The 57017-nt window shown below is 72.6% G+C and carries 51 protein-coding genes and 1 pseudogene (2 of these 52 cut by a window edge); 17 read left to right on the top strand and 35 right to left on the bottom strand.

The features are described from left to right. Both BLA60_RS12270 and BLA60_RS12265 read right to left on the bottom strand, forming a co-directional pair. A protein-coding gene (locus tag BLA60_RS12270; protein ID WP_075132931.1) for an ABC transporter ATP-binding protein crosses the window boundary here: on the bottom strand, positions 1-1228 show its 5' portion. The gene continues 518 nt to the left of window position 1, outside the view; only the first 1228 of its 1746 coding nucleotides appear in the window; its start codon is at positions 1226-1228; its stop codon lies beyond the left edge, outside the window. Continuing rightward, a complete protein-coding gene (locus BLA60_RS12265) occupies positions 1225-2976 on the bottom strand; it encodes an ABC transporter ATP-binding protein (RefSeq protein WP_075132930.1) in 1752 nt (583 codons plus the stop codon). Before BLA60_RS12265 ends, BLA60_RS12270 begins: the two co-directional genes overlap by 4 nt. 108 nt (positions 2977-3084) lie before the next feature. Between BLA60_RS12265 and BLA60_RS12260 the strand changes: the two genes are divergently transcribed. Continuing rightward, positions 3085-3633, top strand: coding sequence for a TetR/AcrR family transcriptional regulator (locus BLA60_RS12260; protein ID WP_075132929.1), 549 nt, complete (start codon positions 3085-3087; stop codon positions 3631-3633). Between the two features lie 54 nt (positions 3634-3687). Here the strand turns inward: BLA60_RS12260 and BLA60_RS12255 are convergent, their stop codons facing one another. Continuing rightward, positions 3688-4083 (bottom strand): TetR/AcrR family transcriptional regulator, encoded by a 396-nt coding sequence (locus BLA60_RS12255; RefSeq protein ID WP_211288696.1) that lies wholly within the window; start codon positions 4081-4083, stop codon positions 3688-3690. Between BLA60_RS12255 and BLA60_RS12250 the strand changes: the two genes are divergently transcribed. After that, positions 4082-4432: a VOC family protein gene (locus tag BLA60_RS12250; RefSeq protein WP_075132928.1), complete on the top strand. Its 351-nt coding sequence runs from the start codon at positions 4082-4084 to the stop codon at positions 4430-4432. The two genes, BLA60_RS12255 and BLA60_RS12250, sit on opposite strands and share 2 nt — an antisense overlap. A gap of 10 nt (positions 4433-4442) precedes the next feature. Here the strand turns inward: BLA60_RS12250 and BLA60_RS12245 are convergent, their stop codons facing one another. From BLA60_RS12245 to BLA60_RS12215, 7 genes are all read right to left on the bottom strand, one after another. Beyond that, positions 4443-5231 (bottom strand): FHA domain-containing protein, encoded by a 789-nt coding sequence (locus tag BLA60_RS12245; RefSeq protein ID WP_075132927.1) that lies wholly within the window; start codon positions 5229-5231, stop codon positions 4443-4445. 10 nt (positions 5232-5241) lie between these two features. Next, positions 5242-6456 (bottom strand): protein kinase domain-containing protein, encoded by a 1215-nt coding sequence (locus BLA60_RS12240; protein WP_075132926.1) that lies wholly within the window; start codon positions 6454-6456, stop codon positions 5242-5244. Continuing rightward, the gene (locus BLA60_RS12235) at positions 6453-8486 is read right to left on the bottom strand and encodes a transglutaminase TgpA family protein (RefSeq protein ID WP_245811946.1); all 2034 of its coding nucleotides are present in this window, start codon (positions 8484-8486) and stop codon (positions 6453-6455) included. The genes BLA60_RS12240 and BLA60_RS12235 overlap by 4 nt, the downstream gene beginning before the upstream one ends. Then, complete coding sequence (locus tag BLA60_RS12230) at positions 8483-9613, bottom strand: DUF58 domain-containing protein (protein WP_075132924.1); 1131 nt, start codon at positions 9611-9613, stop codon at positions 8483-8485. The genes BLA60_RS12235 and BLA60_RS12230 overlap by 4 nt, the downstream gene beginning before the upstream one ends. Before the next feature lies 1 nt (position 9614). After that, positions 9615-10577, bottom strand: a complete 963-nt coding sequence (locus BLA60_RS12225; protein ID WP_075132923.1) for an AAA family ATPase — start codon at positions 10575-10577, stop codon at positions 9615-9617. A 28-nt stretch (positions 10578-10605) separates the two neighbouring features. Then, the gene (locus BLA60_RS12220; protein ID WP_154814292.1) at positions 10606-13002 is read right to left on the bottom strand and encodes a fibronectin type III domain-containing protein; all 2397 of its coding nucleotides are present in this window, start codon (positions 13000-13002) and stop codon (positions 10606-10608) included. 82 nt (positions 13003-13084) lie between these two features. Then, entirely contained in the window at positions 13085-14770 is a 1686-nt protein-coding gene (locus BLA60_RS12215) for a serine/threonine-protein kinase (RefSeq protein ID WP_162292947.1), read from the bottom strand. 188 nt (positions 14771-14958) lie between these two features. Here BLA60_RS12215 and BLA60_RS12210 point away from each other — a divergent pair, with 188 nt between their 5' ends. Further along, positions 14959-16011: a hypothetical protein gene (locus tag BLA60_RS12210; RefSeq protein WP_075132920.1), complete on the top strand. Its 1053-nt coding sequence runs from the start codon at positions 14959-14961 to the stop codon at positions 16009-16011. Further along, complete coding sequence (locus BLA60_RS12205) at positions 15942-16490, top strand: hypothetical protein (RefSeq protein WP_075132919.1); 549 nt, start codon at positions 15942-15944, stop codon at positions 16488-16490. Before BLA60_RS12210 ends, BLA60_RS12205 begins: the two co-directional genes overlap by 70 nt. On the opposite strand, the gene BLA60_RS12200 is transcribed toward BLA60_RS12205, so the two are convergent. From BLA60_RS12200 to BLA60_RS12170, 7 genes and pseudogenes are all read right to left on the bottom strand, one after another. Next, the gene (locus BLA60_RS12200; RefSeq protein WP_075132918.1) at positions 16487-18250 is read right to left on the bottom strand and encodes a hypothetical protein; all 1764 of its coding nucleotides are present in this window, start codon (positions 18248-18250) and stop codon (positions 16487-16489) included. The genes BLA60_RS12205 and BLA60_RS12200 overlap by 4 nt on opposite strands. 263 nt (positions 18251-18513) lie before the next feature. After that, a complete protein-coding gene (locus BLA60_RS12195) occupies positions 18514-20739 on the bottom strand; it encodes a heavy metal translocating P-type ATPase (RefSeq protein ID WP_075133015.1) in 2226 nt (741 codons plus the stop codon). Beyond that, positions 20726-21649, bottom strand: coding sequence for a hypothetical protein (locus BLA60_RS12190; protein ID WP_075132917.1), 924 nt, complete (start codon positions 21647-21649; stop codon positions 20726-20728). The genes BLA60_RS12195 and BLA60_RS12190 overlap by 14 nt, the downstream gene beginning before the upstream one ends. Positions 21650-21675: 26 nt before the next feature. Continuing rightward, on the bottom strand, positions 21676-21903 hold the full coding sequence (locus BLA60_RS12185; RefSeq protein ID WP_075132916.1) for a heavy-metal-associated domain-containing protein: 228 nt from the start codon (positions 21901-21903) through the stop codon (positions 21676-21678). A 103-nt stretch (positions 21904-22006) separates the two neighbouring features. Continuing rightward, positions 22007-22870 carry a carboxymuconolactone decarboxylase family protein gene (locus tag BLA60_RS12180; RefSeq protein WP_075132915.1) on the bottom strand — a complete coding sequence of 288 codons (864 nt, stop codon included), beginning with the start codon at positions 22868-22870 and terminating at the stop codon, positions 22007-22009. After that, a pseudogene (locus BLA60_RS12175) lies at positions 22867-23310 on the bottom strand (RNA polymerase sigma factor); the annotation flags it as partial. The pseudogene BLA60_RS12175 and the gene BLA60_RS12180, both read right to left, overlap by 4 nt. 47 nt (positions 23311-23357) lie before the next feature. Beyond that, the gene (locus tag BLA60_RS12170) at positions 23358-23768 is read right to left on the bottom strand and encodes a YciI family protein (protein ID WP_075132914.1); all 411 of its coding nucleotides are present in this window, start codon (positions 23766-23768) and stop codon (positions 23358-23360) included. A 141-nt stretch (positions 23769-23909) separates the two neighbouring features. On the opposite strand from BLA60_RS12170, the gene BLA60_RS12165 reads away from it, so the two are divergent. Further along, positions 23910-25553, top strand: coding sequence for a glutamate--tRNA ligase (locus BLA60_RS12165; RefSeq protein ID WP_075133014.1), 1644 nt, complete (start codon positions 23910-23912; stop codon positions 25551-25553). Here the strand turns inward: BLA60_RS12165 and BLA60_RS12160 are convergent. Beyond that, entirely contained in the window at positions 25539-26420 is an 882-nt protein-coding gene (locus tag BLA60_RS12160; RefSeq protein WP_075132913.1) for a PhzF family phenazine biosynthesis protein, read from the bottom strand. The genes BLA60_RS12165 and BLA60_RS12160 overlap by 15 nt on opposite strands. Positions 26421-26562: 142 nt before the next feature. Here BLA60_RS12160 and BLA60_RS12155 point away from each other — a divergent pair, with 142 nt between their 5' ends. From BLA60_RS12155 to BLA60_RS12145, 3 genes are read left to right on the top strand one after another with little or no spacing between them, the layout of a single operon-like run. Then, positions 26563-26994: an NfeD family protein gene (locus BLA60_RS12155; RefSeq protein WP_075132912.1), complete on the top strand. Its 432-nt coding sequence runs from the start codon at positions 26563-26565 to the stop codon at positions 26992-26994. A gap of 3 nt (positions 26995-26997) precedes the next feature. Continuing rightward, complete coding sequence (locus tag BLA60_RS12150; protein WP_075132911.1) at positions 26998-28017, top strand: SPFH domain-containing protein; 1020 nt, start codon at positions 26998-27000, stop codon at positions 28015-28017. Positions 28018-28073: 56 nt separating this feature from the next. Continuing rightward, positions 28074-28757, top strand: coding sequence for an NPCBM/NEW2 domain-containing protein (locus BLA60_RS12145; protein ID WP_075132910.1), 684 nt, complete (start codon positions 28074-28076; stop codon positions 28755-28757). Positions 28758-29267: 510 nt separating this feature from the next. Here BLA60_RS12145 and BLA60_RS12140 read toward each other — a convergent pair. Next, the gene (locus tag BLA60_RS12140; RefSeq protein WP_075133013.1) at positions 29268-30395 is read right to left on the bottom strand and encodes an NAD(P) transhydrogenase subunit alpha; all 1128 of its coding nucleotides are present in this window, start codon (positions 30393-30395) and stop codon (positions 29268-29270) included. Positions 30396-30453: 58 nt separating this feature from the next. Beyond that, positions 30454-30852, bottom strand: a complete 399-nt coding sequence (locus BLA60_RS12135; protein ID WP_075132909.1) for an ATP-binding protein — start codon at positions 30850-30852, stop codon at positions 30454-30456. Between the two features lie 65 nt (positions 30853-30917). Between BLA60_RS12135 and BLA60_RS12130 the strand changes: the two genes are divergently transcribed. From BLA60_RS12130 to BLA60_RS45455, 3 genes are all read left to right on the top strand, one after another. Continuing rightward, complete coding sequence (locus tag BLA60_RS12130) at positions 30918-31388, top strand: hypothetical protein (RefSeq protein ID WP_154814290.1); 471 nt, start codon at positions 30918-30920, stop codon at positions 31386-31388. 286 nt (positions 31389-31674) lie between these two features. Continuing rightward, on the top strand, positions 31675-34794 hold the full coding sequence (locus tag BLA60_RS12125; RefSeq protein WP_084734858.1) for a protein kinase: 3120 nt from the start codon (positions 31675-31677) through the stop codon (positions 34792-34794). Between the two features lie 674 nt (positions 34795-35468). After that, entirely contained in the window at positions 35469-36065 is a 597-nt protein-coding gene (locus BLA60_RS45455; protein ID WP_245811952.1) for an RNA polymerase sigma factor, read from the top strand. On the opposite strand, the gene BLA60_RS12115 is transcribed toward BLA60_RS45455, so the two are convergent. The 3 genes from BLA60_RS12115 to BLA60_RS12105 are packed head-to-tail and all read right to left on the bottom strand — an operon-like array spanning position 36041 to position 38200. Further along, complete coding sequence (locus tag BLA60_RS12115; RefSeq protein WP_075132906.1) at positions 36041-36376, bottom strand: thioredoxin family protein; 336 nt, start codon at positions 36374-36376, stop codon at positions 36041-36043. The genes BLA60_RS45455 and BLA60_RS12115 overlap by 25 nt on opposite strands. Next, the gene (locus tag BLA60_RS12110) at positions 36369-36764 is read right to left on the bottom strand and encodes a MerR family transcriptional regulator (RefSeq protein ID WP_075132905.1); all 396 of its coding nucleotides are present in this window, start codon (positions 36762-36764) and stop codon (positions 36369-36371) included. The genes BLA60_RS12115 and BLA60_RS12110 overlap by 8 nt, the downstream gene beginning before the upstream one ends. 29 nt (positions 36765-36793) lie before the next feature. Next, positions 36794-38200 (bottom strand): serine hydrolase domain-containing protein, encoded by a 1407-nt coding sequence (locus BLA60_RS12105; RefSeq protein WP_075132904.1) that lies wholly within the window; start codon positions 38198-38200, stop codon positions 36794-36796. 58 nt (positions 38201-38258) lie between these two features. Here BLA60_RS12105 and BLA60_RS12100 point away from each other — a divergent pair, with 58 nt between their 5' ends. Further along, positions 38259-38879 (top strand): TetR/AcrR family transcriptional regulator, encoded by a 621-nt coding sequence (locus BLA60_RS12100; protein WP_075132903.1) that lies wholly within the window; start codon positions 38259-38261, stop codon positions 38877-38879. 51 nt (positions 38880-38930) lie between these two features. Here the strand turns inward: BLA60_RS12100 and BLA60_RS12095 are convergent, their stop codons facing one another. Both BLA60_RS12095 and BLA60_RS12090 read right to left on the bottom strand, forming a co-directional pair. Then, positions 38931-39575, bottom strand: a complete 645-nt coding sequence (locus BLA60_RS12095; protein WP_075132902.1) for a hypothetical protein — start codon at positions 39573-39575, stop codon at positions 38931-38933. A gap of 242 nt (positions 39576-39817) precedes the next feature. Next, positions 39818-40243 carry a hypothetical protein gene (locus BLA60_RS12090; RefSeq protein WP_075132901.1) on the bottom strand — a complete coding sequence of 142 codons (426 nt, stop codon included), beginning with the start codon at positions 40241-40243 and terminating at the stop codon, positions 39818-39820. A 287-nt stretch (positions 40244-40530) separates the two neighbouring features. Here BLA60_RS12090 and BLA60_RS12085 point away from each other — a divergent pair, with 287 nt between their 5' ends. Beyond that, a complete protein-coding gene (locus BLA60_RS12085; RefSeq protein ID WP_075132900.1) occupies positions 40531-43140 on the top strand; it encodes an NPCBM/NEW2 domain-containing protein in 2610 nt (869 codons plus the stop codon). A 971-nt stretch (positions 43141-44111) separates the two neighbouring features. Here the strand turns inward: BLA60_RS12085 and BLA60_RS12080 are convergent. After that, a complete protein-coding gene (locus tag BLA60_RS12080) occupies positions 44112-44375 on the bottom strand; it encodes a hypothetical protein (RefSeq protein WP_075132899.1) in 264 nt (87 codons plus the stop codon). Between the two features lie 581 nt (positions 44376-44956). On the opposite strand from BLA60_RS12080, the gene BLA60_RS12075 reads away from it, so the two are divergent. After that, positions 44957-45829 (top strand): cobalamin-binding protein, encoded by an 873-nt coding sequence (locus BLA60_RS12075; protein ID WP_075132898.1) that lies wholly within the window; start codon positions 44957-44959, stop codon positions 45827-45829. A 7-nt stretch (positions 45830-45836) separates the two neighbouring features. On the opposite strand, the gene BLA60_RS12070 is transcribed toward BLA60_RS12075, so the two are convergent. After that, positions 45837-46604, bottom strand: coding sequence for an IclR family transcriptional regulator (locus BLA60_RS12070; RefSeq protein ID WP_075132897.1), 768 nt, complete (start codon positions 46602-46604; stop codon positions 45837-45839). Between the two features lie 111 nt (positions 46605-46715). Between BLA60_RS12070 and BLA60_RS12065 the strand changes: the two genes are divergently transcribed. Beyond that, on the top strand, positions 46716-47678 hold the full coding sequence (locus BLA60_RS12065) for a hypothetical protein (protein WP_075132896.1): 963 nt from the start codon (positions 46716-46718) through the stop codon (positions 47676-47678). On the opposite strand, the gene BLA60_RS12060 is transcribed toward BLA60_RS12065, so the two are convergent. The 3 genes from BLA60_RS12060 to fxlM are packed head-to-tail and all read right to left on the bottom strand — an operon-like array spanning position 47650 to position 51641. Then, positions 47650-49077 (bottom strand): pyridoxal phosphate-dependent decarboxylase family protein, encoded by a 1428-nt coding sequence (locus tag BLA60_RS12060; RefSeq protein ID WP_075132895.1) that lies wholly within the window; start codon positions 49075-49077, stop codon positions 47650-47652. The genes BLA60_RS12065 and BLA60_RS12060 overlap by 29 nt on opposite strands. After that, positions 49077-50405 carry an MFS transporter gene (locus tag BLA60_RS12055; RefSeq protein WP_075132894.1) on the bottom strand — a complete coding sequence of 443 codons (1329 nt, stop codon included), beginning with the start codon at positions 50403-50405 and terminating at the stop codon, positions 49077-49079. Before BLA60_RS12055 ends, BLA60_RS12060 begins: the two co-directional genes overlap by 1 nt. A gap of 51 nt (positions 50406-50456) precedes the next feature. Continuing rightward, positions 50457-51641, bottom strand: coding sequence for a methyltransferase, FxLD system (gene fxlM, locus BLA60_RS12050; RefSeq protein WP_162292946.1), 1185 nt, complete (start codon positions 51639-51641; stop codon positions 50457-50459). Positions 51642-51712: 71 nt separating this feature from the next. Between fxlM and BLA60_RS12045 the strand changes: the two genes are divergently transcribed. Further along, entirely contained in the window at positions 51713-52606 is an 894-nt protein-coding gene (locus BLA60_RS12045) for a LysR family transcriptional regulator (protein WP_075132893.1), read from the top strand. 20 nt (positions 52607-52626) lie between these two features. Here the strand turns inward: BLA60_RS12045 and BLA60_RS12040 are convergent, their stop codons facing one another. The 4 genes from BLA60_RS12040 to BLA60_RS12025 form a co-directional block, all read right to left on the bottom strand. Continuing rightward, positions 52627-53574, bottom strand: coding sequence for a YeiH family protein (locus BLA60_RS12040; protein WP_075132892.1), 948 nt, complete (start codon positions 53572-53574; stop codon positions 52627-52629). Positions 53575-53649: 75 nt separating this feature from the next. Further along, the gene (locus BLA60_RS12035) at positions 53650-54426 is read right to left on the bottom strand and encodes an ABC transporter permease (RefSeq protein WP_075132891.1); all 777 of its coding nucleotides are present in this window, start codon (positions 54424-54426) and stop codon (positions 53650-53652) included. After that, positions 54426-55430 (bottom strand): ATP-binding cassette domain-containing protein, encoded by a 1005-nt coding sequence (locus BLA60_RS12030; protein WP_075132890.1) that lies wholly within the window; start codon positions 55428-55430, stop codon positions 54426-54428. Before BLA60_RS12030 ends, BLA60_RS12035 begins: the two co-directional genes overlap by 1 nt. A gap of 144 nt (positions 55431-55574) precedes the next feature. Next, positions 55575-56222 carry a PadR family transcriptional regulator gene (locus BLA60_RS12025; protein ID WP_075133010.1) on the bottom strand — a complete coding sequence of 216 codons (648 nt, stop codon included), beginning with the start codon at positions 56220-56222 and terminating at the stop codon, positions 55575-55577. Between the two features lie 57 nt (positions 56223-56279). On the opposite strand from BLA60_RS12025, the gene BLA60_RS12020 reads away from it, so the two are divergent. After that, positions 56280-56984 (top strand): histidine phosphatase family protein, encoded by a 705-nt coding sequence (locus BLA60_RS12020; RefSeq protein ID WP_075132889.1) that lies wholly within the window; start codon positions 56280-56282, stop codon positions 56982-56984. Here BLA60_RS12020 and BLA60_RS12015 read toward each other — a convergent pair. Next, positions 56981-57017, bottom strand: the 3' portion of a protein-coding gene (locus BLA60_RS12015) for a LamG-like jellyroll fold domain-containing protein (RefSeq protein ID WP_075132888.1). Its footprint extends 911 nt past the window's final position; 37 of the gene's 948 nt are visible here — the last part of the coding sequence; its start codon lies beyond the right edge, outside the window; it ends in the stop codon at positions 56981-56983. The two genes, BLA60_RS12020 and BLA60_RS12015, sit on opposite strands and share 4 nt — an antisense overlap.

Raw genomic sequence — 57017 nt, 5'->3', positions numbered from 1 at the left:
CGAACAGGTAGACGTCCTGGAACACGATGGCCAGCCGGGACATCAGGTCGTCGGGGTCCTGCGCGCGCACGTCCACGCCGCCGACCCGCACGGCGCCGGCGTCGACGTCGTGGAACCGGGCGATCAGCCGCAGCAGGGTGGACTTGCCGGCGCCGGACGGTCCGACGACGGCCAGCCGGCCGCCGTGCGGCACCGACAGCGACACCCCGTCGAGCACCTGGCCGAACGTGACCGACGAGAACTCCAGGTCGTGGCCGTCGGGGCTGGCCCGCTCGTCCGGGACGGGCAGGGGTGGGGTGCCCAGCACCTGGTCGAGCCGGTCCAGTTCGGAGCGCGCGACCCGCAGCCGGCCGCCGAGGTCGGCCAGGGTCAGCAGCGGGTCGGCGCCCCGGGCGGCCAGCACGAGGACCGCGACGACCTGCGCCGCGCCGATCCCGCCGCCCAGCGCGAGCGCGGTGCCCATGACCAGCAGCGCGGTGAAGGTCAGCTGCACGACCAGGGTCAGGCCGACGATCCCGGGCAGGGCGGCGAGCACGCCGCGCCGGGACGCGGCGGCGACCTCGCGCAGTGCGTCGTCGAGCAGGTGTTCGCCGGTCCGGCCGCCGGTGCGCAGCACGGGTTGGGCCCGCAGGTACTCGACGACGCGCGCGGCGGCCTCGTGGTCGAGGTCGTGGCGGCGCGCGTCGGCGGCGGCCTGTGACCGGGCGGTCCACCGCTGGACCATGGCCACGGCCGGGGCGGCGGCCAGCGCGGCCAGGCCCAGCCGCCAGTCGTAGGCGGTGAGCACGGCGACGATCGCCAGCGGGGTGACGGTGGCGGACACGAACGGGCCGAGCAGGTGCGCGAGCACGCTCATCGCGGTCAGCACACCCCGGCTGGCCAGCACCGACACCTCGCCGACGCGGGCGGCGCCGAACCAGCCGACGGGCAGCCGCGCGAGGTGGTCGCCGAGCCGGTGGTAGGTGCCGCGCAGCAGGGTCGTGCCGGAGCGGAACCCGGACAGGTCGGCGCGGTGGCGCAGCAGCCCGAAGGCGGCGACGGCCAGGGCGAACGCTGCCAGCCACGGCCACGCGCGGTCGGGGTGGCCGCCGAGCAGGGTCGCGAGCAGCGGGACCAGCAGGGCGTAGGTGAGGCCCTCGGCCAGGGCGGCGGCGACCATCCAGGCGATGGTGCGGCGGATCGGCCGGGCGTGCCGGTCGCCGAGCACGCGCAGCAGGGTGGTGATCACCGGGCACCGCCGTTCCCCGTGCCGTTCCCCGTGCCGATGGCCGTGTGGTGGGCCTGCCAGTGGGCGGCGAACCGGCCGCCGGCGGCGAGCAGGTCGGCCGGGGCGCCCCGTTCGGCGACGACCCCGTTCTCCAGCACGACGACGGTGTCGGCGTCGGCGATGGTCTCCAGGCGGTGGGCGATCACCAGGACCGTGCGGTCGCCGCCGGCCAGGGCGGCCAGGGTGGCCCGCACGGCCTGTTCGGTCGGCGGGTCGGCGAAGGCGGTGGCCTCGTCGAGGACCAGGACGGGGGTGTCGGCCAGCAGGGCGCGGGCGATCGCGATCCGCTGGGCCTCACCGCCGGACAGCTCGGTGTCCTCGCCCAGGACGGTGTCGTAGCCGTGGGGCAGGTCGAGCACGCGGTCGTGCACGCCGGCCAGTCGGGCGGCGCGGACCACGTCGTCGCGGGTGGCGTCCGGGACGGCGAGGGCGATGTTGTCGGCGACCGACGCGCGCAGCAGCCGCACGTCCTGGAACACGAACGACACCGTCCGGTACAGGTCACGTTCGCGCAGGTCGCGCAGGTCGACCCCGCCGACGGTGACCGAGCCGCCGGTCGGGTCGAAGAACCGGGGCAGCAGCTGGACCAGGGTGGACTTCCCGCTGCCGGACGGTCCGACGACGGCGGTGACGGTTCCCGGTTCGAGCACCAGGTCGATGCCGCGCAGCACCTCGCGGCCGGGGTCGTAGCCGAAGCGCACCCCGCGCAGTTCGACGCGGTGGCCGGTGGGGGTGCGCGGGTGGGCCGGTGGGGGCAGTGGGGGTTCGTCGAGCACCTCGCGGAGGCGCCCGACGGCGCGGCGGGCGGCCGTCAGGTCGTCGAAGCCGTGGCCCAGGGCGGCGACCGGCGCGGTCAGGCCGAGTCCGAGCAGCAGGAAGGGCAGCAGGTCGGCGGGGGCGATGGCGCCGGTGGTGATCATCACCGTGCCGCCGGTCAGCACGACCAGCAGGACGAACGGTGGCGAGAGCGCCAGTTGCATGGCGGCGGCGATGCCGGCCATGCCGCGCACCCAGCGCAGGAAGGTGTCGGTGAACTCGTCGACGGCGGTGCGGAAGCGGCCGTGGGCGCGTCCGCCGCCGCCGAACGCCTTGACCTCGGCGATGCCGTGCACGAACTCGACGGCCGAGCTGGCGATGCGGCCCATGGCGGCGTCGAACGCCTCCTGTTCGCGCAGCCGGGAGGGGGCCATCATCAGCGGCACCATGGCGATCGCGAGGACCACCGGGACCAGGGTGATCAGGGTGAGCCGCCAGTCGACGGTGACCAGGTAGACCGCCGAGACCAGCGGCACCAGGAACGCCGAGACCAGCTCGCCCGGCGCGTGCGCGATGAACGGGTGCACCGCGCTCACGTCCTCGCCGACGACCTTGGCCAGTTCTCCGGTGCGCCGCCGCGAGAGCCAGCCGATCGGCACCCGGCCGAGGCTGGCGGCCAGGCGTCGCCGGAAGGCGAGCTGGACCCGGTTGTCGAGCAGGTGGCCGATGCCCGAGGAGGCGGCGGTGCCCAGCAGCCGCACGAGCATTCCGGCCGTGCCCAGCGCCACGACCAGCCAGACGTGTGCCTGGTCGACGGGTCCGGGGGCGAGCAGGGTGCGGCCGATCTCGGCGACCGCGAGCAGCGGCGCCAGCCCGGCGAGGGCGCCGATCGCCTGGAGGACGACGACGGCGGTGAAGGCGGGCAGGTGCGGGCGCAGCAGGCCGGCGTTCACGACCGGACCGCCGAGGTCGGGATCTCCGGTTCCTGGGTCATCGCCACCACCACATTTCGCTACCGCTGGTATCGATACCGAAAGTAGCATAATTGCTAGGCTGGTCGGATGGACTCCCCCAGGTCGCCCGGCCGGCCGCGCTCCAGCGTCGACGCCGAGATCTTCGCCGCGACCCTGCGCACCGTCCACGAACTCGGCTACACCCGGGCCACCGTCGACCGCATCGCCTCGGCGGCCGGGGTCGCGAAGACGACCATCTACCGCCGCTGGCCGTCCAAGGGCGAACTGATCGCCGCCTGCCTGAGCGACGCGGTGGGCCCGCTGCCGGCCTCGACGGGTGACCCACGGGAGGCGATGGCCACGGCGATCCGGTGGGGCGCGGCCAAGATCGGCCAACCGGGGATCGGCGCCGCGTTCGCCGGCGTGTTCACCGACGCGGTCAGCGACGCCGCGCTGCGCGAGGTCCTGGTCACCCAGTTCCAGGACCCCTACCGCATCGCCCTCCAGGACATCCTGGGGCTGCCGGAGAAACGCGTGCTGTTCATCGTCGACGTGGTGATCGGCACGCTGCTGCACCGGATGGGGATCAGCGGCGAACCGATGGTCGACGACGACGTCGACACCCTGATCGACCTGCTCGGCCCGCTGGTCGCCTGATCACGGTCCACTGTGGACCAATGGCGCCCACGGCTGCGGCCGCCCGGGAGACCGCTACCGGCCCGCGTCCAGGACGTGGACCAGGCTGGCCCGCACGGAGGCGGTCGTGGTCCCGGCGGCGACCGCGAGCAACGCGGCGCGCCAGGCGGCGGCGAGCAGGTCGGCGGCGGGGGCCTTGTGCTTGGTGAGCAACGGACGCAGCGCGGCGGCGACCGGATCGTCGCGGTCGACCGGGGACGGTTCGCCGAGCAGCCGGCAGACGGTGAACCGCACGGCGGCGTCGAAGGCGACCAGCAGCGCGGCGCGCACCGCCGGGTACCCTCGGTCGCCGGCCGCGGCGGCCGCACCGGCCATCCGTTCCACCACGCGCTTCTCCAGATCGTCGCGCACCGTCTGGTACAGCCCCAGTTTCGAGCCGAAGTGGTGGAAGGGCGCTACGGTCGTCCACATGAAACTCACGTTCCTGTACCAGCCGGTGACCGACCTGAAGGCCGCCATCGCCCTCTACCGCGACGACCTCGGGTTCGAGGAGTCCTGGCGGGAGGGCGAGTCGACGGTCGCGTTCCGCCTCCCAGGAACGGAGGTCGAGCTGATGCTCGACGTGCCGCCGGACACCGGACCGCGCTGGGGCGCCGGCGGGTTCTACGCCGTCGACGACGTCGACGAGTTCCGCCGGGCGCACCCCGACCTCGACTGGCAGGGCGAGATCGACATGCCCGACGGCAAGGGCGCCACCTTCCTCGACCCGAGCGGCAACACCGTGCACCTGTTCGACCAGACCGGCGACCACTCCGGCTGAGCCGGCACGCTCAGTCGAGCAGGTCCAGGTCCTTCGGGGTCAGCGCCGTCGAGCGGACCAGTTCGCGCAGCAGGTTGTCGTTGAGGGCGTTGCCGACCGGCTCGCCGACCTCCTCGCGGGTCAGGTTCGCCACCCCGCGCCGCGACAGGCGCTCCCGCACGACGCTGACCCGGCGCTCCAGCTTCTTGGCCGTCCAGCCGTCCTCCGGTCGCAGCTCCTCGAGCTGACGCGCGGCTTCCTTCCAGGTCAACGGTTTCGGGTTGGGTTCGCGCAGCAGGTAGTACTGGCCGAGCACGACCAGCATCAGCTGCTCGTCGGCGGTCAGCGAGTAGGGCTGGGGCGCGTCGGTGTCGTCGCCGTGGCGCGATCTGGGCTGGTCGCCGTCGGGCCCGGTCACGTAGATCTCCAGCAGGTGTTCGCGGTCGCGGGTGCCCGGCACGTGCAGCGGCGTGTAGCCGGGGGCCAGCGGGATCGCGCCCTCCTCGGCGAACAGCCACTGTGAACGCGGCAGGCGGATCGGGCGGCGACCGGAGTTGCGCAGCCACCACTGGCCCCGGTGGTGGGTCAGCAGCCCGTGCCGGCGGCTGACCTGCTGGTCGTCCTCGCCGATGCACACGTGCACCAGCGGGCGGTTGCGTCCGAAGTAGACGGTTCGGCCCTCGCGCGGGCCGACGGTGTACCCGCCGCCGAGGGCCAGGGCGTGCACCGACCCCGGCACCGTTCGGTTCACGCCCCGCGCCAGGCTCGCGTGCCCCTTGGGCAGCAGCAGGCCGCCCGGGTGGTTCAGGTCCTGCTCCATCCCGACCTCCTCACTCGTGGCAGACCGCGCCGCGCACGGCCTCCACCTGGCTCTCGTAGATCATGGCGCCCTGGCCGTCCGTCGTGCCGGTTCCGCGCACCTGGAAGCAGTACTTGTGCCCGGGATCCGGGTCCACCGGCACGGTGTACGTGCGTCGGTTCTCCACCCACTTCGGTTCGGCGTCCTCGCGTCGACCCTCCGGCCAGTACAGGACGGCGAAGTAGAGCCGGGGGTCGTTGGTGGTCCAGGTGAGCACGACCTCGTCGTCCAGGTCGGTCGGCTCCTCCAGCTCCACCGTCGGCGTCGGCTCCTCCCTGGGCAGCGGCCGCGCCTGCTCGGGCGGTGCCGGCAGCGTCGGCGATGGCCACAGCAGGAACGTGAGCACGGCGGCCAGCACCAGCACCGCCGCGCCGGCCACGTACCAGTACCGCCGCGCCGCCCGGACCGCACGCACCGGCCGCACCGGCCGCACCGGCCGCACCGGACCGACCGGTGGCCGCTCGGCCAACGGCTCGCCGCCCGCCGGGGCGGACCGCCGCAGCGGGTCCGGTGCGAGCATCCGGCCGATCGCTGTCGACAGTCCGATCGGGACGTCCGGGCGGCTGACCGCCGGCACCGGATCGCTGAGCACCCGCAGGATCCGCTCGCCGGTCAGCTCCCCGATCCGGCTCGGGTGCGGCGACTGCCCGGTCAGGGCGAAGTGCAGCACCGCGCCCAGGCCGTACACGTCGGTCGGCGCCTCCACCACCCCGGTCCGCAGCGTCTCCGGCGACACCCACTCGATGCCCGCCAGCGGGTCCCGGCGGAACTCCTCGCGCTGCGCCACGCCGAAGTCGGCCAGCACCGCCTCGCCGGTCATCCGGTACAGCACGTTCGCCGGGCTGACCCCGCCGTGCAGCACGCCGAGCGCGTGCGCGGCGCCCAGCGCCCCGGACAGCGTCGCGCACAGCGCGGCCACCTCCTCGGAGGGCAGCGGGCCGTCACGGCGCACGCGGTCGGCCAGCGACCCCGCGCACAGCTCCATCCGCAGCGCGTGCCGGTTGCCGCCGACCACCTCGACGCCGTCGAACGCCAGCAGCGGCGCACCGACCCCGGCGAGCCTGGCCCGGTCCCGCTCGATGGCGGCCAGGGTGCGCCGGTCGAACTTGCCGGGAAACACCTTCAGCGCGCGGCCGTCGACCACGTACACCTCGGCGACCGGGCCCCGGCCGATCAGCTGGTTCATCGGAACGCGAACACCGCCCGCAGCCGGGCACGCAACGACCGGGAGGCCAGCGCGCCCCGGATCTCGCGCACCGCCGACCACGCCGCGGCCACCGTGCCGTCGCTGGCGCCGGCACCCGACCACAGCGCCAGGTCCAGTTGGAAGGCCAACCGGTGCAGGCTGTCCACAATGGACCCTTCGGACACCGAGGCGAGATCGCGGGCGGTCATCCCGGGGGTGATCCGCGCACCGTGCGCCGCCAGCAGGTCCCTGGCCTCCCACCACGCACCGACGACCCCCCGCACCCCGCCCAGGCGCCGCCGCGCCAGCCTGCGGCCGAACTTGACGACCGGGATCGCCAGCACCGCCAGCACGAGCAGCGCCACCAGACCGGCCAGCACCGCCACCACCAGCGTCCCCCACGGGACGGGGTCGCCTGGCTCCTCGGTCACGTCGTCGGCCGGCACCGGCGGGTCGGGCACGTCCTCGTCGGGCGGCGGCAGCGCCGCCCTGGCCTGCGCGGTGACCTCCGCCAGCTTCGACGGCGCCCGGCCGACGCCGCCGCGGGCACCGAGCGGGTCCAACGGCACCCAGCCGACCCCGTCGACCGCGACCTCCGGCCAGGCCAGCACGTCCCCGTTGCGCACCACCGTCTCGCCGTCCCCGGAGGCCTCCGGGGCGGCGTAGCCGACGGCCAGCCGGGCGGGAATGCCCACGATCCTGGCCAGCACCACGTAGGCGGCGGCGAACTGCTCGCTGGTGCCCGCCTTGTCCTTGAGCAGGAACGTCTCCAGCTGCGGCCAGCCGGAGCCGGTCGGCAGGGTCCCGCCGGTGGTCACCTGGTAGTTGTCGCGCAGGTACTGCTCCAGCAGCATCGCCGTGCGGAAGGTCGGCCGCACCTGCCGGGTGGCCTCGCGTGCCAGCGTGGTGATCCCCGCCGGCACGGTGCCCAGCCCGCCGGTGTCCACATCGCCGGACACGGCCGCGTCGAGCAGGTCGGGCAGGTCGCCGGAGGGCTCCCACCAGCGCAGGTCGTAGGACAGCCGCCCGTCGCGCTCGGTGAGCAGCAGCGTGCCGGTGTCCTGGTCGATCAGCGGCGCGGCCCCGGTCACCGACGCCGGCATGCCCTGGCTGGGCAGCCACGGGTCGTCGCCGTCGACGGTGACCCGCGCGGAGTTCGCCCGGGTCGGCACGGTCACCGCCGCCGGTGGCTCCACCGCCGAACCCAGCCGGCGGTACTGGTCGGCGGCGGTCCACCGCACGCCGTCGAAGTCGTCGAGCACCACCAGCCGCCAGCGGTCGACCGGCGCGTCGCTGGTGTAGCGGAACACCTCGGTGTCCGGGTCGCCGAGCCGCGCGGCGATCTCGCTCAGCGGGCTGACCTCACGCGCCAGCGGCACGTGCGCGGTCTGGTTCTGGCGCACCGAGTACGCCGCCGGGGTCGCCACCACCACGGTCAGCGCCCCGGCCGCGACGCCCAACACCACGGTCAGCGCCACCGCCGAACGCACCCTGGAGAAGAACAGCCCGGCCACCAGCACCGCGTAGGCCAGCCCCACCAGCGTCGCCACCAGCCCGGACACCGCCACGAACGCCTGGCTGACCAGCAGCAGCGCCAGGCTGGGCAGCACGGCGGCGGCCGGCCAGCGCAGCAGCTCCAGGCCGATCATCGCGGTGAACAGCACCAGCAGCGGCACGAACAGCAGCAGCTCCGGCTCCGGGCGCACCGGCCAGGTCGACTGCAGGGTCAACTCCCACGAGTCGCTCACCCCGGCCAGCAGCGCCCGTCCGCTCTCCACCGTCGGCAGACCGCCGACGGTCGTGTCGAACAGCGACACCTCCACCAGCGCCAGCAGCCCGACCAGCAGCGCGAACACCGGCCGCCACGGCCGCAACGCGGCGAACCGCAGACACAGCTCGGCCACCGCGTAGCAGGCCACCAGCACCGCGGCGACCGGCGCCACCAGCGCGGCCGCCCCGAACACCGGGGCGAACAGCATCCCGGGCACGGCCGTGGCCGCCAGCACCCAGATCGCGTGACCCCTGCTCACGCGATCACCGTCTGCCACTGGCCGATGGCGTCCACCGCGTTCACCGCACCCAACACCCGCACTCCCGGAACCGGTGGCGTGGCGCCGCCGACCGCCACCACGATCACGTCCCCGTACCTCGGCCGCAGCCCGACGAGCGCGGCGCCGTCGTCGGGCGAGACGGCCGAGGAGATCACCACGAGCGTCCCGCCGCCGGCCCGCGCCAGCGCTCCCGGCACCAGCGGCGAGCCGGCCGCCTCGGTCTGTCCAACGACGCAGAGCGCCTCCAGGTACCGCCCGGCCGCGTCCGGACCGGACGGGGCGACCACCTCGACCCCGCCGGAGGTGACCAGCTGGCAGCGGTGGTCGGCGTTGACCGCCGCCACCACCAGCGACGCCGCCAGCTCGACGCCCTCCTCGAACGCCCGCTCCCCGGTGCCCACCCGGTCGTCGAGCAGCACGGTGAACCGGGGCTGGTGCGGGTCGGCGTAGTCGCGGATCATCAGCTGCCCGGTGCGCGCGGTCGCCTTCCAGTGCAGGTGGCGGACCTCGTCGCCGGGCAGGTAGGCGCGCACCTCGCGGATGTCGAGCGACCCGCGCGGGGAGGACTCGGTGGCCTCGCCGTCGTGGTGGTGCAGCGGCAGGCCGCCGGCGACCGCGCGCACCGGGTGGGTACGCGGGTACACCGACAGCGTCGCCAGCTCCCCCAGTGACAGCTCCGAGCGGCCGAGGCCGAGCACGTCGGCGCGGAACAGGCTCAGCGGGCCGACCTGGTGGCGGCCGCGCCGGCGGGTCGGCACCTCGTTCAGGTAGGACTGTTCGGCGCCGGCGGCCAGCGCCCGCACCGACATGCTCACCCGCTCCTGGCCGACCCGGTCGACCGCGATGAACCCGGCCTGCCGGCGCGTGCCGGGGTTGTGCACGCGCAGCGTCAGCACCGCGCGCTCGCCCCGTTCGACCCGGTCGGGGAACAGCTCGCGGATGACCGCCACCCTCGGCCGGCGGCCGGCGACCACCAGCGCGGCCACCACCGCACCGGCCGCGACCGCGCCCAACGTGACCAGCACCGGGTACCCGGCGACCAGACCCAGCGCGACCAGCGCGACCGCGAACACGAGCGTGCACACCCCACGCCGGGTCAGCCGCATGTCAGGCTCCCTGCGGGCTCGTCACCGCGACCGGGACGGGGATCTCGGACAGCAGATCGGTGACGACGTGTTCGCCGGTGCGCTGGCGCAACTCGGCCTCGGGCTTGAGGATCAGCCGGTGGTCGAGCACCGGGTGCGCGACCTCCTTGATGTCGTCGACGGTGACGAACGGCCGGCCGTAGGTCGCCGCGATCGCCTGCGCGGCGCGGACCAGCGCGATGGTGCCGCGCGGGCTGGCGCCGTAGCGGACCTCGGAGTGCTGGCGGGTCGCGGAGGTGATGGCGGCGGCGTAGTCGACGACCGCGTGCTCGATGCGCCCGGCCCGCACCTGCGCGACGGCCGAGGCGAGCGTGGGGATGTCCACCACCGGCGGCAGCTCGTCGGGGTCGATGCCGGCGGCGTCGCTCATCACGACCAGGATCTCGGCGGCGCGGTCGGGGTAGCCCATGCGCAGCCGCATGAGGAACCGGTCGAGCTGGGCCTCAGGCAGCCGGTAGGTCCCGGCCATCTCGATCGGGTTCTGGGTGGCGATCACCAGGAACGGCCGGGGCACCTCGTGGCTCACCGAGTCGACGGTGACCCGCCGTTCGGCCATCACCTCCAGCAGCGCCGACTGGGTCTTGGGGGTGCCCCGGTTGATCTCGTCGGCCAGCACCACATTGGCGAACACGCTTCCCTGGTGGAAGGCGAACTTCTCCTCGTTCTGGTGGTAGACCTGGACACCGGTGATGTCGCCGGGCAGCAGGTCGGGGGTGAACTGGATCCGGTTCCAGCTGCCGCTGATGCTGCGTGCCAGGCAGCGCGCCAGGGTGGTCTTGCCCAGTCCCGGCACGTCCTCGATGAGCAGGTGTCCCTCGCAGAACAGCGCGGCGACGGCCAGCCGGACGACGTGCGGCTTGCCCCGGATGACCCGCTGCACGTTGTCGGCGATCCGCTCGTACACCTGACCGGGTGTCTGACTCACGTTCTCCCCTTTGCCTTCCGCTGCGCGCTCACCAGGTCACCTGGTTGGATCTGACGGGGCCGATGCCGGAGACCTCGGTCTCGACCCAGGGCCGCTCGCCGGGTCCGGCGTAGGCGAACTGGTCGAACGTCGCGTCGCCGTTGGCGTCGGTCCTGGTCGTGTGGCCCTCGTTGGAGTACCCGTCGTCGACGTCGCTGTACGGGATGACGAGGTAGTCGGTGTTCGGTTCGAAGCCCGTCATGACGACGTGCATCCACGCGCAGTCGGGCTCCTGACCGCAGTGGTCCTCGGTCAGCGCGCCCTTGCTCAGGGCGATCTGGGGCTCCAGCCTCGGCGTTCCCGGCTGCCAGGTGATCCGGTTGGACTCCTGCTGGTCGACCGTGACCCACACCTGGTTGCCCGGCACGTCGTAGTTCAGCTGGTTGTAGGTCCCCGCGCCGGTGCCGTCGGTGGTGAACTGCTCGGTGACCACGTTGGCGTTGTCCTGGGAGCTGAGCGTGATGTCGTAGGTGGTGTCCGGGTCGAACCCGGACATCGTCGCGTTGACCCAGAAGCAGTCCGGTGGGTTGCAGTTGCCCGTGTCGGACGGCCCGCCCTGGCTGATCTGGACCGAGCGCACCGGAACCGTGTTCTCGTGGACGGCGGTCGCCGGCTGGCCGATGAGGGTCTGCCCGTCCGGGGTCCTGGTCACCGCGCGCACCGTGAACGTGATGTTCTGGGACGCCTGCACCTGCGGGTACACGACCGACGTCCCGGTCACGTTCTGCGTTCCGATCCCGGAGGCGTTGACCTCGTAGTGCGCCAGCGTGCCGCCGTTGAGCGGAGGCTGGCCCCAGTTCAGCGTGACGTCCCTGGTCGGCCGGTCGTTCTCGTCGTAGTTCGCCGTCAGGCCCGTCGGTCGCCCGGGAGCGGAGACCGGCGCGTTCGGCGTGACCGAGGTCGCGGCGGCCGGGCCGGTGCCGACCCGGTTGACCGCCGCCACCGTGATCTCGTACCGCACGCCGTTGGCCAGGCCGGGGATCCGCGCCCGGCCGCCGGCGACGGTCGTCGTCCCGGTCTGCCCGTTGCCGCCCCGCCAGGACACCACGTACCCGGTGATCGGCGCGCGGTTGTCGGCGGCGGCGCTCCAGGTCACGGTGGCCGCGCCGTTGGCGGGCTGGGCGCCCACCCCGCCCGGGGCACCCGGCCGACTCGGCGGCACCGGCGGCGGGGTCTGTCGCTCCGGGCCGGGATCGCGGTTCGGCGGGGTGACCGGCACGCCGGGGCGGTCACGCTCGTCGTTGTTGTCGGTGCGGTCGTTCTCGGTCGGCTCGCCCCGGCCCGGGACCGGCTCGCGGACCGGCCGGTCCTCCCGGTCGGCCGGTTCGACGCTGGTGTCGACGTCGGTGACCGTGCCGTCGGTGGCGACCACCAGCACCTGTGTTCCGCCGCCGTCCTCGACGTAGATCCGGTCGTCCTCGCCCTGCGACAGGCGCGGGTCGCCGCCGTTCTTGTCGTCGATCGGCTCGCTGTCCAACCGCTTGCCCGCGGCGTCGAAGGTCAACACGGCGCCCTTGCGCACGTCCACGACCGCCACCACGTCCCCTGTGGACACCGGGCCCTGGAAGTCGCCGGAGCCAAGCGGAACGGTCTTGGTCGTCACCGGCGTGGTCCGGGTGTCCACCAGGATCAGGCTGCCGTCGTCGAGGATCGCCAGCCGGCCGTCGGTGTCCCGGGCGGCCGGGCGGAACCCGGGCCTGAGCGGCACCCCGAGGTCGACGCCCTCGCCCAGCGAGTCGCCGTCGATGACGTGCAGCCGGCCGGTGAACTGGTCGACGAACGCCGGCCGGCCGTCCACCAGGGTCAGTGCGCCGTGGTGGTCCTTGGGCGCGGACACCGGGCAGTCGGAGATCTCCACCGCGTCCAGTTCGACCGTGCAGATCCCGCCTTCCCCGGTGCGGTGGAACCACACGGTGCCGTCGTCGGTGACCGCCGGGGTGCCGATCGGGCCGCCCGTGGGGATGGCCGCCGCCGGGTCGCCCAGGCGCACGATCTGGCCGGCCTGGCGGTAGACCGCGTACGGGCCGCCGACGACCTCGATCCCGACCGGTGTCTCCTGCTCCGGGGCCGGCACCGACCGCCGCTCCTCCAGCGAGGCCTTGTCGAACTCGGTGATCCGGTTCTGCCCGACGACGTAGCCGCTGGTGTCGCTCTGCAACACCTGGCTGCCCGCCTCACCGTCCACCCGCAGCTGGGCGTCGATGTTGGCGGTCGCACCGTCGATGTGGAACACCCTGTTCAGCTTGGAGTTGAACACCCAGTGGCCGGTGTTGGCGAACTGCGAGGCCGACAGCGGCTGGGTCGCCCCGGCGAGCACCGCCCCCACGGCCGCCACGCACAGGACGACCAGCAGGACGAGGGGTCGGCTGGCGTGCTTCCTTGACACGGGGCGGGATGCTAGCGACGGTGTGTGGGGACCGGTCCCCGTCGTCGGTGCCTGACGTTTCATGCTCCGCTATCCGTCCGTCTCAGGACCCCAGGGTGAAACTCTTCCGGATGTCGTCGATCAACGGTGTGACCGCGTCCCAGTGGGCGGCCAGCACCCGCGCGTCGTTGGCGTACAGGGTGAACGTCACCTGGTACAGCGGCCCGGCCACGACCGCCCTGGTCCGGGTGCGGTAGTACACCCCGCCGGAACGGTAGGTCTGCTCCAGGTCGGCCGTCGAGGTGTTGCCGGTCAGCTCGATCTGGTCGTACTCGGTGACGTCCTGTTTCGACTCCTGGATCCCGGCCTCCTCGGCCAGGAAGTCGTCGGCCGACACCCCCTGCTTGTCGGTGTCGCGCTGCACGCGCACCGACAGCCGCCCGACGGACGCGTCGCCACCGGGCTCACTGGTCCAGGTGACGTTGGCCAGCGGCCCGTCGATCGAGGCGGTGCGCTGCCACTCCCGGGGGACGTCGATGGTGAAGCCGAGGTTCTCCTCCTTCTCCTCCAGCTGGACCCTCGGCGGGGCGATGCTCGTGGCCGGGGCGGAGGAGGTCGTCGGACTGCCGCCGCCGAGCTGGTCGCCGTCGGAGCGGGTGGCCACCACGACGGTCACCACGATCGCCGCCGCCGCGGCGACCGCGCCCAACGCCACCCACGGCCCCCGGGACCGCCGGGGCGGCCCGGGACGCGGCGGGGCGAGCGGGCGCGGCGTGACCGGGTCGAGCGTCGGCGAGTCCGGCCGGACCGGGACGGACACCACCGGCTGGTGGGGCAGGAACGGCGGGAGCTCGGTGCGGGTGTTGGGCACCGTGCCGTCGGCGACGGTGACCTCGCCGGCCGGATTGTCGGCCCTGGTCATCGTCTCCAGCCGGACCCGCATGCCCGGCGGCACCGGCGCGGGCAGTGCGGCGATCTCGGTCAGCCGGTCGATGGCGGTGCGGGCGGTCATCCGCTCGGCGGGGCGCTTGCGCAGCAGGCCCTCGATCACCGGGGCGAGCCGGCCGACCTTCGGGTCGGGGTCGGGTTCCCAGGACAGCACCGCGCCCAACGTGGCCTGCACGTCGCCCCGGTGGAACGGGGTGCGGCCAACGACCATGCCGTAGAGCATGATCCCGACCGACCACAGATCGGCGGCCGGTAGCGCCTCGTCCCCCCGGATGCGCTCCGGGGAGATGTACTCGGGGACGCCGGGCAGCTGTCCGGTGGCGGTGAGCACCGAGTCGCCGTCGATCACCGCGATGCCGAAGTCGGTGAGCACCGCCTGGTCGCCGTCGTCGACCAGCATCACGTTGGCCGGTTTGACGTCGCGGTGCAGCACGCCGTTGTTGTGGGCGTAGTCGAGGGCGGCGAGCACGGTGGCGCCCAGCCGGGCGGCGCGGTCGACCGACATCGGGCCGTCGGTGGCCAGCGCCTCGCTCAGCGAGCGGCCGTGCAGCAGCTCCATCACGATCCACGGCAGCCGCCGTTCGTCGGTCACCACGTCGTGGATGGTGATGATGCCGGGATGCTTGCTCAGCTTCGCCGCGGCCCTGGCCTCCCGCAGGGCACGCCGCACCTCCGGGTCGTCCTCGCGGAGTTCACGACCGCCCGGCCGGATCTCCTTGACCGCCACCTCACGGTCGAGGAACTCGTCGTGCGCCAGCCACACGACGCCCATTCCGCCCCGACCGAGCGACCGGCGCAGCCGATACCGCTGCGCGACCAGTCTCCCCTCGCCCTCCGCCACCACTGCAATGTACCGACCACGTTCTGTCGCTGGGCACGTTCCCCTCATTCCGGGCCGGCCCGGGGGTACGGTGATCAAAGTAGTCGGCGCGCGGGAGTAACGAGGTGTCAACGAGTTACTGGGCGAAAGTCCCCGTCGGACCGCACAGTCGCCGGTGGAACACCGTTCACGCCGAACGAACGGTCCTGGTGGTCGTACACACGGTCACCGCGCTGAACCGGCTCAACGATTTACTGACGGTGTTCGACTCCGACCGTCGGATTCAACTGGTGTGCGGTGTTCCCGGCACATCGGCGGTGACCGCAGGGGTCGAGGAGGCGCTGGCCGGCAGTGGCGCGGTGGTGCTGCCGTGGCAGCAGGCGATCATGACCGAGTTCGACCTGGCGGTGTCGGTGCACCACAGTGGCAACCTGCACGACATCGTCGCGCCACTCGCCGTTCTCTCCCACGGAATCGGCTACAGCAAATACTCGAACCGCCGCTCGGCGAACGGGAACCGGACCGTGTACGGATTGTCCCCGCAATCCCTGGTTCAGGACGGAACGGTCGTTCCGCGCGCGATAGTCCTGTCCCACGACACCGAGTTGGAACGACTCGCGGCGACGGTTCCGGACGCGGTCGGCGCGGCGGTCGTCGCCGGCGATCCCTGCTACGACCGGCTGATCGCCAGCCGGCCGAACAGAAACCGCTATCGGGAAATGCTCGGCGCCCCTTCTCGGACATCGATTGTTCTGGTGTCGTCGACCTGGGGCGCGAATTCCCTTTTCGGCCGTTCACCGGACCTGATCGCCCGGTTGCTGGCCGAACTGGACACCGACCGGCACACCGTGTGCGCGGTGCTGCACCCGAACATCTGGTACGCGCACGGACCGGCCCAGGTCCGGTTGTGGCTGGCCGACTGTCTGCGCGCCGGCCTGCGTCTGGTGCCCCCGGCGGCCGGCTGGCAACAGGCGCTGCTGGCCGCCGACGTCGTGATCGGCGACCACGGTGCCGTGTCCGGCTACGCCGCCTCGCTGGGCCTACCGACCCTGCTGGCGGCGTTCCCGGAGGACGACGTCGTCACCGGGTCGGCGATCGAGGCCCTCGGTGCGACCGCACCGCGCCTGGACCTGACGGGTCCGCTGGAACCCAACTCCGGGCGGCGATCCGCGCGCCCCGCGACCACCGCCCGGTGCGCGACCTGGCGACCTCGGTCCCCGGCCGCTCGGCCGCCCTGCTGCGCTCGGTGTTCTACGACCTGATGAACCTGCCCGAGCCGCCCGCCGGCCCGGTCCTGGCCCCCTATCCCCCGACCGACCTGGCTCCGCTGCGCGGCGAGGTCGAGGCGTGGTGGGCTCGCGTCGACCTCGCCCCCGACGGTGTGCACGCGCTGCGCCGCTGGCCAGCCGACGTGCCGCCGGCCGAGGGCCTGGACCGGTATCTCGTGGTGGCCGCCGGCCACCCCCGCCACGACCTGTACGGCCTGGCCGCCGTGATCGTGCTCCCGCACGACGGCCCGCCGGCGGCGGAGGTGTTCGCCGCCCGTCCCGCCTGCCGCCTGGTGGTGCGCCATGGCACGCGCGACCGCTGCGAGGCGACCTCGCGGGACGGCGCGACGGTCACGGTGCGGGTCACCGACCCCGGCCCGGTGGACGCGTCGGTGTACGCGTCGGCCATGGTCGACCTGACGGGCCGGGTCGAGTTGTCGGTCGGCGACCACCGCACGACGGTCGAGCGCTAACCCTCACCGAGTTCGTCGCGGAGCCGGTCCTCCCTGGGGTCGCCGAGTTCCGCGTAGAGATCGGCGGCCCGCTCCCGCGCGGCCCGCGCCCGTTCGGGATCGCTGTCCAGCGTCGCGGCCAGGTCAAGGGCGTCGGCCTCGGCCCGCCGAAGCCCGTCGGCGCGGAACAGCTCGGCCGCCTCGTGGCAGTCGGGCGCAGATCCGCTCGCCTCGCCACGCACCCGCAGGCACTTGGCGGTGTTCTCCCGCTCGTCGGTGGCCCGGAAGTACTCCAGCGCGAGGGTCACCGCGGCGACGGCCGGCGTCCGCCTGCCCTCGGCGAACAGGGCGCGGGCACGGTTCAGGTTGACCAGGGCCCGCATCCGACCCTTCTGACCGTCGGGGATCCCCGGCAGGTCGATGGCCGCCTCGGACGCGTCGTAGCGGGCGTGGGCCTCGACGAAGTCCTTCTTCTTCGCGGCGACCTTGCCCAACCATTCCAGGTTGGACTGCCGCCCCTGCGCGTGGTCGAGCTGTTCGGCCAGCGCCAGCGACTCGGTGAAGTCCTGGCCGGCCCTGTCCAGGTCACCGAGCGCCATCCACGCGGCCCCGCGCTGGTTGGTCAGCTGCATGACCGCCGCCGGATCCCGGAGGCGGGCGGATTCGAGCCCGAGCCGGTGGCTCTCCAGCCAGGCGTCGGTGTGCCCGTGCAGGTGCAGGTACTTGAACACGGCGACACACAGCTGCCACGCGACGTCGTGCTCACCGACGTCCCGCGCGGCGCCGACACAGGCGACGACGGTGCGCCACTCCTGCCCGAACCAGTCCAGCGCCTCGTCCCGCGACACCGTCGGTCCGGTCACCGCGAACACCGACCCGACCCGCCAGCGCGCACTCAACGCGGCGTCGTGGCGGACCGCCTCCCGCAGGTACCAGCGCACGATCTTGGTGACAGCGGCGTCGGCGCGCCCGGACTCCCGGGCCCGCAGCCGCGCGAACTCCCGGAACACGGACGGAATGGCGTAGCGCCCCGCGACCGTCACCAGGTTCGCGTCGACGAGATCGTCGAGCATCTCCTCGGCCGCCAACACCTCGGTGCCACCGGCGATGGCGACCGGCACCGGCCCGAAATCCGGCCCCGGCACCAGCGACGCCAGCCAGAACACCTCCCGCAGCGGATCACGCAGCCCCCGGTAGGTCAACGTGAGCGCCGCGGTCACCGGTCGCGTCACGTCCAGGTCCAACAACGCCGCCCGCGACTGCCGAACCCGGGTGACCAGCGACGCCGCCACCCGCGCCCGCCCCAACAGATGCGCCGCGACGAGCCTGATCAGCAACGGATGCCCGTCACACAGCGCGTCGAGCTCGCCGATCAGGGCGTCGTCGATCTCGGCCGCCGTGGCCCCGAGGCTGCTGACGAGCAACTGCCGGGCCTCCTCCGGCGGCAACCGGTCGAGCTTGACGCCGACGAAATCGTCGGCGTAGAGCCGCCGAAGGGCATTTCTGCTGGTGACCATGACCAGGGCATCCGGAGCACCGACGGGAATCAACGGCCGAATCTGCTCGACACTCACCGCGTCCTTGATCAACAGAACGAAAGCCCTACCGGCGCTGAGGCGCTGGTAGGACGTGGCCCGCGCGTCGTCGGTGGCGTCCAGGTCGGTCAGCCCCAGCCCGGTGAGCGCCTGGCCGAGCAACTCCCCCAGGGGAATCGGCGACCCGTCAGGCTGGGACGCACGGATCTCGATGTAGGGACCACCGACCGATTCCAGCCGTTCCACCGACGTCTCGGCCGCGAGCGAGTAGCTGCCATAACCGCTGGCCCCGTGGATGACGACCAGAGTGGGCTGCCGCTGCCGGGAACAGAGAGCGAGGCGATCGCGGATCGTTTGACGCTGGTCGAACCGGTCCAGAAACGGAGTTGCTCGACGTGGTCCGTTCACCCCGCGCTCCTTTGCCTTCGGCGTTCGCTGCTCACCGTATAGGCCCACGAAAAACAATGGGGCCGGCAGGCGAAAAGCCTGCCAGCCCCACCGCATATCCGTCAGGCGACACTCCGGAACCCGCGCAGCCGCAGGCTGTTGCTCACCACGAACACCGAGCTGAACGCCATGGCCGCCCCGGCGATCATCGGGTTCAGCAACCCGGCCGCCGCCAGCGGCAGCGCCGCCACGTTGTACGCGAACGCCCAGAACAGGTTTCCCTTGATCGTCCGCAACGTCCGCCGCGACAACCGGATCGCGTCGACGGCGGCCGTCAGGTCGCCTCGGACCAACGTCAGGTCACTGGCCTCGATGGCCACATCGGTGCCGGTTCCCATCGCGAGCCCGAGGTCGGCGGCCGCCAGCGCCGCCGCGTCGTTGACGCCGTCGCCCACCATGGCCACGACCCGGCCTTCCGACTGCAACCGTCGGACGACGTCGACCTTGTCCTTGGGCAGCACCTCGGCGATGACCTCGTCGATGCCGACCTCGGCGGCGACCGAGCGGGCGGCGGCCTCGTTGTCGCCGGTGAGCAGGACCGGGGTCAGGCCCTGCTCGCGCAGCAGCGCCACCGCCCGGGCCGAGGTCGGCCTGACGGTGTCGGCCACCACGAGCACGGCCCGCGCGGCACCGTCCCAGCCGACGGCCACGGCCGTTCGGCCCTGCCCCTCGGCGTCGGCCTTGGCCGTGGCCAGGTCGGCGGGCAGGTGGTGGCTCCACTCGTCCAGCAGTGCGGTGCGACCGACGAGGACGGCGTGCCCGTCGACGATCCCTTGTACGCCAAGCCCTTCCACGTTCGTGAAGTTCTCGACGGCCGGCAGGTCGCCGACCTCGGCGCGGGCGGCGGTGACGACGGCCCTGGCGATCGGGTGCTCGGAGGCGTTCTCCAGCGCGCCGGCCAGCGACAGCGCCTCCTCGCGGGACACGCCCTCGGCGACCGCGACGTCCACCAGCGACATCTGGCCGGCGGTGACCGTGCCGGTCTTGTCCAGCACCACGGTGTCGACCCGGCGGGTGGACTCCAGCACCTCCGGGCCCTTGATCAGGATGCCCAGCTGCGCTCCCCGCCCGGTGCCGACCAGCAACGCCGTGGGCGTGGCCAGGCCCAGCGCGCACGGGCAGGCGATGATCAGCACGGCCACCGCCGCGGTGAACGCGGCCGCCGCGCTGCCGCCGGCACCGAGCCAGAAGGTGAGGGTCCCGACGGCCAGGGCGATCACGATCGGCACGAACACCGCCGAGATGCGGTCGGCCAGGCGTTGGACCTTCGCCTTGCCCGTCTGGGCGTCCTCCACCAGTTTCGCCATCTGGGCGAGTTGGGTGTCGGCGCCGATCCTGGTCGCGCGGACGACCAGCCGGCCGCCGGCGTTGACGGTCGCGCCGACGACGGCGTCGCCGGGGCCGACCTCGACCGGGACGGACTCGCCGGTCAGCATGCTCGCGTCGACCGCCGAGTTGCCGTCCTCGATGACGCCGTCGGTGGCGATCTTCTCGCCGGGCCGCACGACGAACCGGTCGCCGACGGTCAGCGCCTCGACGGGGATCCGTTCCTCGCGGCCCTCACGCAGCACCGCGACGTCCTTGGCGCCGAGTTCGAGCAGGGCCCGCAGCGCGGCGCCGGCGCGGCGCTTGGAGCGGGCCTCGAAGTAGCGCCCGGCCAGGATGAACGTGGTCACCCCGGCGGCGACCTCCAGGTAGATGTTGGCCTCGCCACTCATCCGTTCGATGGTCAGCTCGAACGGGTGGGTCATGCCGGGCTCGCCGGCGGTGCCCCACAGCAGCGCGTACACCGACCACGCGAACGCCGCCAGGGTGCCCATCGAGATCAGCGTGTCCATCGTCGCCGCGCCGTGGCGCAGGTTCTGCCAGGCGGCGCGGTGGAACGGCCACGCCGCCCAGACCAGCACCGGCGCGGCCAGCGTCAGCGAGATCCACTGCCAGTAGGTGAACTGCAACGCCGGGATCATCGCCATCGCGATGACCGGCACGGACAGCACCACCGAGCCGACCAGCCGCTGGCGCAGCGGGCGGATCGGGTCCTGCGCCGGCTCGTCGGCGACCTCGGCGTCGGGCGGGGCGGGCAGGGCGGCGCGGTAGCCGGCCGCCTCGACCTGTTCGACGAGCACCGCCGGGTCGACGCCCTCGGGCAGGGTGACCCTGGCCTTCTCGGTGGCGTAGTTGACGGTGGCGGTGACCCCGTCGAGCTTGTTGAGCTTGCGTTCGATCCGGGCGGCGCACGACGCGCAGGTCATGCCGTCGATGGCCAGCTCGACGTCAGTTGTGGCCATGTCCGCCACCTTCCTCCGCGTCACCGGTGCCGGTGTTCACGGTGAACTCCGCGGTCCGCACGACGTCGCCGTGGCGGAAGTCCAGGAACAGCCGGTAGGTCCCGGCCGAGGGCACCTCGGCGAAGAACGTGACCGCCGGTCCTGGCTCGGTCACCCCGTCGCCGGGCTCGCCCTCGGGGTGGACGTGCAGGTAGGCGAGGTCCCCGCCGCGCAGTGCCACCAGGTGCCCGTAGGCGCCGAGGTAGGGCTGCAGGTCGGTGACCGGCCGGCCGTCGCGCCGCACGCTCAGCGTGACCTCCGAGGAGCGCCCGGCGATCAGGTCGCCGTCGAGGCGGACCTGGTAGCCGTCGACGTCGGCGACGCGCGAGGCCGGGTAGGTCGCCGGCTGGAAGTCGCCGGGGGCGGCCAGGTCGACACCGAGCGTGGTGCCGGCGCCGCCGGTGGGGGTGAAGTCGGCGAAGGCGCGGTAGCTGCCGGCCTGGGGGAAGGTCAGCGCGACGGTCCAGGTGCCGTCGGGCGCCATCGTGGGGTGGACGTGCTGGAAGCCGGCGGTGTCGCGGCGCACGACGATCAGGTGCATGCGCTTGTCGTGTTCGACGTCGAAGCGGGTGACCGGGTGCTGGTCGGGGCCGGTGATCCGGAAGGAGAACGTGGTGGGGGTACCGGGGGTGACGGTCGTGCTGGTGGGCGTGAGGGTGTAGCCGCCCCTGGACGACGCGAGCCCGGCCGGGTCGACCGGCCCGGCGGCTTCCGTGACGGTGCCGCTGTGACCGTCCCCGTGCCCGGCGCCGCCCTCGGCGTCGCGGGTGGTCTCACCGAGGGGACCGACAGCGCCGCCGGTCGCCCAGGCGCCACCGGCGACCAGGGCGAGCGCCACACCGTAGGCGGAGAGCCTTGTTGCAGTGTTCATGACAATCCTGTCGTTGGGCCGAGCGGTCAGGCGCTCAGCTGGTATCCGGCTTCCTCGACCGCGGCGCGCACGTCGTCGGCGCCGAGCGTGGTCTGGCTGGTGACGGTGACCTGGCCGCTGGGCAGGTCGACGGTCACGTCGGTCACTCCGTCGATGGCGGTGACCTCCTCGGTCACCGACCGGACGCAGTGGTCGCAGGTCATGCCGGTCACGGTGTAGGTCGTCACGGTCTGGGTCGTCCCGGTGTTGGTCATCTGGTCGCTCCTGTTCGCCGGTGGTGTTCGTCAGAGACATTCATACCCTATGGGGGTATAGGGTTCAAGTCCTGGTTCGGCAGGTGTCCGGCGGAGCCGGTCGCTACGAGCGCCCCTCGACCACCGCGCGAGCCTCGTCATGGGCCGCGAGCGCGGCCCCGACCGTGGCGGCGACCGTCACCTCGAAGATCTCGTCCTCGGTCAGACCCGCCGCCCGCAGCCGCTCGACGTCCCCGTCACCGATCCGGTACGAGGCGTCCCGCACGGTCGCCGCGTACCCGCGCAGCGGCTCGTCCAGACCCTCCCCGGTGACGGCCGCGCGGCGCAGCGCCGGCCCGGTGCGCCCCGGCCCGTCGAACACCGACCAGCGCATCGCCTCGACCGGGTCCCGGTCCGAGGCGGTGGCGCCACCGGCCAGCAGGAACGCCGGGAACCGGTAGCCGAACCGGTGCAACGCGCGGGTCCCGCTGTGCAGCTGACCCGGCCGCAGCACGAACCCGAACGCGTTCGCCAGCCGGTTCACCACGTCCCACACCAGCCGCACCCGCAGCGCCGCCAGCAGCGCGTCGTCGGGCACCCCGGCGGCGCGCGCCGGCCCGGGATCGGGCGGGCCGTCCAGGAACTCCCGCACGGCACGCACCTGCGGCCGCGCGGAGGCCGGGTCGTCCGGGTCGATCTCGCCGGTGCCGGCGATCCTGGTCAGCTCGGCGTGGCTGTCGACACAGAACGGGCAGCGGTGGCGCAGCGCGGTACTCATCGCCAGGAACTCGCGCTCACCGGCGGTCCAGTACGACTCGCCACGCATCGCCGGGGCGGTCAGGTCCAGCAGCGGCCTGGTCAGGAAGTCGGGGCGGTACAACAACATCCGCACGATGTCCGGCGAGTCCACACGCGACATCAGGGAAGTGGCACCGAGGAACAGCCTCGCCCGGGCGCGGTGCCCGTTGTCGAGAACCGACAGTCTCACGTCGTCTCCAGACGGTGTTCGAGGAACAACCGGTCGGCCGGCTCACCAGCCAGCTCGTGGGCCCGACGATAGGCCGCGGCCGCCTCCTCGGCGCGGCCGAGACGGCGCAGCAGGTCCGCGCGGGCGGCGTGCAGCAGGTGGTAGCGGTCCAGGCCCTCGATCTGGTCGATCAGCGCCAGCCCCCGCCTCGGGCCGCTGGTCATCGCCACGGCCACCGCGTGGTTCAACGCCACCACCGGGCCGGGCGCCACCACCAGCAGCTCCGCGTAGAGCGCGGCGATCCTCGGCCAGTCGGGCCGGGCGCCCAGGTGCAGCGCGGCGATCGCGGCCTGCAACCGGTACGGCCCACTGCCGCCATGGCGCAACGCCCGGTCCAGCAGCGCCATCCCCTCGGCGATCTCCGCGCCGTCCCACCGGGTGCGGTCCTGGTCGGCCAGCAGCCGCGCCCGGTCCTCGCGACAGACCCGCTCCACGGCCGCCCGCGCACTCATCCCCCGGCGGCGACGGCGGTGTCGGTAGCGGCGCCGGTGACCTCGCGCGGCCTGGCGTCCAGGCCCGACATCGACGCGACCGGGCGGACCTCGATGGCGCCCCGCTCGGTCATCGGCCACCGCCCCGCCAGCTCCAGCGCCTCGTCCAGGTCGCGGCAGTCCAGCAGGTAGTAGCCGCCGAGGTGCTCGTGGGTCTCCACGAACGGACCGTCGGTGACCAGCGTCCCACCGGCCCCGACCCGGACGGTCGTGGCGGCCCCCTCCAGGTGCAGCGGGGCGTCGGCGACCAGCGCGCCCCGCGCCCGGCACTCGTCGGCGAAGGCGTTCACCCTGGCCATCGTCTCCTCGTAGCGCTCGTCGGTCGGCTCGGGCCGGTCGCAGTTGTAGACCAACAGCAGGTACCGCATGTGTCCTCCCGGTGTTCGCGGTTTCTCGGCCCAGGGACGCCGGGCCGGGACGAACTCGACACCCCCGCCGGAATCCGTGCGGCACCCCGTCGATACTGGTGACCGGACTGACACGACCCCTTTTTCGGATTGGACGACCCGGTGCTCGACCACGCGGTTATCGACTCGCTGTTTCCCGCCGACCTGCCGGAGCCGGAGCACTGGGAGCGACGCTACCCCGCACGCGAGCTGCCAGAGGGCGCCGAGGTCACCCGCTTCGGGCCGTCGCCGACCGGTTTCGTGCACATCGGCGGCGTCTACGTCGCCATGATCGACAAGGACGTCGCCGCCCGCTCCGGCGGCAGCTACGTCGTGCGGGTCGAGGACACCGACCAGTCCCGCGAGGTCGGCGGGGCGCTGGAGCAGTTCGCGCGCGCCTTCGACTACTTCCGCATCCAGCCCACCGAGGGCGAGGGCCCCGGCGGCGACTACGGCCCCTACCACCAGTCGGCCCGCGAGCGGATCTACCTGAGCTACGTGCGTGACCTGCTGCGCCAGGGCCGCGCCTACCTGTGCTTCGCCACCCGCGACGAGCTGGCCGACATCACCGCCCGCCAGCAGGCGTCCAAGGTCCCGCCCGGCTACTACGGCCGCTGGGCGATCTGGCGTGACGCCGACGAGCAGCGGGTGCGCGCCGCGCTGGCCGAGGGCCTGCCCCACGTCGTGCGGTTCCGCGCGCCGGACGACGCCACCGGGGCGCGGGTCCGGTTCACCGACGAGATCCGCGGCGAGCTGGAGCACGAGGCCAACCGCAACGACGTGGTGATCCTCAAGTCCTCCGACCAGCCCGTCCGGCTGCCCACCTACCACTTCGCGCACGCCGTCGACGATCACCTGATGCGCACCACGCTGGTCATCCGGGGCGAGGAGTGGATCTCCTCGGTGCCGCTGCACCTGCAGCTGTTCGCGGCGTTGGGCTTCGAGGTCCCCCGCTACGCGCACATCGCGCCGCTGATGAAGCAGATCTCCGGCGGCAAGCGCAAGCTGTCCAAGCGCAAGGACCCCGAGGCGTCGGTCGACTTCTACATCGGCGCCGGCTACCCCGCCGACGCCGTCCTCTACTACCTGCGCGGCCTGGCCAACGGCCGGCTGGCCGAGCTGCCGCTGGCCCAGGCGCTCGACGAGCCGATCCGGCTCGCCGAGTGCGGGGTCGCCGGCCCGCTGGTCGACCTGGTCAAGCTGGAGGACATCTCCGCCGACCACATCGCCACCCTCACCGGCGAGCAGATCGTGGCGGCGCTGCGCCCGTGGGCCGCCGCGCACGACCCGGAGATCGTGACCGTCCTGGACGCCAACCCCGACCTCGCGCTGGCGGCGCTGGCCGTGGAGCGGGTCGGCGTGGACAACCCGCGCAAGGACCTGCGCAAGTGGTCGGACTTCCGCCCGGCGTACGGGTTCTTCTTCACCGAGCTGTTCGAGCCGGTGACCGACCCGGCCGACGAGCGGTTCGGCGGCCTGGACCCGCAGCTGGTCCGGTCGTTCCTCACCGACTTCGCCGATGGCTACCAGCCGCTGGCCGACGGCGGCGAGTGGTTCGACCAGATCCGCCAGCTCGCGACCAAGTACAACTTCGCCCCGAGCCCCAAGGAACACAAGAAGAACCCGGGCACCTACCCCGGTTCGATCCGCGAGGCGGCGACCATGGTCCGGGTGGCGCTCACCGGGTCGACCCGCAGCCCCGACCTGCACGCGGTGGCCACCACGCTGGGCACCGACGAGGTCCGCCGCCGGCTACGCGCCGTCTGAGCCAGGCAGGGTCAGCGGCAGGGTCATCGTTCCCCGCCCGACGATCACGGCCGTCCCGCCGACGACGACCTCGGTGAGCCGGCCCTGGTCGCGGGTGGCGCTGCCGTGCAGCAGGCTCGGCCGGCCCATGGCCACACCCTGGTCGACCCGCACCCGGTGCACGCCGTCGCGCCCGCCGCGCTGGGCGAGGCTGGCGACCAGCGCCGCGACCGCCGACCCGGTGGCCGGGTCCTCCTCGACACCGGCGTCGGGCGCGAAGCTGCGGGCGTAGAGGGCGCCATCCTCACCGGCGAGGACGTAGAGGAACGGTGACCAGGCGTCGGCCAGGCCGCGTGCCCAGGCGGCGCGGTCGAACACGGCCCGGTCCACCCACTCGCGGCCGGTGAGCCGCACGAAGGTGAACCCGAGGCCGACGCCGGCCCACCAGGTGTCGGCGACGGCGTCGGCCGGCAGCGACAGCGCCCGGGCGACCACCGCCGGCGAGGGTCGCTCCGGCGGCGCCTGGTAGACCGGTGAGCGCAGGTGCAGCCGGATCATCGGCCCGTCGAAGCTGATGTGCACCGGCCCGACCCCCTCCTCGAGGACGAGGTCACGTTCGGTGCCAGCGGCGGCCAGCACGGCGGCCGTGCCGATCGTGGGGTGGCCGGCGAAGGGCAGTTCCCTGGCCGGGGTGAAGATCCGGACCCGGCAGGTGTTGGCCGGGTCGGCCGGCGGCAGCACGAAGGTGGTCTCGGAGAAGTTGAACTCGCGGGCCAGCCGCTGCATGGTGACCGGGTCGACCTGGCGGGCGTCGGGGAACACGGCGAGTTGGTTTCCGCCGAAGGGGCGGTCGGTGAACACGTCAACCAGGGTGAAATCGACATCCATGGGAGTATCCTGGTCGATTGTTCCCGCTCCGGCGGGATGAATATCCACAATAGATTTTTGCCGGGAAATGATAGGGTGAAACTGGTGCGCCGGGAAGCCTGGTCGGCAACAGGAGTTCAGCGCGTCCAGGCTTGGGGTGTCCATGGAACTGTGGCTCGTCTGGCTGGTACTCGCCGTGGTGCTCGGTGTCGTGGAGATCTTCACCCTCACCGCGGCCCTCGGTGTGCTCGCCGGTGCCGCGCTCGTTCCGGCGGTACTCGCGGCCATCGGCCTGCCACTGCCGGTGCAGCTGGTGGTGTTCGCCGCGGCGGCGACCGTCGGTGTCGGGTTGGTCCGGCCGGTCGCGTTGCGCCACATGAGCCAGCCGCAGCTCGAACGTTTCGGCGTCGACGCGCTGGTCGGCAAGGTCGCCTACGTCGTGCGCGAGGTGAGCGACCGTGACGGCCTGGTGCGCATCGACGGCGAGGAATGGACGGCGCGCGCCTTCGACGAGTCGACCGTGATCCCGGTCGGCGAACCGGTCGACGTCATGCGCATCAGCGGGACAACGGCCTATGTCTACCCCCGGGAGTGAACGATGGACATCCTCTCGCCGCTGATCATCGCGAGCCTGCTGGTCGCGTTGCTCGTGGTGTTCACCGTGATCCGCGCGGTGCGCATCGTGCCGCAGGCGCGGGCACGCAACGTGGAACGCCTGGGTCGTTACCACCGCACGCTGCAACCCGGCCTGAACTTCGTCATCCCCTACATCGACCGGGTCTACCCGGCGATCGACCTGCGCGAGCAGGTGGTGTCCTTCCGGCCGCAACCGGTCATCACCGAGGACAACCTGGTCGTGGAGATCGACACGGTGCTGTACTTCCAGGTCACCGACCCGCGCGCGGCGGCCTACGAGATCGCCAGCTACCTGCGGGCGGTTGAGCAGCTGACCGTCACGACGCTGCGCAACGTGGTCGGCTCGATGGACCTGGAACGCGCGCTGACCTCCCGCGACACGATCAACAGCCAGCTGCGCGGCGTCCTGGACGAGGCGACGGGGAAGTGGGGAATCCGGGTCAACCGCGTCGAGATCAAGGCGATCGATCCGCCGAAAACCATCAAGGACGCCATGGAGAAGCAGATGCGCGCCGAACGCGACAAGCGCGCCGCGATCCTGGCGGCCGAGGGCCAACGCCAGTCCCAGATCCTCACCGCCGAGGGCGACAAGCAGTCGGCCGTGCTGCGCGCGGAGGGCAACCGCACCGCCCGCATCCTCAAGGCCGAGGGCGAGGCCAAGGCGATCGACGAGGTGTTCCAGGCGGTGCACCGCAACGATCCCGATCCGAAGCTGCTCGCCTACCAGTACCTGCAGACGTTGCCGCAGTTGGCGCAGGGCCAGGGCAACACGTTCTTCGTGATTCCCAGCGAGGTGACCGCCGCGTTGGGCAGCGTGTCCCGCGCGTTCGCCGAGTCGCTGCCCCAGTCCCCGGCCACCCGCCCCCCGGCGGCGGCCGACGAACTCACCAGCGCCCAGGCGGCCGACGACGCCGCCCAGGCCGCGGAGGCCGCGGCCGAGGCCGTCGCCGACGCGGCGGATGTGCGCGATCGACCCCAGTGACCGGGCGGGTCGCCGTAGAGTGAGCGCACTGACACCGCGGTGACACTGGGGGTCGGATGCACACCAGCCCACTGCCGCCGTCGCCGGACCCGGCCGTCGAGGCCGCCCGGATCAACCGCAACGGCGCGATCATCGCCGCCGTGATCACGGCGCTGGTCACGGCGGTCGCGACCGGCACCGGCGCGTTCCTCCTGGGTCGCGAACGAGGCGAGTCAACCGCGTCGGCCGCCACCGTCACGGTCACGGCCACGGCCGTCCACACCGAGACCGCCACGGTCACCGCCGGCCAGGCCGACGTCCCGAACAACTCCGCCCCGCCCGCCCAACCCGGCCCGACGACGCTGCTCGACCTGGCGCCCCTGGAGCCGGACGGGGAGTGGCGGGTGGAGGACCGGAAGGTCAACACCAAGGAGTACGAGGACGCCCTCACCGCGCCCCTGGACGACTGCAGCGGCAACACCGTCAGCCAGACCTACCAGATCGACCGGAAGTACCAGCGTTTCCGGGCCGAGGTCGGCCTCACCGACGACTCCGGCAGCGACGCACGCGTGGAGATCCAGTTCCTCGTCGACAACACACCGAACCAGCCGGCCACCGTCACGATCGGCCCCGGCACGCTCGAACAGGTCGACGTGGACATCTCCAACGCCTTCCGCATCACCATCGCCGCCCAGACCGAACGCAACTGCACGGGCGACTACGCGGCGACCGTCGCCTGGCTCAACACGTCACTGACCTGACTGTCGACTGTGGACGTGTCGGCCACCGGCCTCCCGGCCCGCCGCTCCTTCACGGCACGCTCCGCCCCGCACCGCCAAGCCCCACGCGGCACGCCCTCTCAGGCACGTCGCGAAGGTGCGCGCCGCCCCTTCCCGCGCGGGGATCCGCCCGCGCGGCAGTGCGGTGAACCCGACCGCCAAGCGACGTGGCGAGTCCCCGTCTGCGCATCAACGTGGCGAGCCCCCGGCCCGGGTGGGTCCACGCCCGCCCGGCAACGCGATGAGCCCCGCCCACACAGAACGTGGTGAGCCCTCGCCAGCGCCACCAACCCCAGCCCCCGACCAGCTTCCCCGAGCCCCGCCGGCAGGTGCGAACGCAAACCCCTCCGCCCACACCCTCCCGCCGCCGCCAAGGGGGACCCCTTGATTCAAGGGTAGTCGCGTGCACCGACTGTTCCGGGCCGCGGCGGCGAGTTGTCCACAGGGTTGGCGCCGCGACTGGCGCGGCGCCGCACCCCTTGCCCCGACGCTCTACCGCGGACCGGCGGCGAGCAGGTCCTTCGTCGGTCCGTGTCGTACCTCGCCGCCGTGTGTGACGCAGCATCCGGCGACGATCTCGTCCTCGAAGTCCGGTACCAGGTAGTCCCCGGAACGCAGCAGCAGCAACAGGTTCACCACGTTGGCCGAGTACAGCTGACTCGCCTGCCCTGGCAGTTGGCTCGGCACGTTCTGTCCGCCGATGACCGTGGCCGAGCCGATGGTGACCTCTTCTCCCGGTTTGACGCCCTCGACGTTGCCGCCGCCTTCGGCCGCGAGGTCGACGACGACCGATCCGTGGCGCATGCCCGCGACCATTTCGGCGGTGACCAGCAGCGGCGCGGTCCGGCCGGGCACGGACGCGGTGGTGATCAGCACGTCGGCGTCGGCCACGTGGGGGGCCAGGAGTTCGCGCTGGAGCCGGGAGCGTTCGTCGGTCATCTCCCTGGCGTAGCCGCCGGATCCCTCCAGCGCCGGCAGTTCGAGTTCGATGAAGTCCGCTCCGAGGCTGCGGACCTCGTCGGCGGAGGCGGCGCGGACGTCGTAGGCGCGGACGACGGCTCCGAGCCGGCGGGCGGTGGCGATGGCCTGTAGTCCGGCGACTCCGGCGCCGAGCACGAGGACCCGTGCGGGCGGGATGGTTCCGGACGCGGTCATCGACAGCGGCAGGAACCGGGGCAGGCGTTCGGCGGCGAGCAGCGCCGCCCGGTATCCGGCGACGAACGACTGCGAGGACAGCGCGTCCATCGGCTGGGCCCGGGAGATCCGGGGCACCAGTTCCATGGCCAGCGAGGTGGCCCCGGCGTCGCGCAGGGCGGCGACCAGTTCCAGTTCCTGCGTGGCCGGCAGGAAGGACACGGTGATCGCGTGCGGCGCCAGTGCCCGTACCTGGCGTGCGGTCAGTGGTTGGACCGAGAGCACCGCGCCGGCTCCCGCCAGTGCGTCCTCGGTGATCTCTGCTCCGGCGTCTCGGTAGTCGTTGTCGGTGAACCCCGCGGCGCGGCCGGCGTCCGGCTCGACGGCGACCTGTAGGCCTGCCTCGGTGAGCCGGGAAACCTGGCCGGGGACGAGCGCGACCCGGCGCTCGTGCGGCCTCGTCTCATGAACTGTGGCGATCTTCACACTCGACACCATAACCGCCGGACAGCCCCCACCACACCACCCGATTCGTAATGTCCACTTAGGACATCACGGTGGTGCGCCAGGTCATCGACACGGCCGTGCCGTACTCGTCGGTCGAGATCTCGGTGTGGTCGGGCAGCTCCCGGATCAGCGGAAGCCCGTGACCAGGCCCGATGACCCGCTCCCCACCCTCGTCCCACTGCCCGTGGTCGGCGACGGTCACCGTCAGCTTCCGCCCGGACAGGCTCACGTCCAGTTCCAGTACACCGTGGGTCCCGCTCGGGTAGGCGTGCAGCACCGCGTTGGCCATCGCCTCGTACGCCGCGAGCCCGATGTCGCCCACCAACTCGGCCGGGACGTGCTCGGCACGCGCCCACCGCATCAACTCCCGCCGCAGCGCGGTCGCCAGCTCCACCGAGGCCGTGCCCCGGCGGCGCAGCACCCCACGCTGACCCATACATCCCGGGTACCCCGGCCCCCGACGGGTTGAACCCCGGCCGCCCGGCTTCCGTATCAGTTCGTGTGACGCGTCCATCCGTACTCGTCCCGTGCCTGGTCGCCGCCGTGCTGGCGGTGGGGGGCTGCGCCGGCGAGCTGACCGAGCGGGACAGGCAGGCCGCCGCCGCCTACAACGACCACCGGGGCGGCTCGGGCCACGGCGCCGGCACGCCGACCACGGCCGCCGCGCTGCCGTCCGAGCCGCTCACCTGGCGCCAGCTCGCGCACACGGTCGGCTGCCAGGCCACGCTCCAGGGCCACACGTCCGACTTCCGCCAGGCGTCGTGTGTCAAGGACGGCGACGCGTTCGTCTTCCTGGACTTCGACACCGCGCGGGGTCAGCGCGACTGGTTGGAGTACGCGGTGCTCTACGGCGGGATCTACCTGTCCGGCGACCGTTGGGTGCTCTCCGGCGACTCCCGCGAGTACATGGAGAGCCTGCGCGAGGAACTCGGCGGCGGCATCGAGGGAACCGGCGAACACGGCGGCTCGTGACCCGGCGTTCCCCCTAATCCGGACTCGACCGTTCGGCCCAGTGCCCGCGCCGTTCGCGGCGGCGGGGACGCCCCGTTCGGACCCGAAAACACCGTGGCGTGACGCGGCGACGCGGCGGTCGCGGGTGTCCCGCTGGACAGGATCTTGTGTCCGTCAGCGCGCGTCGGGGATCATACTTTTCTCTCCGTAACCGGAAGGTTGCGGAACGCCAAGATCTGGTTCTCGGGCATAGGGTGATGGACATGTCGGCAACGCTGCGCGCTCCAGCCGGCCGGTCGCACAGACCATGACCACGGCTGATGGGGGCTGGGGGCCGGGAGCGACGGTACTGGGCGGTTTCACGGTCGTGCGCGAGCTCGGCCACAGCGGCTACTGGGACCTCGCCCTGGTCCGGGACGAGCACGGTGACAGGCACGCCGTCCGGCGGGTCGTCGTCGGTGATCTCGTTGCGCAGCAACGTTTCCTGGCCGAGGTGGAGCGCTGGCAGCGGCTGCCGGCGCATCCGCACCTTGCCGCCTGCCGGTTCGTGCGCACCCTCGACGACGAGGTGTTGGTGTTCAGCGAGTACGCCGAGGGCGGTTCACTGGCCGACCGGATCCGCGACGGCGACCTCTACACCGGCGGCGACGTGACGACCCTGCTGCGGATCGCCGTCGAGACCGCCTGGGGGCTCGACGCCGCGCACACGATGGGCCTGCCGCACCTGGACGTGCGGCCGGCGAACGTGGTGTTCACCGCCGGGGGCACCGCCAGGATCACCGGGTTCGGCGCCCCGCGCGAACCCGACCACCTGCGCCAGCTCGACGGCGACGGCTCGATCCGGGCCGCCCCCGAGGGTGCCTACGCCGCCCCGGAACAGGCAGAGGACCAGCCGGTCGGCCGCGACGCCGACGTCTGGAGCTGGGCGGTCACCGTGCTGGAGATGTTCGCCGGTGAGCGGACCTGGCCCTCGGGCGCGCTGGCCGACGCCGTGCTGGAGCAGTTGGCCGAGCACGACCGGTGGCGGGTGCCGATGCCGCGACCGGTGGTCGAGGTGCTGGCGGCGTGCCTGCGGTTCGACCCGGGCGCCCGGCCGCGGTCGTTCGCCGACATCGCCGGCACGCTCACCGATCTGGCCGCCGACCTCGGGCTGACCGGCTGGTCGCCGCCGTCACGGCCCTCGGTGCTCCACCAGCCGCCCCATCTGGGCTGGGGCGATCCGCGCGCGTGGCTCACCCTCGCCTACGAGACCGCCGGGCTGGACCCGAGGACGGCGTCGGTGTTCTGGCCGGGTCACGGCGGCCCGCCCAACGAGGACCTGCGCGCGTTCGCGGTCGCCCGGCGGGTGCTCGACCAGGCCGGTGCCCCGGTCTGGACCCGCGCCCGGCTGCGGGCCGACACCGGCCGGGCCGCGTTGTGGGCCGGTGACCTGATGACCGGGGTGGCGAACCTGCGGGCGTGCGCGGATCTGTTGGCCGGGCGCGAGGACGAGGGTTCCCGGCTGCTGCTGGCGACCGTGCTGACCGAGTTGGCGGTGGCGGTGCGCGGCGGCGAGGACCCCGGCCCGCTGCACCAGCGGGCGATCGCGGTGGCCGAGGAGCTCAAGGACCACCCGGAGGTGCTCGGTGCGGCGCTGCTGGCCGCCGCCGGCGGCCTCGGCGAGCACGGTCTCTACGACCAGGCCGGCGCCGCGTTCGAGCGGGCCGGAGACCAGGCCGGGGTCGTGGCCGCCGCGCTGGCCGGGGCGAAGTCCCTGCACGCCGCCGGGCTGACCGGCCGGGCCGGTGAGGCGCTGGCCGCCATCCACCCGCCGGACGAGGCCCTCGCCGGGCTGGTGGCGTTGGAACGGGCGGTGCTGGCCGGCACCCCGGCCGAGGCGCTGGCCGCCGCGAACACCGCCGTCGACCTGCTGGGTCCGCTGGTCGACGGGCACGGCCGGCATGAGCTGGCCGGCGACCTCGGCCGCGCCTGGTTGATCACCGGCCGCGCCCATGAGCGGCTCGAACGGCCCCGGCCGGCGCTGGCGGCCTACCGGTCGGCGCGGACGATGCTGGCCGCGGCGGTCGTCCGCGAGGGCCAGACGGGGTTGGCCGGCGAGCTGGCCTCGGCCTTCGACCGCGAGGCGACGCTGGTGCGCGAGCAGGACGGCGCCGGGGCCGGCGCGGCGGTCGCCGGGCGGGCGGCGGAGCTGTGGCAGCGGCTGGCCGATCTCGGTGGCCCGCGTCCGTGGACCGACGAGCTGGCGACCGCGCGGGAGCGGTTCGGGGTGGCGCTGGGGGCCGCCGGGGACTCCGACGGCGCGCGGGCGCAGTTCGAGGAGGTGCTGCGGCTGCTGCCGGAGTCGGAGCTGGGGTCCTCGGCCGCGCGGCGGGAGTTGGCGGCGATGGCCCACCGCCAGCTGGGGGTGCTGGCCCGTCGGGGCGGTGAGCCGATCCGCGCGTGCGGGCACCACCAGCACGCGTTGCACCTGCTGGCCGACGCGGGGGCGTCGGGCTACGCCAGGGTGTTGGTGCTGGACAGTCTCGGCGGTGCGCTCGCCGACGCCGGGCATCTCGACGAGTCGGTGCAGGTGTTCCAGCAGTCGGCCGAGGAGCTGGACCTGTTGGTGCGGCGCGGGGTGCGCGGCGCCGAGGACCTGGCGGCCTCGCACCGGCGGCTGGCCAACGCGCTGCTCGACCTCGGTGAGTTCGCCTCGGCGGCCGACGCGGCCCGTACCGGCCTCGGGCACTACGAGCGGCTGATCGCCCTTGGCCGCACCGACCTGGCCGAACCGGCGGCCCGGCTGCGGGCCTCCCGGGGCTACGCCTGCCATTTGATGTCCGATGTGGACGGTGCGCTGGCCGAGCTCGGCGCGGCGATGGCGGTACTGGGCGGTGACCCGGTGGTGGCCGGCAAGCTCGCGGCCAAGCTGGCGGCGCTGCGCACGGTGGCCGGGCTCGGTCCCGGCGACCTGCCGGCGTGGTTCGGCACCCAGGCCGAGGCGCTCACCTCGGCTTCGGCGCTGGCCAGGGCGGGCCGCACGCGGGAGGCGTCGCGGCAGGTGGAGGAGATCCTGGGTGGGTTGGGCTGGCTGATCCGGGTGCTGCCGACCGAGCAGGGGTACGCGATGTGCGGGCAGGCCGGCATCCACCTGGGAATGTCGGCGTTGCACGCGCGGCGCAACGGCGCGGCCCACCACGGCTTCGTGGTGGCGGTGGACTGTTACTCCGTCCTGGTCGACAACGGACTGCACCAGTACCTGGAGGACTGGGCGCGGGCGCACGTCGGGCTGGCCTCGCTGCTGACCGTGCTGGGGGACGACGAGGGCGCGGACGACGTGGTCACCGAGTTGCTGGCGAACCTGGCCGACATCGACCAGAGCGCGGTGCCGGAGTGGCGGTCCCGGGCCGGACGGGCGGTCGCGGAGATGCGGGTGACCCGCAGTTAGGACCGCATCCTCCGAAAGTGGTCACCCTAATGGGTTAACTGTGCGGAAATTGTACAAAGAATTTGCCTCCGCCGGAGCGCATCAGCAGAGTAACGGGTGCGGCATTCACGACCGCGACCGAGCACCAAAGGGCAATGAGGACCGTGACGGCGCACAACGACGACGTCGACCCGGTTCCGGCGGAATTCGCGAGTTTCTACCGGGACACGGTACGGCGCACCTTCGGGATCGCCCATCTGATGGCCTGCGGGGACCGGCGGATCGCCCGCACGGCGACCCAGCACGCCTACGAGCGCCTCCTGCGCCGCTGGCGATCCACCCATCTCCTGTCCCCGCAGGACAAAACCCGGCACGCGACCGGCCTGGCGGTCCGCGCGGTCGCCGACGCCGACCCCGCTGTCGGCGCACCGGACGAATCGCGCGGGGAGACCTCCGGGGACGAGTCGGCGACCGAACTGGTCGCGCTGCTGCCGCCCGCCGGCCGCGCCGTCGCGATCCTGTCCTGCCTGGAGGAATGCTCCACCGAGGAGATCGCCGGAGTTCTCGACGTCACCGAATCGGAGATCATCGCCCAGACCGATCACATTCGGATAGTGCTCAAGCCCCCGACCGTGCGCCGGGCCCACGACGAGGACCGCCCGCCGCCCTTCGACGTCGAGGCCGGCCTGAACGACCTGCTCGACCGCACCGCCGCCCGCCCCGACTGGCGTGACCTGGACGGGCGGGACCGCAACTCCGCGTGTCTGATCGCCGCACGTCAGGGTGACCGGGACGCGTTCACCGCCCTGGTCCGCGACCTGTCCCCGCTGGTCTGGCACGTCGCCAGGGGCAACGGTCTTGCCCACGCCGAGGCCGAGGACGTGAACCAGACCGTGTGGCTCGCGCTGCTGCGCAGCCTCGACCGGCTCGCCGACCCGCGCGCGCTGGCCGCCTGGCTGATCACCACCACGCGGCGCGAGGCGCACCGGCTGCGCCGTCTGGAGGGCCGCGTCGTCGAACTGGGCGACGCCGGTGCCACCGACCTGCCGGCGCCGGACCCGTCTCCCGAGGACGAGGCCCTGCGCCACGACCGCGACCAGACACTGTGGACGGTCTTTCGCCGGTTGAGCCCGCGCTGCCAGGAGATGCTGCGGCTGACCGTGCTCGCCGGCCGCGCCGAGTACCGCGCGGTGGCCGAGGCGCTGCACATGCCGGTCGGCGGTATCGGCCCGACCAGGGGCCGGTGCCTCAAGACGCTGCGGGAGTACTACGAGCGCGAGACCGGCCGCTGATCCAGCACGTCGTCCAGTTCGGTCAGCAGGCGTGCCTTCGTCCGCGCGCCGACGACGCTGTGCACCGGGCGGCCGTCGCGGAACAGGATCATCGTCGGCACCGCGAGCACCTGGTACTCCCGGGTGGTCGCCGGGTTCCCGTCGCTGTTGATCTTGCGGACGGCGAGGTCGCGCTCGTGCTCGATCTCGGCCAGGACCGGGTCGAGCATCCGGCACGGCTGGCACCAGGTCGCCCAGAACTCGACCAGCACGGGCCCCTCGCGCCCGAGCACCTCGGCGGCGAACGTGTCGTCGGTGACCGGCTCAGGCACGACCGACCACCACGCACGGGTCGACGAAGCCGTCGCGGCGGGTGAGCGCGTCACCGAGCTTGCCGGCCAGCTCCGCCCGCACGGCGCCCAGCCGTTCCAGACAGGCGTCGACCTCGGCGAGCTTGCGCCGGTAGACCTCGATCGAGTCGCCGCACGAGTCGCCGCTGTCGTGGCCGGCGCGCAGACACTCGACGAACGGCCGGGTGTCCTCCAGCGTCAGGCCGACCGTGCGCAGCGTCTGGATCTCGTTGACCAGCCGCAGATCGTCCTCGCCGTACTCGCGATACCCGTTGGCGCCGCGCCGCGCGGTCAGCAGTCCCTGGGTCTCGTAGAACCGCAGTGCTCTGGTGGTGGTGCCCGCACGCCGGGCAAACTCCCCGATTCGCATGTCGCCGAGGGTAGACATTGACGCGCGCGTCAAGGCAAGCACAACCGCGCCAGCCGCACGAGCGCCAGCGCCGACCCGAGCACCACGACCGCCACCGCGAGTTGCCCGAGATCGGGGGTGAACCGCAGGATCTGCCGCAGGCTCAGCCCCACCACCGCCGGCAGCACCACCCCGGCGCCCACCGCGCACACCGCCCCGACGCCGCCCCACGCCACCGCCACCGGCCAGGACCTTCGGCGCCGCCGGACCAGCCGCCACCCGCCGAGCCCGACCGCCCCGGCCAACGCCGCCACCAGCGCCCCGACCCCGGCCAGCACCGCCACCTGGGTCGAGGACTCATCGACCGGCGCCGGCGTGCCGCCAAGGGCGATGGTCAGCGCGCCGAACGCGGCGGCGTTGAGCTGCTCGTCGACCAGCGGTGACCAGGCGTTCTGCTGCACGGCGACCGCCAGGTCGCGCTCCGGCGCGGCGATCACCACGGTGTGGTAGCCGGCGACCGCCCCGGCGTGCCAGACGATCTCGGTGTCCGTGCCGGACAGTGTGCCGACCCGCCAGCCGAGCCCGTAGCGTCCGCCGAGCGCGCGCGGCCCACCCCGGCTCAGCTCCGCGCGCAGGGCCGGCGACAGGAACTCGCCCCCGCCCAGCAGCGGCCGGGCCAGGTGCGCGAGATCGGTGACACTGCCGGCCAGGTAGCCGTAGGGGACGCCGGAGTCGTCGAAGCGCCAGGGCGCCGGCCGGACGGTGCCGAAGTAGTACTCGTGGCCCGGCGGCAGGGACACCTCGGCGGTGCGCGCGTCGGCGATCGCGTCGGCGAGGTCCAGCGGGGTGAACACCTCCCGGTCGAGGAACCGCGCGAAGGTCAGGCCGGTGACCTCCTCGGCGAGCGCGCCGAGGATGGCGGCGTTGGCCGGGTTGTAGCGGTGGCGCTCGCCGGGGGCGGCCTCGGGCTCGACGTCGGCGAGGCTGTCCACCCAGCGCCGCAGCGCGCCGGGGTCGTTGTCGTCGCGGTCGGCGCGGGCGTAGCCCTCGTCGGCGGGCAGGCCGCTGGTCTGGTGGAGCAGGTGGCGCACGGTGATCCGCCGGGCGTGGTCCTGGTCGGCCAGCCGTAACCACGGCAGGTGGTCGATCACCGGGTCGTCCAGGCCGATCGTGCCGGCGTCGACCAGTCGCAGGATGCCCAGGGCGGTCACGGACTTGGCCACCGAGCCGAAGCCGACGGGGGTGCGCGGGGTCATCGGCCGGCCGTTCCCGTCGACGCCCCAGGCGTTCCGCGCGACGATCCGCTCGCGGTCGGTCAGCACGTAGGACAGGCCGGGAACCTCGGTGGCCACCCTCCGTTCGGTCAGGAACCTCTCGACATCGCCGGGAGTGCCGCCGGGAGTGCCGGGGGCGAGCGGCGCGACGGCCAGCAGCACGGCGACCAGATACGAAACCATATGCTCATACTGGTTTCAATATGGACATATTGTCAACCGTACGGAGATACTGTCGCCGATGGCCACCGAGGAGTACCACGAGCAACGCCGGGCCCAGATCGCCGAGGCGGTCGAACGACTGGTCGCCGCGGGCGGCCTGGACGGGGCGACCGTCGCCAGGACGGCGGCCGAGGCCGGCGTGTCCGTCGGGCTGGTGCAGCACTACTTCGCCAGCAAGGACGACATGCTGCGCTACGCGTACACGCGGGTCACCGCGCGCGCGATGGACCGGGTCGACCGGCGGTCGCGGGAGATCGAACAGCACCACGGCACGATCCGCCAGGCCGTGCGCGACGGCCTGTGCGAGCGGCTGCCCCTGGACGAGGACCGGCGGGCGCACTGGCGGGTGTCGTTCGCCTTCGCCGCGCGGGCGGTGGACCGGCCGGACCTGGCGGCGGTGCGCAACGAGACCGAGGCGGCGATCCGCGCCCGGCTGGCCGAGGGCATCGGCCACGGCCACGAGTGCGGCGAGGTCCCCGAGGACGTCGACCCGCAGACCTCGGCGGTGTGGCTGATGGCCGCCGTCGAGGGACTCGGCCTGCACGTCTGCCTCGGCGCCGTACCGGCGGCGGCCGCCCTGGAAACGTTGGAGCGCAACGTGATGGCGGTCTTCCCCGGCCGGTGCCGCCAACACGACTGAGGGGCGGGCCCGCTCCGGGCCCGCCCCTCAGGGTCTTGCGTTGGTGCTAGCTCACGCCTGGTTGTCGGCCCGGCCGCGGCGGCGAACCACGACCATCAGCACGACACCGCCGGCGAGCAGCACGCCGCCGATGCCCAGCGGAATCGCGATGCTGGCACCGGTCTCGGCCAGCGGCTCGTCGGCCGGGGCGGCCTCCGGCGGGGCCTCCTCGGTGATCTCCTGGACCGGCGGGGCCGGCTCGGAGGTGGTCGGCGCCGGCTCGGACGGGGTCTCGGTCGGCTCCGAGGGCTCCGGCGGGGTCGTCGGCTGGACGCAGGCGGCGATGGTGGCCGACTCGGTCACCGACCAGCCCTTGTTGCCCTCCGGGTCGTCCCAGGCGTCGACCTTGACCGACACGGCGTGCTCGACCGACGGGTCGAGGTCACCGTAGGTCTTCTCGAAGCTCTTGCCGAACTCCTGCTTGTCGGCCTCGGTGCCGTCGATGGTGACGGTGACGGTGTTGGCCTGCTTGTCGTTGTACTGGGTCAGCACGACCTTCGCCCACGAGCCGTCGTCGGCACAGTCCGAGGCGATCTTGGGGGTGTGCGCGCTGGCGGTGCCAGCCATGCCGATGAGCGCGACGGACGCGACGACGCTGACGCCGAAAGCGCCGGCAGCGGCGCCGAACCGGCGGCGAGAGGTCGAGTTGAGTGCCATGGATGCCTCCGGCAGGAAAAGTTGTTTGCCCCACGTTGCGGACCGCTGGCAACGATCAACAACCACGATGGGGTGACAGAGTATCCACTCTCCGCCAGCAGCTCGCACCGGGTCACCCACCCACGGTGTAGTTGATCAGGCGTGATCACCCGTATGGGTAAACAGGCGCCAAAAAAGGCCGGTCACGACCGTTGCGCCGGGGGGGAGCGCGTGGTCGTGACCGGCCGGGTGGGCCAGTGCGCCTACCTGGAAGGCGACTGACCAGGTCGGATATTGGTGGTCGGCTGGTCGACCGGGTGGTCGGCCGGCACGGCGTGCCGGGGCCCGGTGTCGACCGTTCCGGTCATCTGGCCGTGGTGCTCCTCCTGGAGCTGCCCGGCGAGCTCGTCCCGCTCGGCGGCCGCGGACCTGGCCTGCTGCCTGGCTTCCTTGTAGCGGGCGCGGTTGAGCCGGTTACGCCGGCCCGCGCGCATGATCATCGAGATTCCGAAGAGGAACACCAGTCCCACCACGATGCCCGCGATGAACGCCTGCATCAGGTTCACGTCCCCGATGTTCCATCCGAACAGGGACACGGTCTCCGTGGTGCCGCCACTGTTGTAGGCGATCAACAGGGCGGCCGCGGCGACACTGACCACCACCAGCAGCACACCGAGGATCAGCAGCATGGCTCCAGCACCTCCAAGTTCAGCACTCCGATGACAGCGAGTACCCGCGAGGCGCCGCGTTCAACCACCCACCCACTGATCGTGTTCCCCCACCGGGCCAACTGACTCCGGCCCGCCACCGTCCGACCAGGCCAGGGGCTTTTGGTGCCAACGGACGAAAGTGTGCACGTTCCGTCCGAAAGTCTTGCCTTTCCTGCACAGATCCAGTATCTGTTTCCACAGGAACCTCACAGAAACTTCCACATTCACACACCCGCCCGCTCGACGCCGTGCGCGGAGGTTGCCGAATGCCGTCCCTGACCCGTCTCACGGCGGCTGCTGTCGCCGCCGCCTGTGCCGTCGCCGGGACCGTCGTCCCCGCCTCGGCCGCCCCGGCCCCTCGGACCTGGACCGTCGCCCGGGGGGAGTTGTCGGCCACCGTCGCCCTCACCGACGGCACCCTGTCCCTGTCGGTCACCCGGCAGGGCCGCACGGTCCTGGCGCCGGCGCCGCTGGGCGTGCACACCACCGACGCCGACCTCAGCAGCGGTCTGCGGGTGGTGGACACCGCGCGCCGCACGGTCGTCGAGCGCTACCGGATGACCACCGGCAAGCGCCTCGACCGCCTCAACCACCTGTCGGAGCTGCGGCTGTCGCTGCGCGCCGCCGACATCCCGCTGACCCTGGTGGTCCGCACGGCCGCCGACGGTGTCGCGTTGCGCTACGAGTTGCCCAGCGCCCCGACCGTGACCGGCGAGGCGACCACGTTCTCCCCGCCGGCCGACGCCAAGGCCTGGCTGCTGCCCTACAACGCCTGGTACGAGGCGAACCGCGTCGCCACCACGGCCACCGAGGCGCCGGCCGGCGACTACGGCAACCCGTCCCTGTTCCAGTCCGGCGAGGACTTCGCCCTGCTCACCGAGTCCGATGTGGACGGCAGCTATTCCGGCAGCCGCCTGCGCCACACCGCCGGCACGGCCGACTACCGGGTGGCCCTGGCCGACGACCAGGTGACCGCGTCCCGCACCCCGTGGCGTACCGCGATCATCGGTGATCTGGCGACGGTCGCCGAGTCGACGCTGGTGGACGATCTGGCGTCCCCGTCGAGGATCGCCGACACGTCGTGGATCCGTCCGGGCAAGGTCGCGTGGTCGTGGCTGTCCGAGCACTCCAGCCCGAGTGACTTCCAGCGCCAGAAGGACTTCGTGGACTTCGCGGCCGAGAACAACTGGTCGGCCGTGCTGGTCGACGAGGGCTGGAGCGCCGAGTGGGTGCCGGAGCTGGTGCGCTACGCGAGGGCACGCGGCGTCGAGATCCTGCTGTGGTTCCACTGGACGAGGCTGGACACCGCCGAGGAACGCGACTCGGTGCTGCCGCTGGTGAAGAGCTGGGGTGTGAGCGGCGTGAAGCTCGACTTCATGGAGTCCGACACCCAGGCCCGCTACCAGTGGTACGACGAGGTCCTGGCGAGGACGGCCGAGCTGGAACTGATGGTCAACTTCCATGGTTCGACCATCCCGCACGGCCTGGCCAGGACCTGGCCGCACATCATGACGATGGAGGCGGTCCGGGGCGCGGAGAACTATCCGCTGCCGGTCAACAACCCGGTCCAGGCGTTCACCCGCAACGTGGTCGGTTCGATGGACTACACCCCGGTGTCGCTGGACACGGGTCTCCAGCAGGCGTCGGTGGCCCACGAGGTGGCGCTGCCGGTGATCTACGAGTCCGGCTGGCAGCACTTCGCCGACAACCCCGAGGCCTACACCCGCCACCCCGAAGCCCTCCGCTACCTCAACCAGCTCCCCACCGTCTGGGACGAGACCCGGTTCGTCGCCGGCCACCCGTCCTCGGGCACCACCCTGGCCCGCCGCTCGGGCGAGCGCTGGTTCCTTGGCGCGATCACCACCGGCGACGCCCGCACCCTCACCACCCCGCTGACGTTCCTGGGCGCCGGCCGCTGGCTGATCGAGATCCGGCGAGACGCCCCCGCCCCGCGAGCCGACCTGATCCGCACCGGCGTCATCCGTACCGCCGCCGACGCCCTGACCGTCGACGTGCCCCGGGACGGCGGTTTCGTGGCCGTCGCGTGCCGGGCCCGCCCGGGCCGCACCACCTGCGACCACCCGCTGCCCCAGGCCCCCACGTCCACCCTCGAGGTGACCCCCGGGTCCGAGGTGGACACTCCCCCCGGCAGCACCGTCGCCATCACCGCCACCTTCACCACCGACCGCGACGCCCGCCACGTCCGCCTGTCGCCGACACTGCCCGAGGGCTGGACCACCGCCGACCCGCCCGTGAGCCGAGCCCACCTGCCGGCCGGCACTCCCCTCACCGGAACCTGGAACGTCCACGTAGGACAGTCCAGTTCCACCGGGTACGTCGACGTCCCCCTCGCGGCGACGTTCACGGCACCCCGATGGCCCCACCCCCTCCACGTGGAGGAGGCGGTCAGGGCCTTCGTCCCACCCCCACCCCCCACAGGCCGGCCGTATGTCAGCGACCTTCCCTTCGTCACCGAGACGAACGGCTGGGGCCCGGTGGAACGCGACCGCTCGGTCAACGAATCGGCCGCCGGCGACGGAAACCCGCTGACCATCGACGGAGTCGTCCACGACAAGGGCCTGGGCACCCACGCCCCGTCCACGGTGACGGTGTACCTGGGCGCCAACTGCACCCGCTTCACCGCCCTGGTCGGTCTGGACGACGAGACCACCGAGCCCGGCTCGGTAACCTTCACCATCACCGCCGACGGCGTTCCCCTGCACGACACGGGGGTCCTACGCCCCGGCCCCGCCGTCCCGGTGGACGTGGACGTCACCGGAGCCCGCCTGCTCACCCTCCAGGTCACCGACGGCGGCGACAACAAGAACTTCGACCACGCCGACTGGGCCATCCCCCAACTGACCTGCCACACCTGACCCCCGCCCACCAGAGGGAAAGGCGCTCGCAACCTGGGCTGGGGTTGACCCGAGCCACGACCACAACAGAAGGATTCGTCCCGACCAGGGCTGGCCGACCACGGCCGGCCAGCCGGATGTCGTCGCGGCCACGACCTGGCGAACCGCGACCGTTGGCCGGGACGTTTGTCGGCACGCGGACGTCGATGGGGCAGGGCGCCAGTCCTGCCCCTGAGCCCTGCGTCAGGGCGGCGGAGGCTCACGGGTCAAGAGGCCCACAGGTGAACACGAACCCAGACTTCGCCCAGTTCAGGGCCTCTTGAGGCGTGAGCTTGAGTTTTAACCTCTTGGTGTCTCTGTGGTCGTACCCTGTGCCGTGTTTTTGCTGGTCATCGAGGTGTTGGGGTGGCGTGGCGGCGGCTGATGGGTATTGACGTGCGCCCGCCGGACAGACCCCGAACTGGCGGGCGCACGTTTATTCCGTCTCAGGGGGTCCGTGGTCCTCAGCAGGCGTAGCACGCGCGAGTGAGCACGGCAAACACGTGTCTCATCAGCAGGAACACCGCTCGGTCGGCAGGGTCAAGACAGCGCGGACCCGCCACAGGACCAGTCGGAGCAACGACACCAGGCAGCCCGGAGGTTAAAACTCAAGGTGAGGGGCCGCCCGGACAATCCGCCGACAACCCCAACCCCGCACAAACCCACCACCCAACCCCTCCCGCAACACCCACAATCGAGCCCACACCGCAAAGACCCCCACCCCAGCTCATCCCACAAACCCCAACAACCCCAACAACCAAACGGGAAAACCCGCCCAACAGGTAGGTAGACCCCCACCCTCCACGGGGGCACCCCTCAGCCCATTCTAGTCGGGAAACGGCCGGGGGAGGCCTCTCCGGGCCCCACCTGTGGACAACTCGGAGCACCCCCACGACAACAACCCGGCAACAAAAAAGAGAGGGCGCCCGACGCACAGGCACCCTCCCAGGGGATCAGTCAGAAACGGACCCGTCCCGCCGCCGCCCGAACAGAAAGACGACCACTCCCACGGCCATGGCCGCCCCCGCACTCTCCACTCCCACCGCGATTCCGATCAGCGCGATCATCGCGGCGAAGGCCAGTAACAGCACGAAGGCGTTGCGCAGGGTCGCCGCCCAGTCGCCGACGACGCGTTCGGCGACCCGGAGCCAGCCGTCGCGTGTGGTGGGGATGGCGAAGCGGCCGCTGGGGGCGCGCTGTTCAGGGATGATCGTCACCGGGCGAGGTCGCGGTGCCGGCGTGACGTCGGGGCCGGCCAGTTCGGCCAGCTGGACGACGCGTCGGTCCGGTCCCGTCCTGGGCTGTTGCGGGTCGATCGCTCTTTCCTGTTCTGGTGCCGGAGCGGTGCCGGGTCCTAGACTGGTCACCGTTCTGTGCCCTCTCGATCCTGTCGTGAATTTTTTCGCCTGGTTCGGGACATCGCGTGGTTCCCTGTGCCAGCAGGGGGCCACAGCTGGTCGGTGCGTGGTGTTCGCCGCGCGTGCCCCCAGGCGCGTCATGACCATCATTGCCCATTGATCTTGTTATCGAGCTGTGACGCTCACCGTGAAGCGATGAACGGTGCGTATTCATCGGCGAATGGCGAACGCGCAAGTTCGCCGCCAATGGGTGGAACATGCAGGTGCACATGCATACGACCAGTGCTTTTTCACCTGCGACTACGCAACAGATAACCCAGTTGGGTGACTTGCCCGGCGTCACCTGCAAGTGATTGAGTGACCAGGCACTCGGACCCCCATTTTGTGACGCTCCGAAGTCGGAAGTGATCCAGCCCACGCAAAGCCTTACCCTTTCGGGTGTGCGGATCCTCTCGTTACTCCCCGCAGCCACCGACATCGTCGCCGAGCTCGGACGGCTCGCCGATCTGGTCGGGCGAACCCACGAGTGTGACTGGCCACCGGAGGTCGCCAGCGTCCCGGTGGTGACCGCCAGCGGCCTGCCCCCGGACCTGTCCAGCCGCGAGATCTCCACCGCCGCGCACCACCAGGGCTCGGCCATCTACGCCCTCGACACGGACCTGCTCACCGACCTGGCCCCGGACCTGATCCTCACCCAGGACCTGTGCGAGGTCTGCGCGGTCTCCTACACGCGGGTCACCAGCACGGTCCGCGCCCTGGACACCGGCCCCCGGGTCCTCAGCCTGGAGCCCCGCACCCTCCCCGAGGTCCTGGCCACCATCACCACCGTCGGCGACGCGCTGGGGGCCGGCGACGTCGCCACCGCCCGCGTGGCGACCCTCCACCACCGACTCACCGAGGTCCGACGCCGCGTGGCCGACCGCCCCCGCCCCCGGGTCGCCGCCATCGAATGGCTGGATCCACTCTGGCCGGCCGGCCACTGGGTCCCGGAACAGATCACCCTCGCCGGCGGCGATCCGGTGCTCGCCGCCCCCGGCCAGCACACCACGCCCATCACCCCCGAGGCACTGGCCGCCGCCGATCCGGACATCGTCCTGCTGATGCCGTGCGGCTTTCCCCCCTCCAGAACCGCCGAGGAATTCGACCGGCGCGTTGCGCCGTGGCCCGCGCTCCCGTCTCCCTGGATCCTCGACGGCCCCGCCTACTTCAACCGGCCAGGGCCCCGGGTGGTTCGTGGCGTCGAGGTCCTGGCCCAGGTGCTGCACGGCCTCGACTTCGCGCTCACCCCGTCAGAAGCCCACCGCGCACCCTGAACAGGCGTCAGGACGTGAGCAGCTGGGCCAGGCGCGCGGCGCCGCTGCGGGCGGCGCGTTCGAGCCGCGGACGACGGCTGTGGAAGACGTCGGCCGGCACCGAGAACGCCACGGCCCCGGTGATGTTGTCGCTTCCGTCCCGTATGGGCGTGGACAGGCAGGCCAGGTTGGGCTGGAACTCCTCGACCTCGGTCGCCACACCGACCTGTTCGACCTGGGCCAGTTCGGTGTCCAGCGCGGTGGCACTGACCGTGGTCCGCTCGGTGAGTCGCGGCATCCCCGCGCCCGACAGGTAGTCGCGCCGCCGGCGGCGGGGCAGCGACGCCAGCAGGACCTTGCCGAAGGCGGTGGCGTGGGCCGCCTCGTCGAAGCCGAAGTCCAGCGGCGTGGCCCGCGGGTACCGGGGCGAGTCGGCGACGGCGGCGACGACGATGTCGGTGTCGCGGAACACCGTGTAGTAGGCGGCGGCCTCGGCGCGCAGGTGCAGGTGGTGCAGTTCGTCCTGGAGTTGGTGGCCGACGTCGAGTTCGGTGCACAGGTTGCGGTACAGGCGGCCGACCTTGTAGCCGAGTCCGAAGCCCCGCCCGTGCCCGAGCCGCACCACATATCCCTCGTGTACCAGGGTGTTGAGCAGGTGGTAGGTCGTCGACAGGGTGTAGCCGGCGCGTCTGGCCACCGCCTTGGCGGTGATGCCGTCGCCGGCGGAGCCGACGATGTCCAGCACCCGCAGCGCCCGCTGGGCGGAGCCGATCAGCCCACTGGTCTCACGCGACACCGACCTACCTCCACGGATCGCCGTTGAACCCACCCGGAACCCACCCGGAACCCACCCGCGACCCTACGGCACCCCGGCCCACGAGGACACCAACCCGGCACAATACGACCCATGACCTGGCTCGACGTTCGAAAGACGCTGCGGGACAACAGGTTCGCGCTTGGACTCCAGGCCGCCACCCGCTACCCGGACCTGCCGACGCTGCCCGGCAGCACCCTGCTGACCCGCCCCGACTGGGTCCCGGCCCGGCCGGTCCCGCTCTCGGCGATCACCCTCTCCCTCGGCGCGTCGCCGCCCGTGCCGGCCCTGCCGGGCGGCGACTACGCGGCGACGATGGCCGCGCTCGACCCGCCGGCCGTGTTCGAGAACCGGGCGACCTACCGGCTCCTGGCGGCAGACCTGACCGGCGCCCCCCGGCTGGCGTTCGGGCACGGGACCTACTTCGACCACATCGACACCGGCGAGGCCGCCGCCCACGAACTGGCCGCCGGTGGGCCAACGCCGCTGCGCGACGCCGTCGGCGACCCGCGTGACCTGACGCGCCGGCCGGCCAACCTGGCGATCTCCGTGCTCACCGTTCGCCGTGGACCGATCCCGACGTTCTTCCTGCACTGGCGGGATCCGGCGCGGGTGGGGCACGCCGGCGGGCTGCACCAGGTTCTCCCGGTCGGGGTGTTCCAGGCCGCCGGCGACGATCGGGACGACGTCGACTTCTCACTGTGGCGGTGCATCGTGCGCGAGTACGCCGAAGAGTTCCTCGGCGAAGCCGAGCTGTCCGATGTGGACTACGAGTCCTGGCCTTTCCACAACGACCTGACCGAGGCCAGGAGGAACGGGGGGATCCGGGCCGAGTGCGTCGGACTCGGGGTCGACCCGTTGACGTTCGCCACCGATCTGCTGGTGCGGGTCGAGTTCTCCCCTGAGGTGTTCGACGAACTGTTGGGCGCCTGGGTCAGGGACAACGACGAAGGCGCCGTGAGCGAGGTTCCCCTCACGGCGGACTCGGCCGCCGGCCTGACCCTGCAACCCGCCGGCGCGGCGATCCTCACCTGGGCTGGCTGTACAGGGCGCTGAGGAACTCCACCAACAGCCGCTCCCGCAACGCGGGCGAGGCCACCGACAACATCGTGTTGATCTCGGCCATCCGCTCCGGCACGCCCACCCCGTCCAGCCCGGCGACCGCCAGCAGACCCGCGAACTGCTCTGGCGTGAGCACCGTCGGGTCCAGCCCCTCGATCACCGCCACCAACTCCGGCGCCAACCGGACCGGGCCGGCTGCCCTGGCCACCCCGACGGCCTGCGCCAGATCGGCCAGCAACTGCTCCTCCGACCCGTGGCTGGCGGCGGTCACCGTCAGATGCAGGTTCGGCGGCGAGGCCCCGAACCCGAACTGCGGTTGCAGGTACCACCGCCGCGCGGTCATCTCGTCGGCCACCGTGAACACGTCCAGGTCGTCGTCGCATGTCAGCGACAACAGCGCCGCCTCCGGCGACCCCAGCACCCGCAGGCCGGCGATCGTGTCGACCCCCGCGCGCAGGGTCCGGACGGCGGTCAGCGTCCGCGCCGCCAGCTCGGCGTAACCCGCGTCGCCGATGTGGCGCAGCACGGCCCACGCCGCGGCCAGCGGACCGCCCGACCGCGTCGACTGCATCGTCGAGTTCAGCATCGTGTACCCGGGCCACGCGGCGCTCGCGAACAGCTGCGGCCGGCGAACCGACGCGTCGGCGTGCAGCAGCACCGACGTCCCCTTGGGACAGTAGGCGTACTTGTGCAGGTCGACCGACAGGCTGGTCACCCCCGGCACCGACAGGTCGAACTCCGGCACCTCGACCCCCAGCCGGCGGAAGTGCGGCAGCACCCACCCGCCGATGCAGGCGTCGACGTGGCAGCGGACCCCGGCCCGCGCGGCGGCGGCCGCGACCTCGGTGACCGGGTCGACCACGCCGTGGGCGTAGGACGGCGCGCTGAGGACCACCAGCACGGTCGACGGGCCGATGGCGGCGGCCATCGCGTCCGGGTCGGCGCGGAAGGTGACCGGGTCGACCGGGACGACGACCGGCTCGACGCCGAAGTAGTGGGCGGCCTTGTGGAAGGCGGCGTGCGCGGTGTCGGCGATGACCATCGTCGGCCGGTCGAGGTCCGGGCGGGAGTCGCGGGCGCCCTGGACGGCCAGCAGGCAGCTCTCCGTCCCGCCGGAGGTCACGCTGCCGACGGTGTCCTGGCCGCCGCCGAGCAGGGCCGCCGCCGTCGCCACGATGTCGTTCTCCAGGCGCAGCAGGCTCGGGAAGGCCGTGGGGTCCAGGCCGTTGGCCGAGCTGGCCATGGCGTGCGCCGCCGCGCCCAGTTCGTCCACACCGGACAGCCCGCTGTCGTAGACGTAGGCCAGGGTGCGGCCGCCGTGGGTCGGCAGGTCGCCGGCGCGCAGTTCACGCAGCTCGTCGAGTACCTGGTCGGCCGGTAAGCCACCGCTCATCAGTAGGAGACCTCCACAACTCGGCGCCGCAGCAAGGCAAGCCCGGCGAGTGCGAACAGCGCGGGCACCAGTGCGATGCCCAGGACCACGGCCACCGCCGCGCCGCCCGGTTGGGTGACGTCCTGACCGGCGGAGGACACGTACCCGCCGGCGGCGAGCACCAGCCCGTACAGCGCGGGGCCGAGGGCGAGGCCGAGGGTCTCCCCGGCCGTCCACACCCCGGCGAACAGTCCCGCCCGCAGCTGACCGGTGCGCCGCTCCTCGGCACTGATCACGTCCGGCAGCATCGCCAGCGGGAACACCTGGATGCCGGCGTACCCGACGCCGACGATCGCCGCACAGGCGACCACGGCGGCCAGCGGCAGCACGTCGGCGGCGAGCAGGCCCAGCGCCCCGGCGGCGAACACCAGCGTGGCGGCCACGTAGCCGATCCGCTTGCCGTGGCGGGCCGAGACCCGCTGCCAGGCCGGCATCACCAGCAGCGCCGGCCCGACGAACGCGGCGAACAGCAGCGACTGCGCGCCGCGGTCCTCCAGGACGACCCTGGCGAGGTAGTCGACGCCGGCGAGCATGGTGCCGATGCCGACGGCCTGGATGACGAACGCGCCGAGCAGCCAGCGGAACGGGCGGCAGTCGCGGACCGCGGCGAAGGTCTCCCGCCAGGTGGTCACCGACGGCAGCACCCTGGCCCTGGGGGCCCGCGCGGTGCCGACGTACACGCCGATGGCGCCGAGCAGGATCAGCACGCCGACGGCGATGCCCATCACCCGGTAGCCGGTCGTGCCGCCGATCGCGTCGCGCAGGGCGGGGGCACCGGCGCCGCTGGCGAGGATGGCGACGGCCAGCACGGAGATGCGCCATGCGGTGAGCCTGGTGCGTTCGGTCGGGTCCTGGACCAGCTCGGCCGGCAGCGCGTTGTAGGGCACCTGGTAGAAGGCGAACGCGGTGGCGCACAACAGGAACATGGCCGCGACGTAGAGCCCGCCGGTGGTCGGTGAGCTGGTGGTGGGGCCGGCGAACAGGGCGGCGAAGGTGATGGCGAGCGCGATCCCGCCGCCGAGCAGGAAGGGCCGGCGGGTGCCGGCGCGGTCGCTGATCCGGCCGGCGATCGGGTTGAACACCACGTCCCAGGCCTTGGGCAGCAGCACCAGCAGGCCGGCGACCGAGGCGGACACGGCGAGCGTGTCAGTCAGGTACGGCAGCAGCAGCAATCCGGGCACGGTGCCAAACGCGCCGCACGACAGCGAGCCGAGCGCGTAGCCGAACCGCGTACCGGCCGGTAACCGGTCACCCACCGCCCCGGCCGAAACATGAGCCGAATTCACCATTTGTCGGGTGACCCTACGGACCCCGGCACCCCCGCGTCCAGCCCGGACCACTCAGGACCGCTCCGGCCAGGACAGTGCCAGCCGGACGCACCGCTTGTCGAGCACGTACTCGGCGGTCAGCGGCGTGCCGGGCGGGTAGGCGTCGACCCGCAACCCGGCCGAACCGGGGCGGCCGGCGGCCTCCCAGGCGGTGATGTGCGCGGCGAGCTCGTCGGCCGGCTGGTCGTCGCCGGTGACCACCAGCTCGCCGGTCACCCCGGCGCGGACGGTGGCCAGGCCGTAGTCGTCCAGGATGCCGACGGTGGCCCGGCCGTCCGGGGCGACCAGCGGGGCGTCGGCCAGCCGGGCGCCGGGGTCGGTCTCGGACAGGGCGAACCAGCGGGGGTCGCGGATCGCCAGCCACAGGCCGAGCCCGTCGAGCAGGTCGAAGGGTCCGGGGATGACGCCGGTGGGCACGCGCGCGCTCGGGGAGTCGATGGCCTCGACGACCGCGTCGGCCTCCAGCTCGCGGTCGTCGGGCAGACTCAGCACCAGCCCCGTTGCCATGTCGAGCAGATACGTGCGCTCAGGCCCGGCAAGCGAGCCGCGCATCCGCATGAACCCACACGGCCGGGCCGAACGACTGGTCCAGTGGTCGCCGGCGCGCTCGAAGGCGACCGAACGCTGCACCCCACGCAGGTCCAACGGCACCACGATGCGTCCCGCCGGGGCGAGCTGGTCAAGCCAGGCCGGAGCCAGGTCCCACACGCCCACGGTGGCGATGATCCGGTCGAACGGCGCCCGGTCGGGGCAGCCGAGCGCCCCGTCGGCGTGCAGCACGGTGACTCCGTCGACACCCGCGGCCGCCAGGTTCTCCTCAGCCCGCTCGACGACGTCGTGATCCAGGTCCATGCTGGTCACCCGCCCGGCGGGGCCGACGATGTGCGCCAGCAGAGCGGCGTTGAACCCGGTCCCGGCACCGATCTCCAGCACGCGCTGACCCCGTGCGGCACCGAGCTGGTCGAGCATGATGCCCATGATCGTCGGCTGGGACGAGGAGCTGGTCGGCTGGCCGAGCTGGTCGCGTTTGGTGACGATGACCTCGTCCCGGTAGGCCGAGCCGGGCGGGAGGTCGGGGAGGAAGAGGTGACGGGGGACGGTACGCAGTGCGTCGGCGACGAGGGCGTCGGTGGCGCCGCCGCGTTCTCGAACGTGCCTGAGCAGCTGTTCGCGCAATCCGTTCAGCTCCGCGCCCAACGATGCCTCCCAGATGTCCGCATTAGGCGGCATCATGCTCCCATCAATGGCAATACCCATAGTGTGCTGGCATGACCACGCCGCCGGATCTCGAGTCGCTGCGCCTCCTGGTGCACGTCGCCGAGCTGGGCAGCGTCGGCCGGGCCGCCAGGGCGATGGGCATCGCGCAACCGTCCGCCACCAAACGCCTCGCCGCCCTGGAGCGACGCACCGGCGTCCCCCTGCTGGTCAGGGGGCCCCAGGGCTCGACCCTGACCGCCGACGGCAAACTGGTCGTGGCCTGGGCCGCGACCCTGCTGGCGGCGGTCGGCGAGTTCACCGAGAGCGTGTCCGCGCTGCGGTCGAGCCGATCGGCGACCCTGCGGATCGCGTCGAGCCTCACGATCGCCGAGGCGCTGCTGCCCCGCTGGCTGTCGGAACTGCGGGTGGCCGAGCCGGAGGTCCATGTAGGCCTGACGGTGACGAACTCCACCGAGGTTGCCCGCCTGGTCCTGTCCGACGACGAGTGGGACCTGGGTTTTGTCGAGGGCCCGACCCTTACCGAGGGCCTGGCCAGCAAAGTGGTCGGCGAGGACCGCCTGATCGTCGTCGTGGCACCCGGCCACCCCTGGTCCCGACGCCGACGCCCCGTTCTCCCGGCGGAACTGGCCGCCACCCCCCTGGTCGTCCGCGAAACCGGCTCCGGCACCCGAGAAACCCTCGACCGGCTGCTGCGCGCCCACGACCCGGTCACCCCCCAACTGGCCCTGGGCTCCAACGCGGCTGTGACCGGTGCCGCCGTAGCCGGCATCGCCCCAGCCGTTCTGAGCCGCCACGCGGTGGAAACCACCCTCGCGGCCGGGTCCCTGGTGGAGGTGCCGGTGGCCGACCTGCGCCTCGAACGCCGCCTACGCGCGGTCTGGCCGAAAGGCCGCCGCCTCAGCGGCCCAGCCGCCACCCTGCTGACCATCATCGCCAACCGCTGACCCACCGGACCGGCGGCGGGTCACACCGCGATCCAGATCCCCGCGCCCGCCACCACCGCAAGTACCACGCTCCCCAACGCCCCGGCCGCCAGCGCCGGCCCGCCGGCCCGAACGACCGACCGCACATCCACCGCCGCCCCCAACCCGAACATCCCCGCGCACAACAGAACCCCGGCCACGAACTCCACGGTGGACGTCACCGCGACCGGCACCGCGACGATCTCCCGAACCACCGCCAGCACCACGAACCCCACCACGAACCACGGCACCAGCGGCCCGCGTCCACCGACCTTTCTGGTCAGTCCCAGCACCGCGACCAGCGGCGCCAGCAACGCCACCCGCGCCAGCTTGATCACCACCGCCGCCTGGAGCACCACCGGCCCCGCCGCCGCCCCGATCGCCACGACCTGGCCGACCTCGTGGACGCTCGCCCCGGTCCACAGTCCGAACTCGGTGTCGGGCACCCCGAGGGCCAGGCCCAGCAACGGGAACAGGGCGATCGCCACCGTCCCCAGCAGGGTCACCGCGGTGACGGCGGTGGCCGCGTCCTCCTCGTCCCCGCCGGCGACCGGGTTGGCGGCGGCGACGGCCGACGCCCCGCACACCGCCACCCCGGTCGCCACGAGCAGCGACCTCGCGGGCGACAGGCCGAACAGCCGGCCGAACCACCGGGTCGCCAGGAACGTCACGGCCACCGCCACGATCACCGCCGCCAGCACGGGGAGTCCGAAGTGGACGATCTGGGACAGCGCCAGCTGGAAGCCCAACAGCATCACCCCGGCGCGTAACAGCCAGGTCGCGGCGAAGCGGAAGCCCGGGGTCAGCGCCGCGCGGGGACCGGCGGCGGCCCGCCAGCCGATCCCCAGCAGCAGCCCCACCACCAGCGCGCTCGCCACCGGCACCAGCCACCCGGCGACCTGCCCGAGAACCGTCGCCACGGCGACCACCGCCAACCCTGGAACCAGCATGCTCTCATCATGTGGGAGGGGCTTGACAGCGGGTAGCCATCGCCAGGGCATCCCGTCATGCCCGGCGGCTATGACCTACAGCGACCGCTGGTAGGCCCTGAAAGCCCTGGTGGCCAACCAGATCGCCGCCACCGCCACCGCCAGCAGACCGCCGAGCCGCACGAACACCGCCGGCCAGTCCGGGTCGGCCGAGAGCGCCTCCCGGCTGGCGACCACCGTCCAGTCCACCGGGTTCCAGGTGGACACCGCCTGGATCCACTCCGGCGCCACCTCCCTGGCCATCATCGCCGAGGACAGGAACGACAGAGGCAGCGTCAGCATCGTGGAGAACCCGATCAGCGACTCCGAGGTCCGCACGATCAGCGCCATTCCGTTGGACAGCGACGCGAACGCCGCCGCCAGCAGCACCGCCGACACCAGCATCACCAGCACGCCCAGCACCCCGCCGGCCAGCTCCGCCCCCAGCAGCAGCGCCACCGCCACCACGATCACGCCCTGCACGACGATCGTCACGGCCTGGTTGGCCACCGAGGACACCATCATCGCCATCCGGTTGACCGGGCTGGCCAGCATCCGGTCCATCACGCCCCGGTCCATGTCGTCGATGAACGCCATCCCGGCCCAGCCGGCGGTGAACAGCACGGTCATCACGACCACGCCGGGGGTCAGGAAGTCGACGTAGCTGCCGGTGGTGAACCCGGGCAGCTCGACGACCCGCCGGAACAGCTCGCCGAACAGCAGCAGCCAGATCATCGGCTGGACCAGCGAGATCGCCACGAACGCCGGCTGGCGCAGGGTCGCGCGCAGCAGCCGACCAGTCAGGTAACCCGAGTGTGCGGCCAGGGTGGTCATCAGGCGCTCACCCGCTCGGCCGCCGCGAACGACCGGCCGGTGTGCCGCAGGTACACGTCATCGAGGGCCGGCCGGGCGATGGTCACCGCCGCGACCGCCACCGACTCGCGTTCCAGCGCGGCCAGTACCGCCGGCACCGCACTCGCCCCGTGGTCGACGCGACCGCGGATCGTGCGGCCGTCGACCGTCACGTCCCGCAGGCCGGTCAGGGCCTCGACCGCGCCGCCGGCGACTGCCAGGTCGGCGTCCGGCGCCAGCTCGATGACCACCGCGTCACCGCGCAGTCCGCTCTTGAGTTCCTCCGGCGAGCCCTCGGCCACGACCGTGCCCCGGTCGACGATCACCAGCCGGTCGGCGAGTTGGTCGGCCTCTTCGAGGTAGTGCGTGGTGAGCATGACCGTCAGCTGCTCCTGGGTGGACAGCCGGGCGATCTCGGCCCACATGTCCGCGCGGGCCTGCGGGTCAAGGCCGGTGGTCGGCTCGTCGAGGAACAGCACCGCCGGCCGGTGCACCAGGCCCATCGCGACGTCCAGTTTCCGTTGCATACCACCGGAGTAGGTGCGCACGACGCGGCCGGCGGCCTCGGTGAGGCCGAAGCGGTCCAGCAGCTCGTCGGCCCTGGCCTTCACCTCGTCGCCGCGCAGGCCGTGGAGGCGGCCGGCGAGCAGCAGGTTCTCCCGGCCGGTGGCCTGCGGGTCGGTGCCCGAGCCCTGGGTGACCACGCCGATCGCCCGGCGCACCGCGTCGGGCCGGGCCAGCACGTCGGCGCCGGCGACGGTGGCGGTGCCGCTGTCCGGGCGGGACAGCGTGGTGAGGATCCGGATCGTGGTGGACTTGCCGGCGCCGTTGGGTCCGAGTAGACCGAACACCGTGCCGGGCGCCACCGCGAAACTCAGTCCGGCGAGCGCGGTGACCTCGCCGTAGGTCTTGACCAGGTTCTCGGCGCTGATCGCCGGCTCCCCGGTCGTCCGGCGGGTCGCGACCCGCCCTGCTGACACTGCCATCGCAGGTGAACCTCCTGGTTGGGCCCAGGGTCGGTCCGTGCGCGGCCGGCTATGGTGGAGCTGTCGCCTGGGTCGCGGGCCGTCACGGGTCGAGCCCCGGGTTTCTGGTCGCTGGCCGGGTGTTGCCGCACCCGGCCAGCGGTGTTATTTGACTCTGCGCAGTGGGGTGGTCTCCCAGCCGCTCTCGGGGTTCGCCCCGCCGTTGTCGTGCACCTCGCGCCAGAAGTCGATCCCCTCCAGCGATCCGTCGCGCATCTGGTTCAGCAGCCGCTCGACGAACGCCAGCTCGGCCTGGCGCAGCACCAGCACGTAGTCGGCCTCGACGGCGAACAGGTAGGGCATGCCCTGCTTGGACATCTCGTCGATCACCGCGCGCTGACTGACGATCTCGGTGGTCAGCCGCATCCGCCGGGTGTCCAGCAGCCGGATGACCTCGTCCGGGGGGAGCGCGCCGACCAGCGAGAGCGCCGCCTCGAACTGCGTGTACTCCTTGACCGGGACCGACAGCAGCTCGCTCTCCCAGTCGACGAACTCCTCGCGGCCGGCGTCGGTGATCGCGTAGACCGTGCGTTCGGGCCGCCGGCCCTCGCGGACGGTCTCCTGGACGTCGATCAGCTCGTGCCGGCGCAGCGACTCGACCACCGAGTAGAGCGAGCCGAAGTTGAGCTTGATGCTCTCCTCCTTGGCGCGTTCGCGCAGGGTGCTGGACATCTCGTAGGGGTGCATCGGCTTCTCGGTGAGCAGCGAGAGCACCGCCAGGGCGAGCGGGTTGGACACCTTGCGCTTGCGCATGCCGAACACTCTAGCGCAAATACTCGAGTCAGAGTATTCGGTGACGAGAGGTGTTGAATGGAGTTCATGAACGACAACCCCGGCCACCGTCAGTTCCGCTTCACCCTGCCCCCGGGCGCCACCGAGATCCTGCTGGTCAGGCACGGCGAATCCGCCCCCGCGCGCCTGGACGCCCCGTTCCCCCTGGTCGACGGCCACGGCGACCCGCCGCTGGCCCCCGAGGGCGAGCGCGAGGCCGAACTGGTCGGCGCCCGCCTGGCCGTCGAGCCCATCGACGCGCTCTACGTGACCACCCTGCGCCGCACCCACCAGACCGCCGCGCCACTGGCCAAGCGCCTGAACCTCACCCCGGCGGTCGAGCCGGACCTGCGCGAGGTGCTGCTCGGCGAGTGGGAGGGCGGCCTGTTCCGCATCCGCGTCGCCGAACGCCACGAGACCGCCCAGCGGATGTGGGAGACCCAGCGCTGGGACGCCATCCCGGGTGCCGAGTCCACCGAGGCGCTCGCCGACCGCGTCCGGGCCGCCATCGGGCGCATCGCCGCCGCCCACCCCGACGGCCGGGTCGTCGCGGTCACCCACGGCGGCGTCATCGGCCAGATCACCGCGATGGCCACCGGGGCGGAGCCCTTCGCCTTCGTCGACGCCGACAACGCGTCGATCACCCAACTGGTGGTGACCGAGGAGCGGTGGATCATCCGCCGCTTCAACGACACCGCCCACCTGCACCCGTCGTTCACCATCCGGCCGGAGCCGCTGGGCTAACGGTGCACCGACCAGCGGTACTGGCGCCACACC

The sequence above is a fragment of the Actinophytocola xinjiangensis genome (assembly GCF_001921215.1).
Lineage (GTDB): Bacteria > Actinomycetota > Actinomycetes > Mycobacteriales > Pseudonocardiaceae > Actinophytocola > Actinophytocola xinjiangensis.
The sequence above is the reverse complement of the archived record's forward strand: the minus strand, read 5'-3'. Positions and strand labels throughout refer to the sequence as shown.

Excerpts from the sequence above, each read along its gene's own strand:
- BLA60_RS12260 (WP_075132929.1), top strand. The coding sequence starts at position 3,085 with ATGGACTCCCCCAGGTCGCCCGGCCGGCCGCGCTCCAGCGTCGACGCC.
- BLA60_RS12250 (WP_075132928.1), top strand. The coding sequence starts at position 4,082 with ATGAAACTCACGTTCCTGTACCAGCCGGTGACCGACCTGAAGGCCGCC.
- BLA60_RS12255 (WP_211288696.1), bottom strand. The coding sequence starts at position 4,083 with ATGTGGACGACCGTAGCGCCCTTCCACCACTTCGGCTCGAAACTGGGG.
- BLA60_RS12245 (WP_075132927.1), bottom strand. The coding sequence starts at position 5,231 with ATGGAGCAGGACCTGAACCACCCGGGCGGCCTGCTGCTGCCCAAGGGG.
- BLA60_RS12240 (WP_075132926.1), bottom strand. The coding sequence starts at position 6,456 with ATGAACCAGCTGATCGGCCGGGGCCCGGTCGCCGAGGTGTACGTGGTC.
- BLA60_RS12230 (WP_075132924.1), bottom strand. The coding sequence starts at position 9,613 with ATGCGGCTGACCCGGCGTGGGGTGTGCACGCTCGTGTTCGCGGTCGCG.
- BLA60_RS12195 (WP_075133015.1), bottom strand. The coding sequence starts at position 20,739 with ATGGCCACAACTGACGTCGAGCTGGCCATCGACGGCATGACCTGCGCG.
- BLA60_RS12190 (WP_075132917.1), bottom strand. The coding sequence starts at position 21,649 with ATGAACACTGCAACAAGGCTCTCCGCCTACGGTGTGGCGCTCGCCCTG.
- BLA60_RS12185 (WP_075132916.1), bottom strand. The coding sequence starts at position 21,903 with ATGACCAACACCGGGACGACCCAGACCGTGACGACCTACACCGTGACC.
- BLA60_RS12170 (WP_075132914.1), bottom strand. The coding sequence starts at position 23,768 with ATGCGGTACCTGCTGTTGGTCTACAACTGCGACCGGCCCGAGCCGACC.
- BLA60_RS12160 (WP_075132913.1), bottom strand. The coding sequence starts at position 26,420 with ATGGATGTCGATTTCACCCTGGTTGACGTGTTCACCGACCGCCCCTTC.
- BLA60_RS12155 (WP_075132912.1), top strand. The coding sequence starts at position 26,563 with ATGGAACTGTGGCTCGTCTGGCTGGTACTCGCCGTGGTGCTCGGTGTC.
- BLA60_RS12150 (WP_075132911.1), top strand. The coding sequence starts at position 26,998 with ATGGACATCCTCTCGCCGCTGATCATCGCGAGCCTGCTGGTCGCGTTG.
- BLA60_RS12145 (WP_075132910.1), top strand. The coding sequence starts at position 28,074 with ATGCACACCAGCCCACTGCCGCCGTCGCCGGACCCGGCCGTCGAGGCC.
- BLA60_RS12135 (WP_075132909.1), bottom strand. The coding sequence starts at position 30,852 with ATGGGTCAGCGTGGGGTGCTGCGCCGCCGGGGCACGGCCTCGGTGGAG.
- BLA60_RS12125 (WP_084734858.1), top strand. The coding sequence starts at position 31,675 with ATGACCACGGCTGATGGGGGCTGGGGGCCGGGAGCGACGGTACTGGGC.
- BLA60_RS12110 (WP_075132905.1), bottom strand. The coding sequence starts at position 36,764 with ATGCGAATCGGGGAGTTTGCCCGGCGTGCGGGCACCACCACCAGAGCA.
- BLA60_RS12105 (WP_075132904.1), bottom strand. The coding sequence starts at position 38,200 with ATGGTTTCGTATCTGGTCGCCGTGCTGCTGGCCGTCGCGCCGCTCGCC.
- BLA60_RS12100 (WP_075132903.1), top strand. The coding sequence starts at position 38,259 with ATGGCCACCGAGGAGTACCACGAGCAACGCCGGGCCCAGATCGCCGAG.
- BLA60_RS12095 (WP_075132902.1), bottom strand. The coding sequence starts at position 39,575 with ATGGCACTCAACTCGACCTCTCGCCGCCGGTTCGGCGCCGCTGCCGGC.
- BLA60_RS12090 (WP_075132901.1), bottom strand. The coding sequence starts at position 40,243 with ATGCTGCTGATCCTCGGTGTGCTGCTGGTGGTGGTCAGTGTCGCCGCG.
- BLA60_RS12085 (WP_075132900.1), top strand. The coding sequence starts at position 40,531 with ATGCCGTCCCTGACCCGTCTCACGGCGGCTGCTGTCGCCGCCGCCTGT.
- BLA60_RS12065 (WP_075132896.1), top strand. The coding sequence starts at position 46,716 with ATGACCTGGCTCGACGTTCGAAAGACGCTGCGGGACAACAGGTTCGCG.
- BLA60_RS12060 (WP_075132895.1), bottom strand. The coding sequence starts at position 49,077 with ATGAGCGGTGGCTTACCGGCCGACCAGGTACTCGACGAGCTGCGTGAA.
- BLA60_RS12055 (WP_075132894.1), bottom strand. The coding sequence starts at position 50,405 with ATGGTGAATTCGGCTCATGTTTCGGCCGGGGCGGTGGGTGACCGGTTA.
- BLA60_RS12045 (WP_075132893.1), top strand. The coding sequence starts at position 51,713 with ATGACCACGCCGCCGGATCTCGAGTCGCTGCGCCTCCTGGTGCACGTC.
- BLA60_RS12040 (WP_075132892.1), bottom strand. The coding sequence starts at position 53,574 with ATGCTGGTTCCAGGGTTGGCGGTGGTCGCCGTGGCGACGGTTCTCGGG.
- BLA60_RS12035 (WP_075132891.1), bottom strand. The coding sequence starts at position 54,426 with ATGACCACCCTGGCCGCACACTCGGGTTACCTGACTGGTCGGCTGCTG.
- BLA60_RS12030 (WP_075132890.1), bottom strand. The coding sequence starts at position 55,430 with ATGGCAGTGTCAGCAGGGCGGGTCGCGACCCGCCGGACGACCGGGGAG.
- BLA60_RS12025 (WP_075133010.1), bottom strand. The coding sequence starts at position 56,222 with ATGCGCAAGCGCAAGGTGTCCAACCCGCTCGCCCTGGCGGTGCTCTCG.
- BLA60_RS12020 (WP_075132889.1), top strand. The coding sequence starts at position 56,280 with ATGGAGTTCATGAACGACAACCCCGGCCACCGTCAGTTCCGCTTCACC.